Source organism: Clostridium sp. (genome assembly GCF_036660475.1).
In the GTDB taxonomy this organism is placed as follows: domain Bacteria; phylum Bacillota; class Clostridia; order Clostridiales; family Clostridiaceae; genus Clostridium_J.
The window spans coordinates 57,672-107,152 of the sequence record NZ_JAVXAO010000013.1; the positions used below are offsets into that span (position 1 = coordinate 57,672).

A 49,481-nucleotide genomic window follows, 5' to 3' on the forward strand; every position below is an offset into this window, starting at 1 on the left:
GTAAACTCTCCTTAAACCGCTTTTTCATTGCCTCATTCAAGCTGTAAAGCGAATATTTCTCTGCAGCATTTGTGCGTATCTCAACAGCATTATCAATTCTTTCCTTCATGATCCCATTGAATTTAGAAACTGCTGCCAAGCGGCGTACATATAATTTCGTACCGTAATCCTGTATGGCCTTGAAGACCCAAACTGAAGCAATACAAAACACCAGCATCGCACCAGCAATGACCAGATTTTTTCGTGCTAAAACTGTCAGAGCGCCCAGCATAAACAGGGTGCTTGACCCTAGCTTGAAAATCAGCGTATAAAAGTATGTGAAAAGCCCTTCCACATCTTCATCTAATCTTGTTATAGCCTCACCACTTGTCCACTTTTCATGATGCTCCATATCAATTTTCAGAAAGTGATCCAACACATCTTTTCTAAATGAATTAGTGATTTTCCATCCGAAACCCTGTACGAAATATGACTCGCATACCCCCACGACCATCTTCAGAATGATTGTACCGAGGTAAATCAAAACTATCAAACTTATATATTTAAGTGATTTTCCGGATTGGGCTGAATCAATAAAATAACTTAACACCTGGGGAGCAAGGATTTGAAGCATAATATTCGCAATAAAAAATACTATCAGTAATGTCATGGTTTTTCTTTGACCTTTCAAGTATTTCATTAAAAACGAGCCAAAATATTTTTTCTTTTCCATATTACATCTCCATTCTGGACTTAATTTCTTTATAAAATTTAAGTACTATAACCATTATCCTATAAATTATTATACATTATTAACCTTACAAGTAAACATTTATAACCAATCTTTACATATCTTTGTAAAGATTTTTCTGTTATAATTACCCTATTGCTAACAATTTAAGTAAATGTTAATTAAAGGAGATACTTATGAATTATAGAAATTTTTGTGAATTTGAAGAATATTATTTAACACCTTTCCTTGAAAAAAAATATGATGAAGCTTTAAATATACTCCATCATGCAAATGAACTTTTACCAAAAGATGAATACGAAGAAAATCTATTTAAACTTATGATTTATGAAGCTATGATATATAATCAGACTGATAATAGTGAGGGCTGCCTTACGGTTATAAAAAAATCACTTGAAAAAGGTTATTCACTTCCCCTACACTGGTCAAACTTTAATTTCTTAAGGGAACACCCTGAATATGAGGGTCTTAGTAATTTGAACATAAAACGACTTCAGCAAGCCAAAGAAAATTCTAAGTTCAAATATGAAGTTCACCTTCCAAAATCTTATGATCCAACAAAAAAACATCCATTATTCTTTTGTCTACATGGTGATGGATTTGGTTGCAACATAAAAAATGCTAGCTGCTGTTGGAAGCCTGATGCACTTTTGGAAAAAGGATACATAGTTGTATATCCGCAATCATCTCAAATCTATTTCCACAACAGCTTTGGCTGGCTTCGTGATCCACTCCTATCAAGAAAAGAACTTAAAGATTGCTATGAACAATTATTATTAGACTATTCCATTGATGAAACTTGTGTATTAATTGGAGGTTTCTCTGGTGGTGCAACTACCTCTATTGATATTGCTTTTCATAACACAATTCCAATAAAAGGAGTTATTGCATTATGCCCTGGTGATTATTTAGATAGCATAGAACTTAAAGACACAAGGAAATTAGCAGAAAGAAAAACAAAAATAGTTATCCTTGAAGGAGATCAGTACACTGACCCAGTTGTTCAGCATCTTTTAAAGATATTTAAGGAAAGTGGACTTGCCTATAAATACTATATTAATACAGGAATTGGCCATAAGTATCCTAAAGATTTAGCTGAAAAAACTTTGAAAGCTGTGGAGTTCATAGTTGATAACTAATTGTGGCATGTTAATATCTCACAGAGTTAATTATATTTTTATATTCAAAAAGGACTTCTAGCTTTTATAGCTTGAAGTCCTTAAAATGTACTATTTCTTAAAAAGGAGATTTACTTTTGATTTATTGTAATTAAGCTTGTTTTATGAATACTTCTTTACCTTTAAATACAAGAGCTATCTTTATTATATTTTCAACACCTCGAGTTTTTAATTCAGTGTCATACAACTTATTATTTATTTGCTTTATAGCATTTTCCATACCTTTTTCTAAAGTCATTTTTGAATTTATTTTTATACTTTTAAATTCCATTATTATACCAGGCTTTTCAGTGTACACCTTTGGTATTAAACTTACATCATATCTTCCAAGTCCTGATTCTCTATTTGAAATAATTTCATGAGTTTTATCCAACGAAACCAGCATTCCTAGAATGAAAGCATGATATACTCTTTCTGGATTTTCTCCTGAGATATCGAAATAGCTAAAGCTTTTTAATACATAATCAGAAAAATATTCTTCAAAAAGTTCAACTTCTCCTATCACTAAGGCTTTCAGCATATTTGTAAAATCATTTGATATAAACCCTTCACAAAACCATTTTTCAATTACCCTTTTATACATAGTTTTGATTTCTATATTGGGGACAGCAAGTTTATATTTAAATATATCATTTTCTTTTCTTTTTTCTATAGGGTTTAAATATCCTGAAAGAAGTAAAAAACTCCACAAGTTATTTTTATCCATAGATAATTCACTCATAACAACATCTTCATTTATTTCTGATTCTACATATCCACCATTATAAAGATTTTCAAGACCCACCTTTATTTCTTCAGTTCCTTCTGCTAAAAGACTTTTTATAATCTTATCATCAGCTGTATTAACCCAATAAGGTTTAAACTCCCTTACTCTTTCTGATAAATAATAAAGTACAGACCATGGATTATAAATTGTTTCACTCCCAAATTTATAACCATTGTACCAACTCTTAAATTCATTTACTTCATCTATGCAATTAAAGTCTTCTAAAACTGAACTTATTTCTTCTTCTGTAAATCCAAAAAACTTTGAATATTCTTCACTTAGTAAGGTATAGACTTTAAGGTTATTCATACCAGAGAATATTGACTCCTTCGCAACTCTAAGAATTCCTGTAAGCATTGCTTTTTCTATATTTACATTATCCTTTAAGGCAGCTGATAAAAAGTTTCTCATAAATCCTATTATTTCATTATAATAATTCTCAAAGTGACCAGCATGAATTGGAGTATCATACTCATCTATAAGTATGATAACTTTTTCTTTAGTAACCTTGTTAATATACTCGGTAAGCTTTAATAAAGATATTTCTAATTCTCCCACACTACTTTTTCTATATAAAATATTATTAAAATATTCCTTTTCAATATCATCAATCGATTCCAATAAATATTTAAATGAACCATAAAGGCTAGAAACTTTATGGCTGAACACATCTATAAACTTTTTAAAACTATTATGTTTATCATCTTTGAAAGTTAAATATATAAGGGAAAAGGAACCTTGTTTCTTCATTATTTCTGTTTCTTTTTCTATATTTAAGCCTTTAAAAAGATAAGATGTATCCTCAGTAGACTTTTCTAAAAAACATCTTAAAATTGACATATTTAAAGTCTTTCCAAAACGCCTTGGTCTTGGAACTAGAACTATTTCACCAGTATCTTCTAAAAATTCTTTAACTATTAATGTCTTATCAATAAAATAGCTATTTGTATCTATTATTTTTTTAAAGTCACTTATTCCTAAATTTATTTTTTTCAAAATTACTCACCTCTCTTACTAAATCCATAGAATCTACCATACCCTGCTATTCTTATATTATAGCCAATTTCACTAGATTTAACAATCTAGTATAGTAGCCAAACTCTTTATATTTAAATTCTTATATTTAGTAGCTAGTGCTTGCCCCTGGCAATTACTAGATCTCCAAAATCATTATTCCATATATTCAAAAAGGACTTCTAGCTTTTATAGCTTGAAGTCCTTAAAATTTACCACTTCTTAAAAAGAAGATTATTTAACCTAGTATATGATGCTTTAACTTGTAGCTTAAATATTTTTACAATATATCATTTGGGTGTAGCAACCTGGAAAAACTGCCTCATATTCTTTCTGTAAATCCCTATCTGGTTCCGCCAATTCGAAGCACACCTGACTAACTTTGCCGTCGTAGATATTTGTAAATTCAACCTTATGTCTATTATTTAATGAAAGTAGTTGATCTATGCTATGGATTTGAGATTGTATTAACAATGAACCTATATACCCAAGTTTGGTATAAAATCTTTCGGCAGATTCAACCGCGCCAAGATTGATAGACTTAACCCCATAATGTATCGCCCGTTCCTCTAGCAGAACGATCATCTCTTTTGCTATTCCAATACTCCTATAATCTTCGTGGATGGCTACCGGCCCCATGGTAATGCTGCAGTTATCATTAATCCTACCAAAAACAATACCTATTACTTCACTGCCTAAACTTGCATACAGCATCAGATCCCCGTGCTTTTTCATCCGTTCTTCCCATTTTTCAAGGGAATATTCTGGATTGTCCACAACAGGCATACCTATAAAAATCATTTTAAAGAAATCAAAGGTCTTTTCAAGTTCTTCTTTAGATGAAACATTTTTGATTAGATAATTCATGTTAATAGTCCCCTTTTATAACTCTTCTAAGTTGCTTACCTCTGTAAGAGGCTGCTATTTCTCAGTGAAAATATTTGATGCTCGCTAATCACTGTAGTAATAATAAACTTAATGCCATAACCATCATACCAGATATTAATCCGTAGATAGATAAATGATGCTCCCCATATTCTCTTGCAGCTGGAAGCAATTCATCTAAAGATATAAATACCATAATTCCAGCAACAGATGCAAATATAATACCAAATGTTAAATCATTAAAAAAGTTTCTTAGCAGTAAAAACCCTACTATTGCACCTATTGGTTCAGATATACCCGATGCTAAAGAATATAAAAATGCTTTTTTCTTGCTTCCTGTTGAATGATACATAGGTACTGCAACTGCTATACCCTCAGGTATATTATGCAATGCGATTGCTATAGCTATTGGAATTGCCACACTAGAATCTTGCATAGCTGATATAAAGGTCGCTAATCCTTCTGGAAAGTTATGAATACCTATAGCTAAAGCCGTAAGTATTCCCGTTCTTTTAAGTGTTTTATTCTCCAATTCTTTTTGACATTCTAAATCATCAAGAGCGCAAATTTCATGAGGATTATCTTGTGATGGAATAGCTTTGTCTATTAATGCAATTAATAGCATTCCTGCAAAAAAGGCTAAAACCGTAATCCAATGCCCTTTAGTTTCACCTAATGCTGCTATTAATGAAACTTTAGCCTTTTGAAATATTTCAATAAAAGAAACATATATCATAACGCCTGCTGAAAAACCTAAACTAATAGACAAAAAATTTTTATTATCTTTCTTCGAAAAGATGGCTATTAAGCCCCCTATTCCAGTTGAAAGTCCTGCTAGTAATGTAATTAATAGTGCAAAATATATATTATTCATAATATCCCCTTTTCATTTATATCTAAATCAATTGATATTTTTATCCTGTTTACTATTATACCACTTTAGTTATTTTCTTACTATTGATTATAGCCTTACACTTAAACTTTAACCTAAAGTAACAGAAAAACTTCCTTAATAATTACTTCAACTTCAGAGTGTGATCTTAAGATAACATGAACTAACTAGGAATTTTAAAAACTTATTCTTCAATAAAAGAAAATCCCTATGCTCTGCATAAGACTTGTACATAGTAATTTACTGAACCTCGAAGGTTCTACCTCATAGGTCTTCCCCATATGAACTGTTATTAATATTGCAATGAATGTTACCACTTATAAATTTTTCCAACAGATTCTATTAAACACTACCCTTAAATTTTTGTAACTTCATATTTATAACAAAAAGGAAGCCTTGTTTGGCTTCCCTTTTAATTCTATTTCACCCTGTATTAATTGGCAAAATACCTATACAAGACTTTAGTGAATGGAGGAATATTTTTGTTTATATTTCCCTCACCATTGATTCTTGCATAATTCAATTCTTCCTCCATACATCCTCTAGCATATTTAATTAAGTCTATGGTTGTAACTTCAATGCCAGTTTTATAGGTAAATAACTGTGCCATTAGTTCTAATGACTCCTTACTATTCACCGTTGCAAAGGATGAAAATATGCAGAAGCCTAGATTTTCTAGTACAAATATTTGAGCATAGAGTAAATCCATATGGGAAATATCCTCTAATTCATCACTAAATTTATGTAATGACACCTGAAAATTCCCTTCATCTTCTATGGCCTTTCTATCAAGATGCTGATATAGTCTTTCATTATCAGGATATAGACTTAGAATTCCATGGGTTCGTGATGCTACTAATCTCCCTATGACTGTACCCTTTTCTATTTCATTTAAAAGTTCTAATATTTCCCTCTTCCCACTGCCAATACCAGTAGCTTCAAAATACATCTTTGAAGCTGTTACAAATTCAGTCCCAACTATTCCTAACTCATAGGACTTCTCTCTGATTACTTTTGTATATTCATAGTCATCTATGCCATAACAGCTCTTCAATGCTTCATGGATTTCACTTTCATCTGGAGCTGCATAAACTGCTCCATCACTTACTGAATGTCTGTTTAGACAACCTATAACACACATTGGTCCGCAACAAAAATTCACCCTTTTACTTGTTTTCTTTTTACTTCTATCAACTTCACTTGCTGCCTTTTTATGTTCCTTATCTTCCTTCAGCTTAAGAAGAGTTTTCTCCTTATCCTTTAGAATGTCTATTAATGTTACAGAACCATAGGCTGGCAAAGCTCCTCCACAGATATCATTATCAATAATTAGCTTTGCAAGTTTTTTCCCTGTAGCTAGGAACAGCTCCTCTTCATCACATGGTCTATTGAAGTATCCCTTTCCCGTTACCACTACAGCTCTAAGACCTTTACTGCCAAATACATCCCCAAATCCGCTTCTTGGGCAATTGTACTCTGGCTCCCCCTGTGGATATGTACATATAAAGCTACTTAAGGACATAAGCATGTCCGCTGTTTTTCCTACTGCTATGATTCCGGCATCTTGTCCAAATTTTTCTTTTAGCTTTCTCACGATTGTTGATGTACTTTGATTTTCAAGCTGTGGCATAGTTATTATTTCCACACCCCTATCACTTAAATGTACCACTGCATTCTTGTGTTCTGCAGCTCCCTTTATAACTAATCCAGCCAGGGAAAGGGAAGCCATCTTTTGTGGGAAATTACCTGTTACATTACTTAACTGCATTCCCCCATTTTTATCAGCCTTGGTGGCTACCATAAGTCTGCAGGTACTTGCAACCTTACATCCTGTAAACAATCCCGGAACAAAGGCTATGGCATTCTCCTTAGAATACCTACCTGCCTCTACAGGCACTGTGCTCTCTAGTAAATTCCTTGTAAGGCCTCTTCCATAATGTTTATATGTATTAATATCATATTCCAATGAAGTCACTTCTTTTGTAGATAAGTCAGCTATTAATATTTTTTCCATGTTATACCTCTTTCACCATGTAGTACTGCTTTTTATAGTCAATTATCTCTATATCCTTATATATAGTTGATAATTTCTTCTTTATCTCATCCTTTGATGCTGTCTTAGGCTCAATGCTCTCCACAATAGCTCCATCCTTTAAAAGTAAAATTTCATCACAATAAGTTAGTGCATAGTTTGGATCATGGATGGTAATTAACCCACAAGAATTGTTTTCCTTCAAAACCTGACCTATTTTATTCAAAATCAGGTGATGATTAGGAAAGTCTAAAGCACTATCTGGCTCATCAAAAAACATGATGGGAGTATTTTGTACAATAGCCCTTGCTAGTATTACTAGTTGCTGTTGCCCTCCACTTAACTTTTGATAGTCCACATGAATTTTTTCTTCTAGGCTTAAAGACTTTAATACCTGTGCAGCCTGCTCTTTTTGCTTTTTAGAAGGTGATTGCATTAGCTTTAGATATGGATTAAAACCCATAGAAACCACATCTATAGTGGAGATATTATATGTAAAATTACTCCTTTGAGGCACATAGCTTATATAGCAAGCCTTCTTCTTCTCACTTAAATTAGCTATTTCTTCACCACAGGCCCTGCAGGAATCCACCTCACATGGAATTAGTCCACAAATTGCCTTAAGCATGGTGGTTTTTCCTGTGCCGTTTAGCCCCAAAAATCCTGTAAGTGTGCCACTTTTTAACTTTAAATTAATGTTCTTAATAATCTCTGTGTTGCCGTAGCAAACTCTTAAATTTTCTACTTCAAATAATACTTTTTTCATATCATCTTCCTTGTTTGTAAAGTAAATATACTAAAAATGGCACACCTATTATAGATGTGACTATACTAATGGGAATTTCACTGCTTCCCAGACTTCTCGCTATCAGGTCAGAAAACATAATAATAATTCCTCCCACAATACCGCTTAAAATACATGTACTAAAATCACTTTTCTTCATCAGCATTCTAGCAATATGTGGTGAAACCAAACCCACGAAGCTAATAACTCCTGTGACAGATACGGTGGAGGCAACTAATAAAGTTGAATTTATTAAAACCAAAGCCCTTGTAAATCCAACCCGTACTCCTAGCATTTTTGCTTCGTCATCCTCTAGGGATAATAAATTTATCTGCCACCTAAGAATTACAATCCCGATAAACCCTAATAAGAAAATAGGCAATACCCATTTAACCTTAGTTAAGGTAATATTTGAAAAACTTCCCATTGTCCAATAATCAATAGATGCCAATTGTCTCTCGGGGTCTGCAAAATACTTCATAGCCATTATTATGGAATCGGCAATAGCCTTTATGGCAATTCCTGATAACACATAGGTGGCAGCGGAACGTTGCTTTATGAGCCCCGCTAACCCCATAACTGCCATCACCGCAATTATCCCCCCTGTGAATGAACTAAATATAGATGTTAGCATTCCTCCTTGAAACCATACAATGGCAATAGCTGCACCAGCCGTAGCCCCTGAGGAAACTCCAATTAAATCTGGTGCAGCTAAAGGATTTTTAAAGATTGTCTGATATATAGAACCAGCCATACTTAGTCCTATTCCAGCTAAAAGTGCCATTATAACTCGCGGTAATCTCAAGTTATAAAACACATTTTTAGCCATAGACCCAACTTCTTTACCTGTCATTATATTGATTATCTCTTCTATTGAAATAGAATATCTTCCCACCGTCAATGACAGAAAGAATGTAGCTAATAAAATTAAAATTGATACTATATAAATTATTCTTGTTCTTCTCTTCATATTTTTCCTACTTAGTAATTAATTCTTTGTTTATGTCTACATCAAAGAATTCCTTATAAAATTCAGCGGCTTCTTTCTTAAATGTATCAAAGGAATACTTGTCCTCATTTATTATGCTACAAAGCCACATTGTACCTAAGACCCCTGATGGTACTGGTGAATCCCATGCCTCAAAGGTTTTTGGCATTTCATAAACTTTCTTTTCAACTACTGCCTTTAACTCTACTAATTCTGGGTTGTTAAGTACATCATCCTTAGTGAATTGAGCTTCTGGTATTATAACTATCATATCTGGATTATAAGCTAATAACTGCTCATAAGATATTTTACTCCAGTTTGTTTCCTCAATATTTGAAACCACATTGATTCCACCGGCTTTTTCTATAACACTATTTTGATACATAGCCTTAGATGCAACTGTTAGGATATCGCTTGTTCCAGCAATATAAACTGTTGGATTTTTAGCTAAATCCTTTGTAACACCTTTTAATTCAGAATATTTATCTTCATAGTATGCTAATAAATCATTTCCTCTTTTGGTTGTCCCTGTAGCAGTAGCAAGCATCTCCACTGTTTCTTTTAGCAACTTTTCATTTTCTGGATTTACTACTATAACTGTAATTCCAAGATCTGCTAAAGTTTTCGCCTGGTCTGTTAACTTTTTAGGAAGTATTACTAAATCAGGTTCAAGCTCTATACATCCCTCTAAATTAAACTCTTTAGCTGTTCCCACATTAGGTAAATCTAATAACTGTGGAGCTGCTAGCTTATAAATAGGTCTATTTTCAGCCTTTGCCTCTATCCCCACTAAACTATCCTCTAAACCTAACCCAATTAACATTGAAGTAGAAATATAATATCCACTTACAATCTTCTCATACTTCCCTGTTACTTTTACTTCTCTCCCTGCATGATCTGTAATTGTCACCTCTGTTGGTGCTTCGGCATCAGCCTTGCTCCCTTCATCCTTAGCTCCATTGCTACAACCTACTAATATAGTAGCCATTATAACCATTGCTAAAACCATAGAAAGAATTTTATTGAATTTCATCCATAATACCTCCTTTTCGCACTTTTTATGTCTTTTTTCTAAATCATTATATCATTCACTTTAACAACTGTTAAATTTAAAATACCAATAGATATGCCTTCACTTATCATATTTTCAAATTATTCTACATATTTCAACAATTTCTTTCGTTCTTTTCCATTTATTATCTTATTAAAGACTCTATTTACTAAAGCTGATTTTTCTATGTTGAAAAATAATTACAAAAACTCTTCTACTATTAACAGCCACCTGTAAACTTCACAGGTGGCTGTTAATATTTTAAATACTAAGAGGATTCTAGTCATTTTCCTCTAGCCATTTATTTAAAACTTCTATATATTTTTCATTTTCTTCAACAAATGGCATATGTCTTGAGTACTGGAATAACTCCCATTTACTATTAGGGATTCTATCATACATGGTCTTTGCTATAAATGGTGAGCTCAAATCTATGGCTCCGCTAGTTATTAAGCAAGATTCTTTTATTTCATGGAGTCTATCTGTAAATTCATAGCCTGCTAGGGTGCCTGTTGGAGAAAATTCATTATGTCCCCATCCCACTATATAGGCTTCTGTGCCAGACTTTTTAGGTCTTCTTAAACATTCCGGAGAATCCTCTGTAACTTTTCCTGCACAATACATTTTCATGAATTTATCCAAGGCCACTCCATAGGCTTCACTAGAATAATCCCCTGTATTCACTGCATTCAGTAGTGCTTCCTGGTCCTTCTTATCCATATATGATATCCTTCTTTTTTGCTCTACTTCCCAAAGCTTTGCAGAAGAAAGGGTTGAGGAAAGGATATAAGATTTAATTCCCTTTGGCTTATGGTCAATGGCATACCAAATAGCCTGCATTCCACCCCATGATTGACCTAGGAGATGAATTTCTTTAAGGTCTAAATACTTTCTTAGCTCTACAAGCTCCTTTATCCAAGTATCAGCGTTAAATAACTCGGGATGCCCCTCCACAAAGGATTTTCCACATCCAATTTGATCATACATTATTACTTGTCTGCCACTTTCAGCAACTTTATCTAACATTTCAAAATAATTATGGGTAGACCCAGGTCCCCCATGAAGAAGCACCAATGGCTTCTTTCCTATGCTTCCTTCACCCACTATGCGATAATAGGTTTTAAACCCTTCAAAAGGCATGTATCCTTCAGTAATTTTCACATTGACCATCCTCACTTTCTTAGAAAAAATAATTCCAATCTAAAATATTATTAAAGCTTTATATATTATTAGAATAGCACAAAAGTAAAAAATTATAAAATACTCCTTCATTCTTCCTATGGTGAAAATTAAAGTCTATTCTTTATTTTAATATAAATGACAGGCTACAAAATTACCTTTCTAAATTTCCTTAATATAACTTCAAAAATGATTCCAATTGCAATTCCCACTGTATAACAGATTAAATCACTAAACAAAAACCCATGACCTAAAATCAAACCTCCTATGGTTGTATCCCTAAGAACATTTATCCATTGTCCTTGGTACAACTGAGATAGTTCTATTCCATAAGAAAATATTAATGCGCCTATTGCCACATATTTAATCTTACTTTTAGATAATGAAAACCCAAAACCTATATAAACCATTAAAGCCCATAAGGTGTCCCCTGAATATTTGCTAATTACTAATGCATGTATGAAGCATACTTTCTTGATAAAAGTCCAAATATAATAACTAATATAATTAACCCTAGATATAAAACTCTATTCCTCTTCATTTACCCCTCTCTTTACTTACGCCAAATTATATACATCCATAAGAAAACTCCTCCCAAGCACTCCTTTTCACTTCTACCACAATATAATAATATTTTATTTTGTCTACTATTACTTTATAAATTTTATAATAGGGTGGCATCTGAAAATAAATATTAAGTCAAATATCCCAGTAGACTGATTTGTTTATTTTTGAAGATGCCTTATGTTTTATTTCATTGTTGGAGTTTTTTTTGAGCTTCTAATTTTAAAGATAACCAAAATAATTCCACTAGAATTCCAATTAAAAACAGCACCAAAATTAGCAGTTTTCCTAGAGGCCTCAAACCCTGTTGGCTCTAAGGCTTGAATACCCTAAGAACATAAAAACATAAAAACATTATGATTCTAATAATTTATGATAATTGTATCTCAGCATGGAACCATAGATTATATAAATGTATCTCAGCATAATTATAAGACAGAATATGTTATTACTCTTCCGTTAGCTAAATAAATTTTTTAACCTTACCTAATAAATTCAAAAATCTAAAGCATCCCCAGAAACTTAATCTGGTGACGCTTTAGATTCTATATCTTATATTCTCCATGACTACATCAATGTGCATTTGGACTATTTGGGGTATATAGGCAAAGTAAGATCCATTGCATCAGCTTAACGATACAACGGTTTAACTTTGCAATAAGTTAGATTTTCTAAAGAACATAGCGGAATTTAGCTGTGACTCTCTGACTTCATGAGGGTTTTATTGATATCCTATGTCCTAGCATAAGAATTTTTCAGTTGCTTCACACATTCTAATCAATCATATCGGAGAGGTTTTGCCAAGATTAACTGTAACCAACCCACCAGAGTCGCAGTTGCACAGTTCCAATTGTCCTGCGTGGGTTTTTGTTACTTCTGATGCAAACCAAAGGCCAAGACCATTGTGTCCATCGGCACCACGTGCTGGATCGCCGCGCCATAGTCGCTCTGTTCCATGGTGCAACGCCGCCTTGCTAAAGCCTGAACCTTCATCACGCACAGTCACTTGCCAACCGCCCTCTATCATGGTTCCTTCCAAATATACATTTCTTCCTGCCGGTGTATGCTCAATGGCATTCTGCACCACATTACTGAGGGCTCGAAGTAAATGATCTTTCTGAATGTACACAGTCCCCCTCAAGCTATTTTGTGTTTGCATGTAAACTCCCTTGGCTTCTGCAATGAGCATTGTGCTATGGCAAAGCTCATCAAATAATATGTTCAGGCTCGTGCTTTCAAATGCCTCCTCTATACTTGTGGAGGCTTCCAGCAGGCTAGCGACATACTGCTTGGCTCGGTCATTGCTTGCCACAATTGTTTCTACCATTTTTCGGATGTCCCCAGGCAATTCTTCTTCCAGCAAAAGCTCGGCATTGCCTCCCACCAGGGTTAGCGGATTTTTCAAATCATGTGCGAGGGCTGCGATTTCCTCCTCTCGTTTTTGCTGTGCTGTCCACTGAGAAGACAAAGCACTGTACAATGCCTCCCGCATATGCTCCATGGCATCAAGCGCCTGATCGTATTCACGAATTCCAGCATGGGGAATGTCAAAGTCCAGCTCTTGCGAACCTACTTTTTCGCTTACCCAGCTAAACAGCTTCAGTTTATCGGCAAGGTATCGACGGAGCCATAGGGTATTCAGAAGCAGGCAAAGCACCAATGCCACAGCCAGTGTGACTAGTCCCAGATATTCAGCAGGTGGTAGCAGCTTAAGCAAGGTAGGGTTTGTAAACTCTGCCCTGTAATACCAGCGCAGAATTATGGTGCTTCCGTCCACATAGGTATGCTGCAAAATATCGATGTCACCGGTGTTTTCCCGAAAAAAAGCGTATAGGGTTTTCAGCTTCTTTCCTTTCACATTGCTTTCCAACACCTGACCATTTGGGTCGAACAAAGCGTACTCTGGCAGAAAATCGTCACCGGGAGGAAGAAAAGCTTTTGGCTCACCAGCAAGCATTTGCTCTACTTGTTGGTTTGAGAGAGAGCCGTGATAAGTGACTCCAGTGTGTTGAAATCGCACCATGACGATATACCACGCCAAGAAGCATAATAGCATACAGCCAAGCATTACGATAGCAAATCGCAAAAGAGCAAATGAAAGACTTATAGAACGCTGTCTTTTCGCCATTTGTAGCCCACCCCCCAAACAGTTTCTATGGGACTGAGTCCACCCAATTTCAGCTTGGCACGGATATTTTTGATGTGCTCCGCAATGGCCGACGAATCACCCTCAGCATCAAAGCCGAAAACCGCTTCATATAATTGTTCTTTTGTAAACACCTGCCCCACGTGCAATGCCAAATACTCACAGATAGCATACTCTCCCTTAGTAAAAGGCAGTGTGTGCTTGTCCAATATGGCTACCTTTGCCAGCATATCAAAACGCACGCCACCCCGGTTCAAAGTGCGGGTTGGCTGGCGCGTCTCCCTCCGCAAATGGGCATTTACCCGTGCGCGCAGTTCTGCAATACTGAATGGCTTTTTTATGTAATCATCAGCACCCAGACCAAAGCCCTGTACAACAGCCGCATCCTCCGCCTTTGCGGTTAAAAATAGGATAGGACAATCCACCTCGGCACGAATACGGCTGCAAAGGGAAAAGCCATCCTCACCGGGCATCATCACATCCAGCAGCAGAAGATCATACAATCTACATAGGTCAGGCTGCACATGAGCTGCATCCGCTTCGGTGTATACCCGGTGGCCGTCCTTTTCCAAAGCGGCACGCACCAAGGCAAGCATATCAAGGTCATCATCCACTACAAATATATTGGGCATACACTAACCTCCTTTTTTATTTTTGTAGGACTTTTCTTGCGAGCTGTCCATTTATTCTTCACTGATTATAGTTGTCGGGTTCGCCTCAGCCACAAATATCATTCCATCGTACAACTCTGCTGGTGGCTGGAACATCCGATAGCTTGGGGGCAAAAGGCGCATAAACCAAGAATAGCTCTCACCGAGGGTGCCTAGATAGTTATACTGTGCTATTTGCTCCGCCAGCACGGGACTTTCGGAAGCTTTTGCAAAGTCTAACCAGCAAATATCCATCCCCGCCACTTTTGCCGCCTTGGCCAGCGGATCATGGGAGTAAAACACCTGATTTGTGCGGCGTCCGGAAGAACCATTGGGCATATTGCAGTAAGTTTTGTAGAAATCCGTGCCGATGACATAGTAGCCCTCGCCCAGTTCATTTGCCAGCAGCTTGCCCATGGAGTCATAGCTACCCCACCTTGCCACATGACTGTTATGTCCAGCAACGAAGATACGCTCACGTCCAGACTCCCACTCCTGCTCTGAGATCCATTTGGTATTCTCCGCCATGAGCCTATCCCTTAAATCTGGGTCTGCCGTAACTTGAACCTCACAATACTGTAACAGCATATCTGCCAAGTATATGGCCTGTTCCGAGTTTTCCTTGCTATCCAGCTCAGTTTTGATATGGGTTATCATCTCCACTCTAGCAGGGTAGTCATACTCATCGCTCCAGTTATCACCGACCATAAGCTTTTCTAAATTCCCGGTGTCCACGCCCAGCTTTTTGCAGGCTTCCATTAAAAAACGAAAGCTGTAAACATATCTCTGCATATCGAAGCCGTAGAAGCGCAGATCTTCGCCCTCGGCGGCACTTTCATTATACTGCCGCATGAACGAAATAAGCTGTGCCATCTCCTCGGTACGATAGATTGCAAACCCGATTGCCGCCACAGCCTCCTGTGCTGTGCCTTCTCCGCCGTGAATGTAGCGGTTTACCTGTTCACAGCCGCCGTAGTCTCCCTCTAATGCAAAGGCTCGTACACCGTAATTCTCCACCATGCCTTTGAACACATCCAGCTTAAGCTGTTGAAATTCCACATTCCCGTGAGTTGCCTCGCCCAAGGCTATTATTTGGGCTTGCTCCGGTATGGTGATATCTTCTATCCTCCCCGCATAGGCCGCAAACTCCTCTGGACTCGTATTTTCTCCAGTGCCAAAGCCACCGAAACGCATAAATATAAGTGCCGCTACAGTCAGCATCCCAAACAGGGATAATACTGTAAGCCGTATCATGAGATGTTTTTTTCTTTTCTTCTTCATCATTGTCCTCCTTATGGTTTGTTACTACTATGGTAACAACCATTTTTAAGGAATTTATAAAGAAGATAAGGCTTTCTCAAAAATTTATCACGGCTAACGGCTTATATAACGCCACACCAGCTGTTATGATATATAGTTCTTTCTTGTAAATTATAAATTTGATCTCAAAGCCTTCAATTTTGGCTCCAACTTTCCAAAAAAGTTTTCTAGGATAATTATACAAAATAAGTTTACCATACCAAAATGATGGTTTCAATTAATCCAAAACGGACAACAAGAAGGAGAAATACCATGAAAACAAAAGCCACTACATCAAATAAATGTTGTAGTGGCTAAACTGTATTTATTCAAAGGTTCACATTAGTTTTATGTAGTATTTGGATCACCTGTTAGATAGTACTGATACCAATGTTCATAGCTGCGATCTTCCTAATCACTAGACCTCTGGTGTCCTTATTCTGGAAGCTTGTATGGATCTCTTAATATACATTTAGCAAGTTTCATTCTTTTTGAATACACTATTTCATAATATTAATCACAACCATAATTACAAATATAGCAATCTTTAACCTACTATTTCTTTGAGTTCTATGGAACTTTTTAATAATTTCTCTAATTATCTTCACAGTTTGTCACTGGAAGAATTTACACCCTAGGGGTAATTGCGAAAGGACCGTGGGACTTGAGCTTGCTAATATTTATGAAACACTACCCTCGGTATATTGTTCTTTATCCTCCTGATATCCAATAAGTGAAATCAATCCATTAGCAAGTGTCTGTCCCCAACTCAGATAGTCATGTCCACTCTTAAAGAATTCAAAATCAACATGATAGTCCAATGATTTTAATGTATTCTTAACATTAACTGAGTTATTAATCATTGTTTCTTTATTTTCAAGAACACCTACATTCATATAAAACTTAAGTGGAAGCTTAGAACTTAGCTTTATTTGAGAACTCATCCAACAATCAAGTTCAGCACCTTGTTTTTCAATAGCTACTTGAGATTGCTTTTTTTCATCTGATTTTATAGGATTATACCAAAATGAACCCGAGTTACAAAGCACATTTCCAAACACATCAGAATGTTTTAGCCCCATATATGTAGCTGTTAATCCACCAAGGCTTAATCCACAAATTATTGATTTTTGTGGGTCATCTGATAAGTTGTATTTTTTCCTAAGCCAAGGAATCATTTCATTTGCTACGGAGCTACAAAATAGATCATTGCAATATAAATCTTCACGCCTATTATCTATAGTATCAATAAAAATTGCTACTATAGGCGGGATTTTTTTATCAGCAATTAAATTATTCAAAACGTGTTCTGATCTAAGAATATTTATATAATCATGACCATCTGTCAATGTAATAAACCCATAAGGTGAAGAATCATTACTATAACCAAAGGGTTTATAAACATTTACAATTCTAGGTTTTGAGAAATATGAACTTTCGAATTCATGCTTTGTAATCGTGCCTTTTGGGATGTTATTTCTTTCTTCAAGCCAAAGATTTTCATCTGAATTAGGCATGTTAACATATGATATATTCACTTCAGACATACCGTGTCTATTTAACGTAAGTTTATTTTTGTTGAATTTATCTACTCGCCTATTTTGGGAACGTTCTGTACATTCTATAAGTAGAGAGTCATTAGGAAACAAATGGTATGCAAATTTCAAGTCATTCCTAACTTTGTAAGTGTCATACCATAAATTTGTATCACCAATGCGATTAAGAAGGTGTTCTTCGATATTTTCATTAGTTAAGCCTGGTAGTATTGATGAGATTATAAGCACATTGTCAGTCGGTTCTTCAGCAAAATAAAATATTGTAACTAATGAATTGTCTGGGTCATCATGTATTGATTCAATAATTGGAGTTCCTTTTTCCTTTAAAAACTCAAGAAATTTATTTAATGCTTTTTCTTTGTGATTTTGAATATTTAATTTTAATATTTTAATTATTTCTGTTTCAAAATTATATTTATTCATAACTCATTGTATACTCCTTTATTAAGTTAAGTAATAGCCGATTGCAAAATGTTGCAATCGTTGATTTTACTAGTATTGCAGACCACATTTCATATATTTCCCTTTACTCACTTTGACACTTGCAAAGTTCTCTACACCACTTTTGCATATCAATTATTAAAAATTCACATTTCATTATACTAATCCTCCTTAATTCTAGTTTTTTTGATTGCCCCTACAGCTTTTCTATTCTTTCTTTTTCTCATTTCTCTTGAAATGATACTCTTGTTAAGCTTAAATTCATCTGCTGCTTCTTTAAAAGACGCTCCACTTTCAACCATATCAAGTGCTTTTTCTAGTTCATTATATCTATACAAAATTAACTTTCTAACTCCTTCAACATTCTAGTTTTTTCTTCTGCAATTTTTCTATATTCATCATCGCTCCATTTTGGATTTTTATTGATCATTTATAAATCTCTACAATCCATGTGAAGTTCACAATATGCTCTGTATTAATTTTTAGTCCTCTATTTTCAATACTTTCTTTTAATTTTTCAACAATAAAATAGTTTTTACCACTTATAAAATCCCATAGTTCTCTCTTGTTTCCTTTTATAAATGTGTCCCTATAATTTTCCTTCTCTTCATTGCTTTCAAACATAAAGTCAACTAATATGATTCTACCCCTTTTGCTCAATTTCATCATGTAGCTTATAGCCTGTTCTTTCTCATTATTTGTAAGTCCATGTAAAACATATGATGAGACTACAATATCTGCGGATTTATTAAGCCTTTGTAAATCTATAAAGTCACCCTCTATAAACCTCATACTGTGAAATTTACTTTTCCCAGTGTTTATCATATCAATACTTCTATCTATGCCTATAACTTCTATATCATTACTTAATGGACCACATAAATTACCAGTACCACAACCAAAATCTATAACACTGGTGCAATTATATTTATTAATTCTATCTCTTACCATTTGTAAAACTTCTTCATATTTTTCAAATAGTCCAAGTTCATCATCCCTTGATAAAATTACCATTTTATCATAGTTTCTTCCTTTATTACATTGCATATTTTTACCCTTACTAACCCCAATACCTTTCTTCAAGCACTCCCTCACCATCCATTGAGGTTGGGCCTTTTAAGTACCCATAATCAACCTCATAGAAAAAATCTGCATATCTTGGATGAACAGTCGCTTTGGTCTATCTATCACTATTTTTAACTTTTATTCTACACCTTTTTGCATTTCCATAATATTCACTTTCACCGTCAAATTAAATTTACGGTGAAAGAATGGTGGTATTGCCACCAATTAATACCAGTATACCTAAATCACTAATTTAAAAAGACTAGGATTAATTCCTAGTCTAATGATTAAGCTGATATTACATTATTTTTATTTTGTTCATTTATTTTTTTAAGATTTGAATAACCAACAAAGCTTAAAACTAAGCTTGGTATAACAAATAATATATATATTAAGAACATAACTCCACCGACACTATATAATATACCAGCTGTTAGTGCAAAACCTCTCTTATTTGTAAAGTAAGCAACCCAGTTGAAAATCATAGCTAATACTACTAATATCATATGCGGTATCACTAGTACAGTTGCTAGTGCAGCTCCCACCTGTTCAGCTCCTTCGCTTCCTCCAATAGCCCCAGTGAAATACGAAATTAAATAAATTGAATATAATACCCCTAGAATAGCACTAATAAGTAATGCTTTAGAATGTTTCTTTTTCATGAATTCATTCCTCCATTTTTTAGTTATTTACCTATAATTATACATTAAATTAACATTTTGTCAACATTTTGCGTATTATTTAGATGCTAATCTCGTTTTTTACAATTAATGTATAATTTTTAGATTTCTTTACATAATCTAAGTAGTAAACCCAAGTAAAAAGTGCTCCTCTTTTTACTATTTCTTTCTCATATTAAGCACTCAACACAAAAAAGGTAACAAGACTTATTAATCTTGTTACCTTTTAATATTTAATAAAAGTGTTTACAGTGGCGGATTACATTTACTACAATGCTTTAACCCTCTAGCTCTTACTTCCTTTAAAATTATTTCTATTGGAGTATTCATACCACTACATTCTTTTGAACTATGAACACTTTAAACATCATCGAAGATATTATCACAAGAAAAATAATTTGCTACCCCAATAAAAATTACGGTGGCAAATCGGTAGCAAATCATATTTAAAATCATTTCAAAATTGATATTATACTTTTCATCTGATATCCGCATTATCTAGAACTTCCATTCTTTATATTTATCAGCTAACTATTTTAGATTAAGCAAGAGCTTGCCTATTGCAACCGCTACCTCCCCCAAGGGTTTTAGTATTTTATAGTATTTCTTTCAAATATTCACCTAAGTGCATTTTTCATTTAAAATATCTATTAGTCAATATTTATGCATTCACGAATTTCTTTAATTTTACTTGTTACTAAAAATAATAAGAATAAAATAAAATACGAAACCGAAATTACTAATTTTGTTGAAAAAACATCAGCTAAAATACCACCTAGCGTTAAAGCAATAGGAACTAGAGATAATCCTAACATCTTTTTAAATCCAAATGCTTTACCTCTTAAATCACTGGGAACTATTTTTTGGAATGTAACCTGTAAAATTGAATTTGTAATTGATATACCTAAACCATTACAAAACATTAACCCGCAGGCTAATAATTTACTATTAATATTAGCTAATGCGATCATTGCAATAGAAGTTAATAATCCACTCATTGTAAATAAAGCAAATTTATTTACTTTTCTAAAATCCACCTTCGATAAAATAGTGAATCCCATTATTAATCCTACTGATGAAAAGGAAAGTGCTATTCCATATAATCCAATTCCCAAGCCATTTGTCATTTTAAAATATGGTAAAGCCAGCATAAATCCTATACTTCCAAAAAAATTTAGAAATGAAACGATAATGTATAGGAAAACCAACCCTTTGTTACCAATAACATATTTAGCACCAGATATTATATCTTTAAAATAATTAATTTTTTTAACTTTTTTAATTTTTGAGGGAATTGTAATAAATGACTCTGATGTCGCAGACAAAATAAAGCTAATACCATTGAAAAGAAATAATAAAGGTGCTCCAATTAAACTTATTACCACCCCAGCAGAAGCACTTCCTAATATATTTGTTCCTTCATAAACAATAGATAAAGAAGAATTTGCCTTTACTAAATTATCTTTGTCTACAACGTCTGGAATTGCTGAGTTTACAGCTGGTCCAAAGAAGCACCCTGCAATTCCGATAATAATGCCAACTACTAGAAAGATCCATAAAGGTTTATATCCTAAATTAATCGCTAAAAATAATAGTACTAAAGGTATGCCACTTATTAAATCTGATAATATAATAATTTTTTTTCTATCATGAGTATCAGCTACAGAACCAGCAAAAGGAGAAATAATAATACGTGGTATTAATGAAACAGCGTTAACAAATCCTAAATATGCAATAGATCCAGTTGTATCTAAAATAAAAACACTCAATGCCATACTATAAAACGAATCTCCTAAACTTGAGACAAACTGGCCAAGCCATAATAATGTAAAATTCTTTGCCCATAACTTATTTTTTTTATTTTCTAATTTTTCAACATTTATATTTTCCATTTTGTCACCTTTTCCCTTAAATTAATATAAATTGAGTTATATATTAATATTAATTTTCATATTGATATAATCTGCTATATCATCACACTTCGACCTACAGTAGAGGTGCCCACCTGAATAATACTTAAATTCACATTGACTTTCTATAAAATTAACCCATTAACATATATCTTCTAATTCTAGCTCCTCTTCTTCACATTAATAATGGAAACATTACATGTGATTTTTTTAGTATTCTTTTTCAAACATGTAATTTTCAAGTATCTTCACATCGTTTTTTTATTATTGTTAAGGCATAAATCTAGTAATTCTTTACTTCTGATTATTTCTTGAATTATTTTCCATATTTTTCTATTTTACTAAGGAAATCATTATCATCTAAATTATGAAGTTCCTTAGTACTTTTAGTCCTCGGAGAAGGCTATCCAGAAATATAACTCGTTCCTATTGCAGTATATATCTTTCGAAGTGTTTTTTTTGTAATATCTTGTGTTTATAATTTATTTATTTCCAATAGTTTATTGCCTTTTTTTACTTTTGATGTGTAAATTCATTTGCAATTATACTTTTTTCACTGTTTTTTAAATTTAAACTAAGTTTTTGTTAAAAATATAAATTTGCATATTATTTTGCATTTTTTCTTCGGTAGTTAACTAGATAGTTTATAGATTTTCATAAAAATATTCTTTATATTTACTCTATATATTTTTCACCTATACCAAAATAGGAATACGTACCACCTTCTCTTGTCTAAAACCCATAATTGTATATTTCATAATGATCTCCCCTTAACATATGTATTTTCCCCATTAAACCTATTCAACTAGATATATGCAATTTTGAAATTATTTTATTCTAAATTTAATCTAACTTGCTAGCTTCCTAACTTCCTGGGCACTCAACTCATTGATACCACTGACTTTAAACCTCCTAGAGCATTTTTTATTTTCACAATAATTCTCTCAATAATTTTAAATTTTTAATTTCAAATTCTCATTTCCCCTAGGAGCTTCAAACCCTGTTGGCTCTAAGGCTTGAATACCCTAAGAACATAAAAACATAAAAACATAAAAATATTGTGATTCTAATAATTTATTTTTATTTTTACTTTTATATCTATAAACTTTTTTAAAATCTGGCAGCAGTAGCATGATAAAATTAAAAGTCTGTACTAAAAAAGAGTTGCTCCAAAATTTACTTTTGAAATAACTCTATATTTTTTAATTTACAAAAAGAAACTATAGTTTAAATGTACCATATATGCCTACGGTGAATTACTGTGGCATACTTCTGATGGAGGAATGACTGATATTACTATAACCTCAACATCTATAACTATTTCTAGAATATAAAATTCATCCTTATACTGACTTCCATTGTCTGCAACTTGCCAAGATTTCCGACAAGTTATATTAGTTGCTTGTCTCTGGAAATATTTAAAACCCTTAGGAATTTTAGTATTTTCCTTGGAAAATACTTACTATTCATCTAAACTCTGACTTTATCTTGACAGCTTGTCACTGGAAGAATTTACATCCCTGGTGTGCTTGCGAGAGGACTTTGGGACTTGAGCTTGCTATAGGCTAAATTTTAATATCTATTATCAACAGGTTTAGTATCAACAGCATAAATCAAATTAACACCCTGGTATGGATTTGCCTGATGTATTAATGTTGATTGTTGCTGTGCATATACAGGGTCTCGTATTATTACTGAAACTGCATTAGAAGGATCTTCTAGCAAATCACTATTATTTAAGAATCTATTAAAATCAGTTCTATTAATATGAGCACTTTTTCCTTTATAGTAACAAATCTTCATGCCTCTAGTCCTTGACTTATGACGTATTACAAATACTCTATTTAGAAACTCTTCAAATTCTCTAAGCTCTCTTCGTCCTTCTTCATTGTTTGCAGCAGTTACTAAAATATTTAACATATTAAGCCCCCCCTCCATTTTTATCTTTCAGAACTATAATATGATTTTGCAAATTAGTTTGTGACTGGCTTCAGCTTACAATATTTTATGTCCCCTCTATTCCTATTCTAAATCTTTTAAATTCTTTTAGAATCATAGATGTAAGATTTTCAACAGTTATTAAGAAATCAACAAAAATTTGCTTCAACCCAAATTCTATAAAGATAGTTTTATTATCAGTTTCAGTTTCTTCTAATACTTGTCTACACTCTTTCAAGTTAGCAACTACTTCTTTCATATCTTCAATAACTTTCATGAATTAGTCTCTGCATATGTATTAACCTTATTCTGTGACGTAAGAAAAGCCTCATGCTCTGCATAAGACTTTTATGTGGTAATTTGATGGGCCTCGAAGTATGATCATTTATATTAATTTTGATAGTTGATATCTAATGAGTTCATATATGGATATTTTATAATTTCCTTAGAATCAAGGTCCTCACCCTTCATGGTAATTGCATTGATTCTATTGTTATAATAAGTACTATAATAATAAACTCTCTTTTGCAAGTTCATGCATGAAGTATATATAGAGGTTTCATGCAATCCATCTGGTGTTATTAATGATCCCTTAACTTCAAAAACTGTATTAAGAGCATTAAAAAATTCAATTACACCAGCTTCCTCATCTATTGGTATTGGCATAAAGTTTTTTATAAATGCTATTCTAACAAATCTTGATGGTGGTGTATTGTCTCCTGGCATACCTATAGCACCTGCTCCTTGACCTAGCGGCGTTAATTTTTGTTCACCCCAATATGCATCAGTTGGTTGTTTTGGAGTTAAATGGATATACTGTTTCAAATTTGTCATTTGCCAGTAAAAGGTTGGTGAATTAGTCAATATACCAAGCTTATCTTGATATATACTTAGTTTTTCTTTAGTACTTTCTATAACTATACTTTTTCCACTTCTATCAGTAACAATCCAATGATATTCAGTTGGAAGATAGTCCTCAAGTTTAGGTAAATCAACAATGTTAACCTCTCTAAATGCAACCACAACCTCTTCAACAGTTTTAAAGTTACCCAATATCCATAGGATTACATCATATGGTGATAAATTAACACTATTCTCTTGTAAATTTTTATTATACGATGCATACCCTGGGAAATATAACATGGCACATCCAAGTCCATTCTCATTAAATCCATCTGTTAGATAAGGATATGTATTAAATACTGCTCCCATTCCCAATATAGCATATTTAACATACTCACTCTTATCTGTTACTCCACTTCTCCACTTGTACTTTCTAGGGATAAGATGTACTGATTGATTAAAATTAACTACGTAATCTAAGTCTCTACCAAATAAAACTTCACCTTGTTTTGTTTTTACGGTAAGAGCTGTACACATAAACTTATTCCTCCTAATATAATTCACTTCATATAATTATATTATAGTAATAGTTCAAAAATACTTTATTAATTTTACAAATGACTAAAATAATCACATTTTCTTTTTTATTAATCTATCAATAGGATTTTTTACTCTAACTTGACGTGTTTCTTTTTCTTTTACTCATTTACAATAATCCTATCCACTGCTGTCTTTGCAATTTCTATGGCTTTGTCCAATTCTTCCGTGGTAATGGTAAGTGGTGGATTAAAATACACTACATTCCCTAGTGGACGTAAAACTAAACCTAGCTTCAAGGCTTCTTTATAAATTTCATACCCAAGCCTTAAAGTACTATCAAAGGCTTTTTTACTAGCCTTGTCCTCCACCAGTTCTATTGCATTAATAAGTCCAATGGAGCGAATTTCTCCTACCTTAGGATGGTCTCCAAAAACCTCCTTGATTCTTCTATTTAAATACTCCGCATTTTCCTTAGCTTTAGCTAAAATATTCTGCTCCCTAAGAACCTTAAGCACGCCTAAGGCTGCTGCACAACCAAGGGGATTTCCACTATAGGTATGACTATGCATAAAGGCTTTTCCCTTATTGTAGTCATCATAAAAGGCACTATATATTTTTTCGGTGGTTACCGTAATAGACATTGGCATATAGCCTCCAGTAAGTCCCTTTGATAAGCACATCATATCTGGAGTAATTCCAGCGTGGTCACAGGCAAACATTTTTCCTGTTCGTCCAAAGCCAGTGGCAATTTCATCTGCAATTAAAAGCACATCATAATTTGTGCATAATTGACGAAGCTTTTTTAAGTATAGCGGTGGATAAATTCTCATTCCTGCACTACCTTGTAACAGAGGCTCCACAATTATTGCAGCAGTTTCATGGGCATACTTTTCAAAGGCTGCCTCAGCTTTTTCAAAACATTGACAACTGCAGTTATCACGGTTCTTGCCATAGGGGCAACGGTAACAATCTGGAGCTTCTACTTGAATTGTATCCATGAGCATGGGTTTATATATTTGTGCATATAAATCCATGGCTCCAACGGATAAAGCTCCTAGGGTTTCTCCGTGATACCCTTCAGACAGACACATGAATCTTTTTTTCTCTGGCTTCCCACTTTGATAATGATATTGAAAGGCCATTTTTAATGCACATTCTACTGAGGAAGAGCCATTATCAGAGAAGTTAAATTTAGTAAGCCCCTTAGGTAAAACTTCTATAAGCTCCTCACAAAGGTTTACGGCTCCCTCATGGGTAAAATTAGCAAAGATAACATGCTCTAGTTTATCTAATTGTTTCTTTATACTTCCACTTATTTCAGGGTTACAGTGTCCTAGTAAGTTGCACCACCAAGAACTTACAATATCAATATATTCCTTACCATTTATATCATAAAGATATACACCTTTCCCATGATCAATGGCAATAGGGGGTAAAGTTTCATAGTCCTTCATCTGGGAACATGGATGCCATACATATTTAAGATCTCTTTCTTCTAACAACATTATATCTCCTCCTCCTGAAAAACCTCTGCTAATTTCACAGGGCATATATCAAGGTGCATATCTCCTGGCTTCACCGTAGCAATAACTGATATTCCTGTAAGTTCCTCAATCATCTTAAGGTTATCCACCTGCATTTCATCACCAGTAAAGTAATTTAAAATTATTCCCTTAACAGGAATCCCTTGAGCCTTTAAATATTTCACCGTTAATACTGTGGCATTAATAGTTCCAAGCCCTGCAGCTGCCACCACCACCGTTGGAAGTCCTAGAAGATTTATAACCTCCTCCAATAAAACTTTCTCTTCATCATCCCATCTTAAAGGACAAATGATGCCTCCGCTTCCCTCTGTAACAACATAATCATACTCTTTACAAACCCTTAGATAATCAGCCTTTACCTTAGCTAAAGAAAGGGGGTTCCCCTCAATTTGAGCTGCCAAATGAGGAGACACTGGTGTTTTATATAAATAAGATAAAAGAGTTTCTTCCCTTTGACCTATTTTCGCAAAAGCATTAACGTAACCTGCATCACTTTCTGCAATACTTCCAGCACCACTTACAGCCGCCTTATAGTATCCACAGTTTATGCCTGACTTTCTTAATGCTTTTATAATTAAAGCTGAAACATAGGTTTTTCCAACATCTGTACCTGTAGCCGTAATAAATAACCCTCTACTCATTTTTTACTTCCACCTGAAAACCAAGTTCATTAATCATATTTAAATCAGCTTCAATAGAAATACCTGCTGTAGTCAACATATCTCCTGAAATTGCAGCATTAGCCCCTGCTAAGAAACAGCCTCGTCCCTTGTCTGGAAGCAGTCCTCTACCACCTGCAAGACGAATAAAGGCATCTGGAAGCATAAAACGATATACAGCAACAGTACGTTCCATCTCCTCCTGTGAAAGAGGCTTATTATGTTCATAAGGAGTTCCTTCAACTGGATTTAGAAGATTTACAGGGATACTTTTTACTCCAAGCTCTCTTAGGGATAATGCAAGCTCTACTCTATCCCTTACCGTTTCTCCAATTCCAAAGATTCCTCCGCTACAAACCGTCATTCCAGCACTTTGTGCATGTTTTATAGCTGTCACCTTATCCTTGAAAGTATGGGTTGTACACATATTAGTGAAATAGCTTTTAGAAGTTTCCAAGTTATTATGTATACGTGTAAGTCCTGCATTATAAAGCTTATGATACTGCTCTTCATCTAAAAGACCAAAAGAACCACAAACCCTAATTGAAATTCCTTGTTTAATTTCCCTAACAACCTGACAAATGGTATCAACCTCTTTATCTGAAATTCTCTTTCCTGAGGTTACAAGAGAGTAACGCAAAATTCCTCTGTCTGCATTATATTTTGCGCCCTCCACAATTTCTTCCTTGGAAAGAAGAGGGTACTCCGTACAGCTTGTATTATAATGTGCAGATTGAGCACAATACTTACAATCTTCAGAGCAACGACCACTTTTCGCATTAATTATAGTGCAAATATCAAAGGTGTTTCCACAATAATATTCTCTAATCTGGTTTGCTGCAGCACAAAGCTCCTCCAAGGGTTCCTCAAAGAGTTTTTCTGCCTCCAATGCTTCAATAGCTGTTCCAGCTAATACTTTTTCTTTCATTTCATTTATAAAACTCATCATTATAACCCCCTTCTAAGAACAGGAATAATTCTCTTTGATATAAAGGCTGCTAAAAAACAAAGTAATATGTCTCCAGGCACTGCAAGAATAAAGCAGTAAAGAAATAATGGCCATAAACCTATTGGTGAATTCAAGTAAAAATTACTGATAACATAGTAATAAGCCATTCCACATAGATAAACTATAAATAAACCAGCAAAGGTTGCTGCTAATAATCTCTTGTAGCTAGGTCTTGAAACCTGATTTGCAATTTTACCTGTAACATAAGCTCCAATGCAGAAGCCAATAATATATCCAAAGGTTGGTGTGAAAATATATCCAATACCTCCTCCTTGAGCAAACACAGGTAAACCTATTAACCCAAGAACTATGTACACTCCTATGCTAATTGCTCCTAAACGTCCACCTAATAAAAGTCCCGCAAGAGTTGTAAAAAGAAACTGCAGTGTAAAGGGAACAACGGGAATTGGAATATTAATAAAGGCTCCAATAACCGTTAGTGCTGTGAAAATGCCAATAAAACTAATCTCCTTAATTGTTAGTGATTTCATGAAACTTTTCTCCTTCCAAATTTTCCATTGAGTGTTTAAATTTAATTCCACCCATATCTGAAACTAAATATATCATAGAATAAAGATATTGTAAACTGTATACTTTATAAGAGTTTACAATTTTGTTTTAGTAATATATTTAAGCTATATATACTAAATTCTAAAGGTTTTGCTAAAACTATAAAAAAATCAGCCTTGGAGGAATTCCAGGATACAGCCCTTAGAAATTCTGACTAGATTATAGTTCATCTTTCAAGATATGGTTTTGAGGAAGACCTTCTTAATCAAAAGATAGGCCCCCTATCTGGTGGAGAAAAAATATCCTTCAACTAGCTAAGGTTTCTACAACACAAGCAAACCTGTTGCTCCTTGATGAGCCAACAAGCCATTTAGATACCTATTCACAACTGGCACTTGAAAAAGCCCTTGAAAACTACAACAGTACCATTCTAATGATCTCCCATGATTTCTATTCCATAGTAAATTCCATGGACTATGTTTTAATCATCTAAGATAAAATCATTAGAAAAATGAAAATGAAAAAATTTAAAAGAATGATTTATGCTGAGCATTTTGATAAAGACTACTTAGAAATTGAACAAAAGAAAAAAGCCATTGAAACTAAAATAGCTCAGGCTTTAGAAAATAATGATTTCGAAGGTGCAAAAGTTTTATGCGAAGAATTAGAACCACTAATTAAATTGCTTTAATTAGCACTAATTATGTGTTCAAAATTTTTCTTATATTTTTTATCTTTATCAAAATTTCATTAAATAAAAACTCAAGATTATTAACTCTTAATCCTATATAAATCAATTTTCTATTTTTCTTTGATAAGTTTTTAAAAGCTTTGATAAATCATTATCTTCCTTTTTATACTGTCTTCCAAGAAAGAAACACACCACTAAATAAATTGCTGTAAAGCTTACGATAAATACTGTCACATAAGTTTTATCGGTCCAATCACCCCAATTAAATCTTATTGCCCACGGTACAATAACACCTAATAGCAATATGTATTGTATGAAAGGATAGAATTTGCTATCTAAAATACTAATAAAATTACTTAAGTAATCTAGCAAATATATTATAGCTGCAAATATTAATGCAAGACCTACAGATTGAAATGTACCTTGTGAAAAATCTATATCTGATCCTAAAAAACCTTTAAATATTGCATATGTTATATTTGTAGTTGTAAACATAATACAAAACAACGTTAAAAAATATTTTACAGACTTCATTTTTTTCCTACTCCTAATCTTTCCTTAAATGCTGGCACATAATTTCTTGATATTATAACATGCTCTCCATTCTTCATAGTGACCTGCATACGTCCATTGAACAATGTTTTTAAGGAATTAATATATGAAAAATTAACTATAATTGACTTAGATGCTCTAAAGAAAAATCTTTCTGATAGCCTTTCCTCTAGTTCATACAGCTTCTGATTAACCTGATACATCTTACTTTTTGTATAAGCAAATACCTTATCATCTACACTCTCGATATAATAAATATCTTTTGGATCTATTAGAAAACTTTCATCATTATCCACACCAATAACCTTTTGATTGGTAGTAGATAAATCATTTACAAACATTAATATTTCATGAGTAATATTTTTACATTTGATATTTAATTCTGTTTCCTTTAACCCTTCAATTTCCTCAATAGTTACTTTCAAAACTTTTCTCCTTTATCTGTGCATTTTCTTCCTAGGATATATATAGGAAAGTATTAATCCTATTATAACAAAAATATATGCAATATTGTTTACAGGAGCTGAAAATATTTCCATTGTAATAAATCTTAATGCAAAAACTACAACCCATAACGCAGTCAAATGTACATTTACCTTATAGAATAATTTTGTTCTCACTACTTCCTTTGAATATTCAAGCTTTGAATAAGCTGCTGTTATTGGCTTTTTTATTATAATACTAATTATAAATATAAATATTAAAGAGAATTCCATAAAATAATTTGACTGAATTATCAAGTTTACTGCAAATGCTATAAGCGTCCCACCTTCTAGTAATGATATTTCTCTATTTCCTCTTGGTTTAATACAATTAATGAATGTTACTAAATAAACAGTAGCTACCATAGTTAGTATTTTGGGTTCTACATAAGCTTCTAATATCCAGTACACTATCCAAGGTACTAAGGCTAAATTTACCCATATTAATGAATCTATTTTTCTATGTTGTGTTATATTTTCTTTTTGGTTAGTGCTATCCGTTACTGTTTCGCCTTTAGACAAACTATCTGTATCTAAAAGTTCTGGTATCTTCATGAATAGCTCTGAAGGTCCTTCTATTCTAATATCTCCATCAAACAATGCATCCGCTCCGCTTTTTCCTTCAAAGGCTATACCATACCAAACACTATATTTAGTCATTATTGATAAATCTATCTTACTTGGTTTCTCCTTTAATAATCTACCTTTACCTTTGCTAATCTCCATATAATAATCATGGTTATTATCAAAGTTAAAATGATATACTAGATCTAACCCCTTTGCTTTCTTTTTATCAATATTTGCAACCATTCCAGCCATAAATACGTTTAAATCCATCGTTGGCTCTTTGCTTTCTTTTTTAACTTCCGAATTTCTAAAAACTCTATCTGCACACATTACACCTGAAGTTATAGCACCCTCAAAGCCTCCACCAGGATTAGTCCATGAACCAGCTAACAAAGTATTTTCAAAGGGTGTTTTAAAGCTTAATCTGTTAAAACCACCTTGGTTAACATTTTGTGCCCATCCATAAACTGCACCCCCAGAGTTATTTGTGTATCTCTTCATAGTATGTGGTGTTCCAATCTCTAATACCTTTATATGCTTTCTTAAATTTGGAAAAACTTTTTCAGCCTTATCTAATAGCTTTTCTGTTACAATTTGCTTTTGTTTTTTATATTCCCCACTTTTATATTCTGGCCAATTATCTATGGTATCACCGATAACAATAGCAATCACGCCTTGCTTTTCACCATTTAAATTAGGATCTAAAATATCATAACTAGTTACACCGTAGCTCATATTTTCATAATCACCACATTTTATTGCCTTATAGGTCTCTGCATTTTTTGTAACTTCAATAAAATAATCACCCTTCTCAATACCAATATCCTTTGATTTACAATCTAATCCAATATAAAGTTGAGTTAAACTTATTCCTTTTTCAAGACTTGCAAGCTTTTCTTTATATTTAATAACCTCATCATTATCTTCTACCATGCCGAAAATATGATTTGGATCACAAGCTATTATAAATTTTTCACCTTTAAAAATGTTTCCTTTTTTTGTTGTTACAGATGTTATTTTATCCTTATAAGTATCTATTCTAACAACTTCTGATGAAAGAAATACCTTTGAGCCATTTGCTTCTATCATTTCAACAAAGGTATTTGAAATCTTTCCTGCTCCACCTTCAATATAAAAAGTTCCACCTATATGATAAGATATCCAAGGTAATATATAATATAGAGCATTTAGTTCCTTTTGTGGTAGGCCATAATATAGCCATAAAAACGAAAATTCCTCTATAAGTTCCTCATTGGTTGTATATTCTCTTAAAAATTCATCTAAAGTTATTGATTCAAGATATCTATTGTACTTTGGCATTCTATTGTCTTCCTCAGTTACTTTAACCATATCTTCCTTAACCCTTAATAAGAAATCAAATAAATTCTCTATATTAACCTTCTCTACAGGATATTTCTTAATTAGAAACTCTTTATAATTATCAAAATTTGATGGTATATCAATTTCTTCACTATTTAAACTTAGAATTGTAGCTGTTTCTGGTTTTTCTAAAACATTAATATTTTTTAGTATTCCTAGTTTTTTATCTAAAATTATATTTAAAGGATTATTCTCCTTAAGTCCACCTATCCCATGTAGTGCTGTATCAAAAAGATAATAGTTATTATCTTTATCTTTTCTCTTAAAGTTTGTTGCATATCCACCTGCCACAAAGTGCTTTTCTATTATTGCAACCTTTTTTCCTTCGTTGCTCAGTCTTAAACCTGCTGATAATCCAGCTAATCCTGCACCTATTATTACTACATCATACATCATGCATATTCACTCCCTTGTTCTGTCTTCTTGATTATAAATATACAATAACTATTTTAGTCTCACAATATCACATAAGGTAAGATGCATTTTCTTAAGGGTAAGATGCTTACTTATGCATTCTACATCTGATTAACATATTTACACATATGGCAATCTATACCTCCACTAAGGGTTTGAGTATTTTCCTTGGAAAATACTTGCTAATCAGAAATTCAAAAATCCATTCTTCAATCTCCAACCAGTTTCGTAAATTCAGGTTGGAGCAAACCCCCTAGGTGAGGACGTTATTGCCATGGGCAATCACTTGCTACTTAAAGTTTGTTATTTATCAAAGGTTACAAAGCCACATTTTGTTGGATGGTCAACGATAATGGAATTTCTGCATTTTAAAAGCATTAAAACCACTGTTAGATCCCCCGAAGCTCCTATTATGTTCAATATACTAAGTAGAAATATCACCAAATTTCCTAGAACCAAGGAAACTAAAAACATTCCTAAACCTATAACAAGAAAAGGCATTAAGCCTCCCAAGATGTATCTTTTAAAAGTTAGAGCCTCAGCACAGCAGCAATAAGGGGTTAACTGCTTCCACATTACTCCATAGGAAATATTTTTTTATCTTTGCAGAACCATCCCAGGTAACGCCATGAAGGAACTCATGGATAAAGCAAAATACTAAAGCTAATATCCATATTAATATCATACTTTTAAAATCAAGATATATTGTTACAGAATTCATATTTTCAAATAATGGATGAAGGTTGAAATATATAACAGCACAAATTAAAGCTATGGGTGCAGCAGTTACGAAAGCCATGAGATTTGCTTTCAAAACAGATATAGTATGTTCCCTTGTTTTATATCCTTCACTTTCATATTTATCTTTTAAAGTTTTAAATATTTCTTGTCGCTCTTGTGGTTTCATTTTATCCCTCCTGACTTTTATATTAAAATTTATTATATAGATTCTTTTGGCAGTGAATTTTCAGGCATATACTGCACGGCTATTCTGTTCTCTGATTTTTCATCCCAAAGATAAATTACCATTAAAAAGAACCAACCTAAGGGGATATAGTTATATATTCATAGTACCGCCCAACTAGAACCCACCTTTCATCCTTTGTATTTATGCAAGCAAACACAATATTAATATTTGTACCTTATTAGAATTTCCATACTGTACCGCAGTGAGCAGCTCACTTTCATAATTTAATTCCTTTATATTTTTAGTATAAAGGTTATAGCTGCTATAAGGTCAATGAACAAAGTTTTAATAGTGAATTCACATTTAGGTTTAAAACTTGAGAAATTAATTTAATGAATGATAATATGAAAAAGAGTAACAACTAGGGTTAAAGTAGTTATTACTCTTATTGTTAACTCTTTATTTTTTACACACATTTCACCTCTCATGGATTATCCCCAAGACGGCGAATACAAGCAATAGCTTGCCTCTTGCAATCTCTGCCGTCACCGTGGATACTTGCATGAACATTATTGATATTTAGGTTAAAATAGAAATGAGCAACAGCTACAGTTAATAACTGAATCAATCTTAGTTGGATTTAGCTTTTCATTATTCTCCATGAAATTCATTGTAGTAGCTTTGCTTTTTTCATAGGAAATCATAGACTTTAACCTATCTTTATTATCTTCTAAAACCGAAAGGTAATATATAGGGTCCTCATAAATTCTTTTTAAAATATCTGAATACTGTTTTGTAGGCATATCTCCATCACAATATCTGCTAAAAGTTTGTTCCCCCCAACCAAGAAGTAATGATAATGGCCTTTTACCTATTTTAAAATAATTTTTAAATTTTATTTTTTCTAAACTCTTTTGATGTAAACATAAATAATACTTTATCAAAGGTCTAACAAAATGATAATCAACCACTACCAGTCGTGTAATAATTTAATACTATGACAAATTAAAAAAATATTTTATTCCAAATTTAATCTAACTTGCTAGCTCCTAACTTCCTAACTTCCTAACTTCCTAACTTCCTGGGCACTCAACCCATTGATACCACTGACTTTAAAGCTTCTAGATCATTTTTGATTTTCACAATAATTTTCACAATAATTCTCTCAATAATTTTTAATTTTCAATTTTAAATTTTAAATTCTTAATTTCCCTAGGAGCTTCAAACCCTTTTAGCTCTATGCATTGAACCCTCTAAGAACATAGAAACATTGTGTTTCTAATAATTTATTTTTACTTTTATATCTATAAACTTTTTTAAAATCTGGCAACAGTAGCCATGATAAAATTAAAAGTCTGTACTAAAAAAGAGTTGCTCCAAAATTTACTTTTGAAATAACTCTATATTTTTTTAATTTAACTACTCTATTTACTAAAGCTTCTTATTTTATGGCATCTTTAACTACATAAATAATTACTTCAACCTCAGAGTGTAATCCTGGGATAATGTGAACTGACTAGGAATTTTAAAAACTTATTCTGCTTATGTAACGTAATAAAAGCCCTATGCTCTGCATAAGACTTTTACCTAGTAATTTACTGGACCTCGAAGGTACTGTTGAAGATAAGGGCTTACCCCTATAAGATGTTGCTATAAATATTTGTTTTGTATCAAATATGAATACTATATTCAACGCCATTGCTTAAATCTTTCATAGAAATTAATTAATGTACAGTCTGCTATGGTCTAAAATTTGGGAATACCGCACTTACGAAGTTTGAGTCCAAGTGAAATCCTGTCCCTGGAATAATTTTCACCCCTGCATGCTGTGCGAAAATATGATTTATGCACAACCTGCTGGGGTCCTTGTGAAAGGACTTTAGGATTTGAACTTGCTACAAATATTAAAACTACGCAAAAGAGAACCACCATCTCTGACGATTCTCCTCTTATCTCATTTTATCTTCACAGCTTGTCACTGGAAGAATTTACACCCCTGGTGTCCTTACGAGATGACTTTGGGACTTGAGCTTGCTAAAATCTAATGTCATCATGAGTTATGAAACAACTTGGCAAATAAATAAGGAAGCTGGTAAGCTTGTGTCTAGTAATTCTTTTATATGGGTACATAGAACCGGAGTTTGTGAAGAAACACCAATAATTCTATACCAATATACTAGTAGCAGCGCCGGAGAACATGCCAAAAATTTTCTTGAAGATTTTGAAGGTTTTCTTGTTTCTGATGCTTACGCAGGTTATGAAAAAGTAAAAGACATAACTCGTTGCCTTTGCTTCAGTCATTTAAGACGGTATTATATTGACGCTATCCTTCTGGATTCTAGTAAAAAAGAAATACCTGAATCTGGCGGAGCCATTGGATGTGATTTCTGTGATAAACTTTTCAAACTAGAAAGAAAATGGAAAGAGTTATCACCTGAAGAACGTAAAAAGAATAGGTTTGTTAAAAGTATCCCTGTGTTGGATGCCTTTTTCGCATGGGCTGAAAATACTTATACTAATAATCCAAACTTGAAAAAAGCTTTAAAATATACTTTAAATCACAAAGATTATTTTACTAATTTCTTACTTGATGGTGAAATACCATTATCCAATAATTTATCGGAGCAAGCCGTAAAAACAGTGGCAATCACGAGAAAAAACTCATTATTTTCTGATTCAGTTGATGGTGCAAAAGCATCTGCTATTATATTTAGCATTGTAAATACAGCGGCAGCTAAAAACATAGATGTATACAAATATCTTGAATATATATTTAAAAACTTACCAAATAGTAAATTTTCACTAGAACCTTCGGTACTTCAGGAGTATTTACCTTGGTCAGAAAAAATATAAGCAAAGTGCAAAGTACATACAGAGGAGGAGTCTTACAATGAGTCAGCCTAATATTAATTTTATGATGAATATGACAAAGAAGTTTCTTGACGGGAAAATTGATGATATAGCCTATACATTAGATTTTCCATATGAGATTGAGAATCGCTATAATAAAATACATCGTGAAGACAATGATTATTGTGAATTGATATACGAGTGCCTTTATGAAGAAGGAATAGCACTTTATGATGATCTATCAGATGATGAATTTAAAGAACTTATAAGAAAACAATATAATTACATAAAGCAAATTGCCAAAGAAGGCTTCTATTAAATAAATCAGCTCCACACGTCTGTTGTGGAGCTGATTTATTTTGGGTATACGGTAGGTGTTCCACCTCTTACTTATCATCACAAGTTTAACAAAGGAGGTATAGTGTTAATAGGCGGAGATTCTTTGACACTTACACTTTACTAATATATCCTCCCAGTTTATTTCTTCATCTACATCCTTTAACATTATTGAAATACCTCTCTTAAATCATCTTGGATATTTCAAGTTTATCAAAGGATATTATGGATTAATAGCCGGTAATTCTTTGACGCTTACATATCCTCCATAAAAAAACTTCCTCCAATTTACCCTTGGAGGAAGTCAAAACACACTTAATTATTCAATGGTAAATCCCGCAAACCCTTGGTATCAGTCTATTTCTTCAGTAGCTTTACCACCGTTTCAACGTGGCACGATAGGATAGGATGTATGTCAAACTCAATAGGGAACATATCTACTTCTATATTATATGATTTTAACTCCGTGGAAATATATCAAACATACAGTTCAATAATTTTATTTAAACTATCCAAACTTAAAATTATCATTAAATATTAATATAGAACTGGTTATTACTATCCTCAAACACTAATCCTTCAACCTCAAGCTTATTATAGTCATGATTATCTATATACGCATTATAAATATTTTTGTAAAAATTATCATCACTTCTTTTTCGTAAATATTTAAAACTTGAACCGTTATTACTATTTATATAAGTTTGCCTATTATTGGTTTTTTTAGGCTCACCTGTCATTCCCGTATCACAAAAGTGTTTAGCTGAATATCTATAAAATATTCTATATTCCTGTGTAATATTTACATGTGGAATATAGATGTTATTTTGATAGTTTTTCATCATTATGGAGTTATACTTTTGATACAAGTCTTTTTCTCTTGGCTTGTCTTTAAGTGGTAGTTTTTCATAAATATTCGTCCAGCCTTCCTGATTGTCTTTATAATAATAACTAGGTACTGGAAGAATTACATTTCTGTACTTTCCAATAAAAGATGGAGTGACATAAGCAAAAGGGGTATCATAAATAATTGTATTATTCCAGCTTTGCATCTTTAAGTTTATAGCATTTATATCAGCATTATTGAGTGTTAAATTTTTTAGAATATGCCACATAACAATATCTTTTGTTCGCTCTTCACTTTCTTCCATTAAAAATTTTATAAATTTAGTTATTAAGACTTTGATTTGTCCACTATTATTTGAGTTGGTTACATCATATATAGGTATAATAAACAAGCCATTTCCACTTATAGATTTCTTTTCATATTTTATTACCTTTTCAGACGTATCCACAGCTTTAAATCTAATCAAATTATTCATTATTTCAGTTATTCTTATAAAATCACTTATAGTTAATGCTTCAATAAAAACATCCATATCTCCCAGTTCATTTCCACTATTTTCAAAGCATTTTAATTCAAGAGGATGTTTACCATTTCTATTATTTAGATATTTTTCCCAGCAAATCATCCTACAACAAAATTCGATAAATCTCATTTCCATAAGTTCTTCAACCGAAGATTCATCTTCTAATTCTATTTTATTAAATTTATAAAAATAATCTAACCATACGTTATCAATATCACTTATCCATTTTTTATATGAAAATTCATTTACAGTAGGACATTCTTCAATCTCACATTTTTTGCAGTTGTCATTTGTTTCATTATTACAGTATATAAGTTCTTTATATTTTGCGTTAATCTTACATTTAAAAATCTCATATGGTACAAGCTGAACACCATCGTTAATTTCAACAAAAAATTGTTCAGCAGTGGATAACTCTCCACTTACTGTTATTACATCAAAGTTAATTTTATTAAGAATATAGTTACATAACTCACTTTTATCAATTTTACCTATTTTTTTTAGTAAAGCTTTTTTAAGATTAGCAATAGAATTAGAAGCATAGTTATTTGCGTTTATTTCTCCACTCTCAAAAAACCTTTTAATACTCGTATTAAAAGCATCTCTATTTTCAAATGTTATATTCATAATTTTAACATTATGATCCAACAAATTAACAAGACACGCTAAAGTAAATATTCTTTGTTGCCCATCGTAAATGTAAACATCATTTTCTTGTTGTTGAAGAATGGTTATGGCACTTAACGTAATAGATTTATCTTTATTAAAGCTATCAATAATATAATCTAACATATCACTTTTATCACTTTGATTAAAATGGCTACCCATACAATAATCACGTTGTATAACAGGAATTATTATACACTTTTGTAACAATGCATTTAATGTAATTTCTGTTATGGGTACTATTTTCTCATTACAGGCAATCCTCTTTGAATCCTCAAAAACTGGTATTGAAGGGAAATTAATAACATTCTGATTTCCCCTGTGCTTTTCATTTATGTAACGATATAAAATATACTTTCCTGAACTCTGAACAATATCTTCAAAAGTATCTTTATTCAACGAAAAATATTTAACTTTATCTTTAGAGGGGTTTTTAAAGTATGATTTTAATAATGAAGAATATTTGTCATTTTCCTCTGGTTTTTTATTATTTGATAAAACTTCAAAATAACTATTAACAAAATAAATATCATCATCTGAAGGGTTACTATTCATATATTCAACTATGTTCTTATCAATAGAATGTTCTTTGTGTAAAATATCATACAAATTATCTTCAGAATTATTATCAACATAATTGTCCAATAACTCAAAAAATCTTATTTTTCGATGTTTATAAAAATTAATAAAAGCTCGATGTGTTTGATAAGTTTTACAATCATCATCTAGTTCTTTTAACATTTTCTTATAATATGCAAGTTTAAGTAGAAGGTTAATTCTATTTGTATCATCAATAGCTTTACAATTCATATATCCTTCTTTTGTACTGTCTATCAATTTACTAAATAAAATGTTTATTCTATTCTCATTTGTTTCATCTGGATCTACATATCCTAATTTAATAGTGTTATAAATATCCTCTTTGTATAGTAAGTGAGTTATTTCTTCAAATAAAATGGATATACCTTTTTTATACTCTGAACAATCCAAGATAGACGCAATAATTTTTTTATCTACATCATTTATGTCATTAAATGTAGGATAAGTTATTAGGGCTGACCTAATTCTATCACAAATAGAAAATTTAGTTCTATTGCAATTTAGATTTAGAAATTCCGAAATTGGCTCATCTTTTGTTACATGAAGAAGTAATGTTACGTTGTTAAGTATATAATCAACAAACTTGTTATTATCGGTTATATGCTGTAACTCTTGTGATATTCCTTGATAGTTGTATAATAATCTTCGTTTATCACTTAAAGCTATGCTATCATCATCTAATGTATTTTTCTTTTGTCTGATAAATTCACTACGTTTCTTTGTTAAAGAAAAGTCTCGTTCAAATTGAAGGTGGATAAATTTATTTTCTTTATTCAAAGAAGTAAATACTAATAGCAAAGTTATCAATCGTTGTTGCCCATCCACTACTTGAATATTATTTTTATCATCTATATACAAAGTAAATAAAGATATAGACTTTGGTTTACTTTGATTACCATTATTCCAATAAGTTATTAACTCATTAACAAGCTTAACAGCAGTTTCTTGATTCCACTTATAATTACGTTGGTACATAGGCATATAAACTTTTGCACCTTTACTTTGGTTCAGAGTATCATCTATATCTAAAATAAGTTCACCAAGTGTTATTGTTTTACCACTATGATCTATTAGGCTCATCATCTTCACCACCTTTGTTTTTCAGTTTGTTTATAATTTCATTGTAAAAAAGCTTAGTACTTATACTTTCATACCATGGTATAAATACTTTAGCAAAGTCACCAAATCCATTATTATTACCTTTAATCTTATTTTTTCTTTCATATTCAAAATCAACTGCTTGTAGGATTTTTTTTATGTTACAAATTGTAATACTATGTTTATTATATGGTTTTACAAAATAATCATCCAAAAGACTCTGAGAAACATAGGTTTTATCAATAACACTGTTCATCGATATTGTATTTTTTTTGTCTTCCCAATTAAGCATAATTAAATATGCAACCATCATTATAATAAATTCTAACTCATTAAGGAAATATCTTTGTATCACAAGATCATTTGAATTATACAAAATAACTTCTTGATCATATATTGAACCAATTACATTATCTCTCCAACTTTTTCCACTATATACCTTTTCGTATAATTCCTTCAAACTTGCTTCTTTACCGCTATCTCCTCGGCCATTATAAAAGTCAGAAAAATCAATCGAAAAATTTATGTAGTCTGTTTGACAATCTTGATATTCTTGAAGAGTAACCCATTTATCTTCAACCAATACACTGTTAATTGGAGCATTTTCGATAATCTCAATATTATATTTTGTTATCTGCTTGTTTATTTGAGGATTGTAGTATTTAACCATATCTCTACCAAAAGACTTACTAAAGGATAAATATTGTGTTTCTTCATATTTTCCATCTATATGTTCAAAACACTTTCGGATAATTTCACCAAAACCTTTTTCCCTCTTCTTCCCACCATTACACCCATCATAACAACGATAAAGATTCGCCTTATTTTTTATCCAATAAATTTTATAATAACTTCCTAACCCATCAAATCTTATTTCTTGCAAGTTATCATTAAAAATATAGTGAGATAATACTGAAGTGATATTGACCTCAGCGTTATCTTGATATTTTTCTAATAAGTTTATAGCTAAATTACAATATCTCATATAATATATATAAGCTTGTACCTGTATTAGATAAATATCTAAATTTTGTTTCTCATTATTAAACCCAAATAATTTACTCTCTTTGTTAGATTTTTCCAGAACTACTTGTCGTAATTTACAAGCTATATCTACTATTCTAGCCTTAGTTTTGTTATTAAATTGTAATGCATAAATTTGATACAAACTTTCAAAAAATTGATACAGATCATCTTCTAGCCTGTCTTTTATTAAAATGTGTAATTTACTCCATTCAAGCATTACTTTGTAAAAGTTATTACTCCCTTCTACTACATCATGACTATCTATTAATTCAAGTGTAATAGGGGTATTTCTTGAATTCTTCAGACACCAATCCCTAATACTTAGCATGATAGCTTGATCTTCCTTAGTGTGATTAAATATTTCACCATGCATTCCCGTTATTTCATTGTATTTTGATAAATGGAATAAATTAATCATTTTTTTTTGTTCATCATTAATTCCACTCATATATTTATTAAAATATTCAATTCTATCTATATTTATTTCTAATAAATTACAAGTGGCAAAAATATGACAAAAATCAACTACTACTCCAAACACACTTATTTCATATTCTTGATTTAGTCTTTCTGCAAGAAGAAAATTCTCATATCCATATCCAAAGTTATTTCCTAGTTTTCCATTGTAAAATGGGGTAATATTTTCAAATGCTATTTGTAAATTTTTAAATTCTTTTATTTTTATCAGCAAATTACTAATATTAATCTTCTCTTTATTATCTGTACATCGCTTACAACCTATCCAATCATAACTACAACTAAATTTCTTATTAGTATCGTCACAACCAATTATACATCCTGCATGAAGGATAACTATAATTTTAGTATCTTCTTTAAGACTCTCATTTTCTTCATTTTCTTCATTCTCTTCATCTTCTTCATTATTTTTTTTAGGTACTTTTGAATTATCGTTAGCACTAATATATACCTTTGCAACCTCTTCTATAAATTTGCAAATTAACACAAATAATTCTAATTCTTCTTTCTCTGTCAGTATTTCACACCAAGACATGTAGTTTGTAGATACTTCACCTTGTATATCTAAACTTGTTTTATACTTAGAAGAAGGGCAATGAACTGCTGTTACAATGGCACCATTTTTTACATATGCTTCTTTTATTATTTCTAGATTTTTTGTAATGCTTATCTCAGAAAAATCATCTCTATCAGTATATAATTCATAGTCTTTATATATTTGAGATAATTCCATTATGTTATCAAAACTTGCCTTTTTAATAAATCTCATTATATTTTCTCCCTGTTATAAAAGTCATACTTTTATTTCACCATTAGATCTTAGACTTCACATAAAATTCAAACCTCATCAACCACTATCTTTAAACTATTTTCCATAACTTTTATGTTATAAATTTCCATCTGAGAATGTGTATTTTTTTAAAATACACATTCTTAATTTTGTATATCTTTATCACTACGTAAACATTTTATCCTTAATCAACATGACATGCATGACAACTCAACCTCCCACTATTCTTCAATATCTATTTTCATATCTTTATAGTAGTATATTTTGTCTCTTTCACTAATCTCACGAAGTATACGGCATGGATTACCTACTGCTACTACATTTTCAGGAATATTTTTTGTAACAATGCTTCCTGCACCAGGTAGCAAGCTCAAGTCCCAAGGTCCTTTCGCAATTACCCCTGGGGTGAAAATTCTTCCAGGAACAAAGGTTCCTTACGACTGCAGTTCAGGAAGTGAAAATTTCCAAATTTTACACCCCAGGGTAACTTACGAAAGAACGAAGTAAATGAGTTTACTAATCACCTCATTTTCCGTATAAAAAAACACCTATAATTAAGTAAGTGTTTTACATCATATAACATTTCGTTTCTTATTCAAAACACAAAATATAGCTGCCATTATATATAAACCTCCAGCTATAAATCCAACTGCCATATTTAATCCACCTATCAATTTTCCACCAGATGCACTCATTAAACCTAAAAATGAAGTTGCTACACCGGCTAATATTAAAAGTATGGTTGATAAAATCTTTTTTGTTTCAGTATTAATTACCCCTATTAATCCTAAAATTATAAAAGGTAAGCAGACAGCTAATAAGAATAAAAGTATTTTCCAATCTGAACCTTGTGCGAATATGGCTGTTACCATAAATAAAATAATCACAAATATACTAAGTCCAAAACCTATAAACCCCAATATTTTAGTTGCATTTTTCATACACTACCCTCATATAAAATATTATAGACATCGTACCATTTTAAAGATAATATTACAATATATTACTAAGGTTCCCACCATTGAGAAGTGCTTCCTTAATAGCGTTTATCTTTTCTACTTCATTTTTTAATTTAGAAATCTCGTGTATGCTCTTCATATTTCTATAAAATGCCTTTTGTCCCTAGACATTTTGTTATCAATAGTTATTGCTCTATATCCCATTATTTTAACTATCTCATTATCTTCCTTAAGAGCCTTAAACATAGATTTAAACTTCCCACCAATGTAAATACTCTATACCTTGTAAATCAACGCCATACTGTTCTAAAATCCTCCACTGTGAATCCCTCTTGAAACTTTGCCTTAATTATACTAAGGGTTACTTTGGTGTCAGTTTTAAACTTCTTTCCTGTTTGTAAATTTAAATAATCTATTATCTCAAATGCCCCTTTCCTTAGAAAGGCTAGGTTATTATATTTAATAGATGAATCTTTAGTAGAGGAATTATTTGTTGTGGACTCACACTGATACCCCTTAAGATTTCCATCTATACCCTGAGGGTTTCCATCCCCACTATAGTAATCCACATCCACACTGTCCTTGTTTTCATCTACACTCTTTACATTATTATCTGCCTCTAAATTTTCAGAAGCCTCTTTTACTTGATTGCTGCTTTCGTCTTCTATATTTTCATCATCTACATTTACACTACTACTTATTAGCTCAATATATTTTTCACCTATGCCAAAATAGGAATACGTACCACCTTCTCTTATAACCTGGTGAGTAAGTACTCCTGCATCTCTTAATTTAAAAAATCTAGATTGCACAGTGCATTTTTTCATATTTAATATAGGTAACTCCCTCAAAACTCCATCATATCGAATCCAATAATAAGCTTGTCCATCTACAATCTTAACCTTCATTCCCTTAGACTCTTTAAAATCAATAAAATACCTAAGGATCGTTGCATCCATAGTATCAAGACCCAACTGAACTAACTTCTCTTGTCTAAAACCCATAATTGTATATTTCATACCGCTCTCCCCTTAACATATGTATTTTCCCCATTAAACCCATTCAAATAGTATATATGCAATTTTGAAATTTATTTACACCTATTTTGAAATAATTTTTAAGTTTTACTTTTTATTTTTTTCTAAACTCTTTTTATGTAAAAATAAATAATACTTTATCAAAGGTCCAACAAAATGATAATCAACCAGGGCCAGTCGTGTAATAATTTAATACTATTACAAATTCAAAAAATATTTTATTCCAAATTTAATCTAACTTCCTAACTTCCTTGGCACTCAACCCTTTTATACCACTATCTTTAAGCCTCCTAGAGCACTTTTTATTTTGACAATAATTCTCTCAATAATTTTTAATTTTAATTTCAAACTCTCAATTTCCCTAGGAGCTTCAAACCCTTTTGGCTCTAAGCGTTGAACCCCCTAAGAACATAAGAACATAAAAACATAAAAACATAAAAACATAAAAACATTATGATTCTAATAATTTATTTTTACTTTTATATCTATAAACTTTTTTAAAATTTGGCAGCAGTAGCTATGATAAAATTAAAAATCTGTACTAAAAATGAATAATTCACTGTTTCAGAGCAATTGATATGCAAAGTTTGAGCCATATTCTCGGTAAAATTGAGCCACCATCACGGAGTGAGAGCCATTTGCTTATTTTTGGCAATAATGAATCTATACACCAATATTAGGTGTAAATATTCATTAAGAGGATGTCATTATATGACCAATTATCGAGAAATTTTAAGACTACATAGTCAAGGTATCAGCCAGCGAAACATTGCGTTAAGTTGCAAGTGCTCACGCAATACGGTTTCAAGCGTAGTAAAAAATGCTACATCAAATGGAATCTTCTGGCCATTACCAGAGTCCATTTCTGATTATGAGTTAGCAAAGCTACTATTCTCAGAAAAAAGTGTATCACCAACTAGAAAACTACCTAACGGTGAGTATATTCATAAGGAAATGGCTAAAAGTGGAGTTACTTTAAGCTTACTTTGGAATGAATACTGCGAGGATTGTAGAGAAAGTAAGGAAGTACCTTTTATGTATACGCAGTTTTGTAAGTATTACAGAGACTACGTCAATGTATCTAAAGCTACTATGCATATTGAGCATAAGCCTGGTGAAAAGCTTGAAGTTGACTGGGCTGGAAATACCACAAGTATTATTGATAGAAATACAGGTGACACCATAAAAGTATATGTATTTGTTGCAGCATTGCCTTGCAGTAAGTACGCATACACAGAAGCATTTACATCGATGAACCTTGAGTGTTGGATTACTGCTCATGTTAATGCTTATGATTTCTTCGGTGGAGTTACTCGTATTCTAGTTCCTGATAATCTGAAAACTGGTGTAACCAAAGCTTTTGCATATGATGATCCTATTTTAAATAAAACCTATCATGAGATGGCGGAGCACTATGATACAGCTATAATTCCAGCAAGGGTGAGAAAACCTAAGGATAAGCCAAGTGCTGAAAGCACCGTAGGTGTTATATCTACATGGATTATAGCATCGCTTCGTAATCAGAAGTTCTTTTCATTAGTTGAACTTAATGATGCGATTTCTTTGAAATTAGAGGAGTTTAATAGTAAGCCATTTCAAAAGAAACCTGGAAGCCGTTTAAGTGTATTTTTAGAGGAAGAGCAACCTACATTGATTCCATTACCAAAGCGACAATATGAAATGGCTACTTGGAAGATTGCGACAGTTCAATTTAACTATCATATTTCAGTGGATACAATGCTTTACAGTGTACCATATGAATATATAAAGCATAAAGTTGACGTTAGAATCACTAAAAATACAGTAGAAGTATTCTTTAATGATCAAAGAGTTTGTTCTCATGTAAGATTGTATGGTCAACCTGGGCAATATAGCACTAACATAGATCATATGCCTGAAAACCATAGAAACTATACTACTTGGAATTCAGATAGATTTATTTCATGGTCTGAAAGTGTAGGTACTAATACAACAATTGTAGTTAAATCTATTTTATCAATACATAGGGTTGAGCAACAAGGATATAGAAGTTGTATGGCTTTATTAAAGTTGGGAGACAAATATTCCTTAAGTAGATTAGAGGAAACATGTAAAAAAGCTCTATCATACACATCTACACCAAATTTTAAAAGTGTTCAAACTATCTTAAAAACTGGTCAAGATAAGATTAATATGGATGACACTCCTAAAACTTCAACATCATCACCATCGCCAGAAGGCTTTATAAGAGGTGCTGAATATTATGGGAGGTTTTAAAAAATGATTAATGAAAGTACTATAAGCAAATTAAATGAAATGAGATTAAATTCAATGGCAGAATCCTATAGAAATCAACTTGAAGATTCCTCATTTAAAACATTATCATTTGAAGATAGATTTGGTCTGTTAGTTGATAATGAATGGGCTAGAAGGAAAAACAATAAATTAGATAGGCTTATAAGGAAATCAGAAATTCACTTCACCAATGCTTGTATTGAAGATATTGAGTACCATGCCGATAGGCAACTGGATAAATCCGAAATAACTAGATTATCAACTTGCAATTATATTCAGGAAAAACACAATATAATAATTCTTGGAGCCTCTGGAGCTGGAAAAACTTATATTGCGTCTGCCTTCGGCATAGCTGCTTGTAGAAACTTCTACACTGTTAAGTATGTACGACTTCCTGATTTGTTAAACGAACTTGCTGTTGCAAGAGGAGAAGGTATTTATAAAAAAGTTATTAAGCAATATAAAAATGTTAGTATTCTAATCCTAGATGAATGGTGCTTAGTTCCGCTTACAGATAGCGAAGCTAGAGACCTCTTAGAAATAGTTGAATCTAGACATAAGGTGGCATCCACTCTATTTTGTTCTCAATTTCCAGCTGCCGCATGGCATGGAAAGATTGGAGAAGGAACTTTAGCGGATGCTATACTAGATAGAATCTTGTATGACTCTTATACAATAACAATTCAAGGTCAAGATTCTATGCGCAAACGTAAAGGTATTAAAAAGTAAAAAAAATCACCCTCATGCTGGCTTAATGGTTCTCTTAGCGTGAGGGTGGCTCAATAAATGCGTTAACATGGCTCAACGTACTGCGTACGGGATGCTCTGAACGACTGAAATATTCACATGGATGCATTTTCACGATAATATAAATTTTCTCCAACAAAAGTATATGTGTAATTTCTCACATTAGGGTCAGCTGGTATTTCATCTTCTGAATTAATATCTTCTCTTTTATAACTGCCTATATTAGCATTTAAATTTTCAATAGCTTTATGCAATGCTTCTTTAAGGTCAAAGTCTTCATCATCATTAACTAATGCTGTATATTTACTGCCCTCACCATACATTCTTTGGTCAAAACTCATCTTACCAAGAAGCATATCAGTATTATCAATAAAGTACTCATTTACAGGAACTTTATCTTCTGTTAATCCTATATGAAGCCAATTAGGTTCATTTACAGATACTCTTTCACGTTTTTGTAGAAAGATAATATCCGTTGTAACATCTGTGTTTGCATTAGCTTTAAAAGCTGTATTTGGAAGCCTTATTGCTCCTATTAAATCAGCTCTTTCAGCAAGATATTTTCTTACTGAACTATTTTCTTTATCAAGAGTTCCTTTACTTGTAACAAAAGCAACTACTCCTCCTGGTCTTACTTTATCTAAAGCCTTTGCAAAGAAATAATCATGAATTTAAAAATTATGCTTATCATAATTAGGGTCATGTAATTTATAATCTCCAAAAGGAACATTACCAATAGCTACATCAAAGAAATTATCTGGATAATCACTTTCTTCAAATCCTTGTATTTTTATATTTGCCTTTTGATATAACTGCTTTGATATTCTTCCAGATATATCATCAAGCTCTACTCCATAAAGCTTTGAGCCTTCCATACTTTCTGGTAAGGTTGAAAAGAAATTACCAACTCCCATAGCTGGCTCTAATATATTACCTGACTTAAATCCAAATTTCTCAATAGCTTTATACATAGCTTCAATAACTATTGGTGAAGTATAGTGGGCATTAGGTGTCGATGCTCTAGCTGACGAATATTCTTCAGGTGTTAATAAAGCTTTTAGTTCTGCATATTCGTTATTCCATCCACCTGAATTTATATCAAAAGCTTGTGGCATTCCACCCCATCCAACATACTTTGCTAGTATCTTTTGTTCTTCTTCTGTTGCAAATCTATTCTCTTCTTCAATAACCTTTAAAGTTTTAATAGCTTCAACATTATTTCTAAACTTTGTTTTAAGTCCACCAACTCCAATTTCATCTTCTGGACTATATTTATAATTTATAAGCTTATGTTTTTCTTCATTTGTTTTAACTTCTTCAAAAACACTATTAAAATGGTACCTATAGACAGGACACATATAAAAAAAGTGTCTAGTTTATAGGTGCTTTTTTCTGTATAATTAAC

General features: G+C 32.3%; 43 protein-coding genes and 3 pseudogenes (1 of these 46 only partly in view). 6 read left to right on the forward strand and 40 right to left on the reverse strand.

Going from position 1 to position 49,481, the window contains the following annotated elements:
• Positions 1–712 carry the beginning of an ABC transporter ATP-binding protein gene (locus RSA29_RS15720; RefSeq protein ID WP_346944045.1) on the reverse strand. Its footprint begins 1,037 nt before the window's first position, so 712 of the gene's 1,749 nt are visible here — the first part of the coding sequence; it begins with the start codon at positions 710–712; its stop codon lies off the left edge, out of view.
• Between the two features lie 194 nt (positions 713–906).
• Between RSA29_RS15720 and RSA29_RS15725 the strand changes: the two genes are divergently transcribed.
• Positions 907–1,869: a hypothetical protein gene (locus RSA29_RS15725; RefSeq protein WP_346944044.1), complete on the forward strand. Its 963-nt coding sequence runs from the start codon at positions 907–909 to the stop codon at positions 1,867–1,869.
• 130 nt (positions 1,870–1,999) lie between these two features.
• Here RSA29_RS15725 and RSA29_RS15730 read toward each other — a convergent pair whose 3' ends face one another.
• From RSA29_RS15730 to RSA29_RS15845, 24 genes are all read right to left on the reverse strand, one after another.
• Positions 2,000–3,670, reverse strand: coding sequence for an AAA family ATPase (locus tag RSA29_RS15730; protein ID WP_346944043.1), 1,671 nt, complete (start codon positions 3,668–3,670; stop codon positions 2,000–2,002).
• 288 nt (positions 3,671–3,958) lie between these two features.
• Complete coding sequence (locus tag RSA29_RS15735; protein ID WP_346944601.1) at positions 3,959–4,555, reverse strand: GNAT family N-acetyltransferase; 597 nt, start codon at positions 4,553–4,555, stop codon at positions 3,959–3,961.
• An 88-nt stretch (positions 4,556–4,643) separates the two neighbouring features.
• On the reverse strand, positions 4,644–5,447 hold the full coding sequence (gene zupT / locus RSA29_RS15740) for a zinc transporter ZupT (RefSeq protein WP_346944042.1): 804 nt from the start codon (positions 5,445–5,447) through the stop codon (positions 4,644–4,646).
• Between the two features lie 451 nt (positions 5,448–5,898).
• Entirely contained in the window at positions 5,899–7,479 is a 1,581-nt protein-coding gene (locus RSA29_RS15745; protein ID WP_346944041.1) for an aldehyde ferredoxin oxidoreductase N-terminal domain-containing protein, read from the reverse strand.
• Position 7,480: 1 nt separating this feature from the next.
• Positions 7,481–8,263 (reverse strand): ABC transporter ATP-binding protein, encoded by a 783-nt coding sequence (locus RSA29_RS15750; protein WP_346944040.1) that lies wholly within the window; start codon positions 8,261–8,263, stop codon positions 7,481–7,483.
• 1 nt (position 8,264) lies between these two features.
• Complete coding sequence (locus tag RSA29_RS15755; RefSeq protein ID WP_346944039.1) at positions 8,265–9,251, reverse strand: iron ABC transporter permease; 987 nt, start codon at positions 9,249–9,251, stop codon at positions 8,265–8,267.
• A gap of 7 nt (positions 9,252–9,258) precedes the next feature.
• Positions 9,259–10,302 carry an ABC transporter substrate-binding protein gene (locus RSA29_RS15760; RefSeq protein WP_346944038.1) on the reverse strand — a complete coding sequence of 348 codons (1,044 nt, stop codon included), beginning with the start codon at positions 10,300–10,302 and terminating at the stop codon, positions 9,259–9,261.
• A 297-nt stretch (positions 10,303–10,599) separates the two neighbouring features.
• A complete protein-coding gene (gene pepI / locus RSA29_RS15765; protein ID WP_346944602.1) occupies positions 10,600–11,481 on the reverse strand; it encodes a proline iminopeptidase in 882 nt (293 codons plus the stop codon).
• A 164-nt stretch (positions 11,482–11,645) separates the two neighbouring features.
• Complete coding sequence (locus RSA29_RS15770) at positions 11,646–11,909, reverse strand: DUF2809 domain-containing protein (protein WP_346944036.1); 264 nt, start codon at positions 11,907–11,909, stop codon at positions 11,646–11,648.
• Between the two features lie 935 nt (positions 11,910–12,844).
• On the reverse strand, positions 12,845–14,191 hold the full coding sequence (locus RSA29_RS15775) for an ATP-binding protein (RefSeq protein ID WP_346944035.1): 1,347 nt from the start codon (positions 14,189–14,191) through the stop codon (positions 12,845–12,847).
• Positions 14,167–14,841, reverse strand: a complete 675-nt coding sequence (locus RSA29_RS15780) for a response regulator transcription factor (RefSeq protein ID WP_346944034.1) — start codon at positions 14,839–14,841, stop codon at positions 14,167–14,169. The genes RSA29_RS15775 and RSA29_RS15780 overlap by 25 nt, the downstream gene beginning before the upstream one ends.
• A 51-nt stretch (positions 14,842–14,892) precedes the next feature.
• Complete coding sequence (locus RSA29_RS15785; RefSeq protein ID WP_346944033.1) at positions 14,893–16,140, reverse strand: erythromycin esterase family protein; 1,248 nt, start codon at positions 16,138–16,140, stop codon at positions 14,893–14,895.
• Between the two features lie 698 nt (positions 16,141–16,838).
• Positions 16,839–18,137, reverse strand: coding sequence for an alpha/beta hydrolase-fold protein (locus RSA29_RS15790; protein WP_346944032.1), 1,299 nt, complete (start codon positions 18,135–18,137; stop codon positions 16,839–16,841).
• 179 nt (positions 18,138–18,316) lie between these two features.
• Positions 18,317–18,493, reverse strand: coding sequence for a hypothetical protein (locus tag RSA29_RS15795; protein ID WP_346944031.1), 177 nt, complete (start codon positions 18,491–18,493; stop codon positions 18,317–18,319).
• Between the two features lie 88 nt (positions 18,494–18,581).
• Positions 18,582–19,238, reverse strand: coding sequence for a class I SAM-dependent methyltransferase (locus RSA29_RS15800; RefSeq protein WP_346944030.1), 657 nt, complete (start codon positions 19,236–19,238; stop codon positions 18,582–18,584).
• A 269-nt stretch (positions 19,239–19,507) separates the two neighbouring features.
• The gene (locus RSA29_RS15805; RefSeq protein ID WP_346944029.1) at positions 19,508–19,882 is read right to left on the reverse strand and encodes a hypothetical protein; all 375 of its coding nucleotides are present in this window, start codon (positions 19,880–19,882) and stop codon (positions 19,508–19,510) included.
• Positions 19,883–20,550: 668 nt separating this feature from the next.
• Positions 20,551–21,792: an MFS transporter gene (locus tag RSA29_RS15810; RefSeq protein ID WP_346944027.1), complete on the reverse strand. Its 1,242-nt coding sequence runs from the start codon at positions 21,790–21,792 to the stop codon at positions 20,551–20,553.
• 1,590 nt (positions 21,793–23,382) lie between these two features.
• Positions 23,383–23,730 (reverse strand): hypothetical protein, encoded by a 348-nt coding sequence (locus RSA29_RS15815; RefSeq protein WP_346944026.1) that lies wholly within the window; start codon positions 23,728–23,730, stop codon positions 23,383–23,385.
• 85 nt (positions 23,731–23,815) lie between these two features.
• Complete coding sequence (locus RSA29_RS15820) at positions 23,816–24,025, reverse strand: hypothetical protein (RefSeq protein WP_346944025.1); 210 nt, start codon at positions 24,023–24,025, stop codon at positions 23,816–23,818.
• A 113-nt stretch (positions 24,026–24,138) separates the two neighbouring features.
• Positions 24,139–25,128, reverse strand: coding sequence for a choloylglycine hydrolase (bsh, locus tag RSA29_RS15825; protein WP_346944024.1), 990 nt, complete (start codon positions 25,126–25,128; stop codon positions 24,139–24,141).
• A gap of 161 nt (positions 25,129–25,289) precedes the next feature.
• Positions 25,290–26,636 (reverse strand): adenosylmethionine--8-amino-7-oxononanoate transaminase, encoded by a 1,347-nt coding sequence (gene bioA, locus RSA29_RS15830; RefSeq protein ID WP_346944023.1) that lies wholly within the window; start codon positions 26,634–26,636, stop codon positions 25,290–25,292.
• The gene (gene bioD, locus RSA29_RS15835) at positions 26,636–27,316 is read right to left on the reverse strand and encodes a dethiobiotin synthase (RefSeq protein WP_346944022.1); all 681 of its coding nucleotides are present in this window, start codon (positions 27,314–27,316) and stop codon (positions 26,636–26,638) included. The genes bioA and bioD overlap by 1 nt, the downstream gene beginning before the upstream one ends.
• Positions 27,309–28,280, reverse strand: coding sequence for a biotin synthase BioB (bioB, locus tag RSA29_RS15840; RefSeq protein ID WP_346944053.1), 972 nt, complete (start codon positions 28,278–28,280; stop codon positions 27,309–27,311). Before bioB ends, bioD begins: the two co-directional genes overlap by 8 nt.
• Positions 28,281–28,282: 2 nt before the next feature.
• Positions 28,283–28,834: a biotin transporter BioY gene (locus tag RSA29_RS15845; protein ID WP_346944021.1), complete on the reverse strand. Its 552-nt coding sequence runs from the start codon at positions 28,832–28,834 to the stop codon at positions 28,283–28,285.
• 246 nt (positions 28,835–29,080) lie between these two features.
• Here RSA29_RS15845 and RSA29_RS15850 point away from each other — a divergent pair.
• A pseudogene (locus RSA29_RS15850) lies at positions 29,081–29,544 on the forward strand (ATP-binding cassette domain-containing protein); the annotation flags it as partial.
• A 102-nt stretch (positions 29,545–29,646) separates the two neighbouring features.
• Here the strand turns inward: RSA29_RS15850 and RSA29_RS15855 are convergent.
• The 6 genes from RSA29_RS15855 to RSA29_RS15880 form a co-directional block, all read right to left on the reverse strand.
• Positions 29,647–30,078, reverse strand: a complete 432-nt coding sequence (locus RSA29_RS15855; RefSeq protein ID WP_346944020.1) for a DUF3021 family protein — start codon at positions 30,076–30,078, stop codon at positions 29,647–29,649.
• Complete coding sequence (locus RSA29_RS15860) at positions 30,075–30,521, reverse strand: LytTR family DNA-binding domain-containing protein (RefSeq protein ID WP_346944019.1); 447 nt, start codon at positions 30,519–30,521, stop codon at positions 30,075–30,077. Before RSA29_RS15860 ends, RSA29_RS15855 begins: the two co-directional genes overlap by 4 nt.
• A 12-nt stretch (positions 30,522–30,533) precedes the next feature.
• Positions 30,534–32,921, reverse strand: a complete 2,388-nt coding sequence (locus tag RSA29_RS15865) for an FAD-dependent oxidoreductase (RefSeq protein WP_346944018.1) — start codon at positions 32,919–32,921, stop codon at positions 30,534–30,536.
• Positions 32,922–33,242: 321 nt separating this feature from the next.
• The gene (locus RSA29_RS15870; protein ID WP_346944017.1) at positions 33,243–33,515 is read right to left on the reverse strand and encodes a DUF3267 domain-containing protein; all 273 of its coding nucleotides are present in this window, start codon (positions 33,513–33,515) and stop codon (positions 33,243–33,245) included.
• The gene (locus RSA29_RS15875) at positions 33,478–33,846 is read right to left on the reverse strand and encodes a hypothetical protein (RefSeq protein WP_346944016.1); all 369 of its coding nucleotides are present in this window, start codon (positions 33,844–33,846) and stop codon (positions 33,478–33,480) included. Before RSA29_RS15875 ends, RSA29_RS15870 begins: the two co-directional genes overlap by 38 nt.
• Before the next feature lie 584 nt (positions 33,847–34,430).
• Complete coding sequence (locus RSA29_RS15880; protein ID WP_346944015.1) at positions 34,431–34,790, reverse strand: hypothetical protein; 360 nt, start codon at positions 34,788–34,790, stop codon at positions 34,431–34,433.
• Between the two features lie 1,087 nt (positions 34,791–35,877).
• On the opposite strand from RSA29_RS15880, the gene RSA29_RS15885 reads away from it, so the two are divergent.
• On the forward strand, positions 35,878–36,699 hold the full coding sequence (locus tag RSA29_RS15885; protein WP_346944603.1) for an IS66 family transposase: 822 nt from the start codon (positions 35,878–35,880) through the stop codon (positions 36,697–36,699).
• A 37-nt stretch (positions 36,700–36,736) separates the two neighbouring features.
• On the forward strand, positions 36,737–37,015 hold the full coding sequence (locus tag RSA29_RS15890) for a hypothetical protein (protein WP_346944013.1): 279 nt from the start codon (positions 36,737–36,739) through the stop codon (positions 37,013–37,015).
• 547 nt (positions 37,016–37,562) lie between these two features.
• Here RSA29_RS15890 and RSA29_RS15895 read toward each other — a convergent pair.
• From RSA29_RS15895 to RSA29_RS15920, 6 genes and pseudogenes are all read right to left on the reverse strand, one after another.
• On the reverse strand, positions 37,563–40,751 hold the full coding sequence (locus tag RSA29_RS15895; RefSeq protein ID WP_346944012.1) for a DUF262 domain-containing protein: 3,189 nt from the start codon (positions 40,749–40,751) through the stop codon (positions 37,563–37,565).
• On the reverse strand, positions 40,729–43,038 hold the full coding sequence (locus RSA29_RS15900; protein WP_346944011.1) for a hypothetical protein: 2,310 nt from the start codon (positions 43,036–43,038) through the stop codon (positions 40,729–40,731). The genes RSA29_RS15895 and RSA29_RS15900 overlap by 23 nt, the downstream gene beginning before the upstream one ends.
• A gap of 242 nt (positions 43,039–43,280) precedes the next feature.
• Positions 43,281–43,436 (reverse strand): annotated as a pseudogene (locus RSA29_RS15905) (sugar O-acetyltransferase); the annotation flags it as partial.
• A gap of 195 nt (positions 43,437–43,631) precedes the next feature.
• The gene (locus RSA29_RS15910) at positions 43,632–44,000 is read right to left on the reverse strand and encodes a hypothetical protein (RefSeq protein WP_346944010.1); all 369 of its coding nucleotides are present in this window, start codon (positions 43,998–44,000) and stop codon (positions 43,632–43,634) included.
• A gap of 153 nt (positions 44,001–44,153) precedes the next feature.
• Positions 44,154–44,264 (reverse strand): Gp15 family bacteriophage protein, encoded by a 111-nt coding sequence (locus RSA29_RS15915; protein WP_346944009.1) that lies wholly within the window; start codon positions 44,262–44,264, stop codon positions 44,154–44,156.
• Positions 44,265–44,308: 44 nt separating this feature from the next.
• The gene (locus RSA29_RS15920) at positions 44,309–45,037 is read right to left on the reverse strand and encodes a conserved phage C-terminal domain-containing protein (RefSeq protein WP_346944008.1); all 729 of its coding nucleotides are present in this window, start codon (positions 45,035–45,037) and stop codon (positions 44,309–44,311) included.
• 729 nt (positions 45,038–45,766) lie between these two features.
• Between RSA29_RS15920 and istA the strand changes: the two genes are divergently transcribed.
• Both istA and istB read left to right on the forward strand, forming a co-directional pair.
• Positions 45,767–47,311: an IS21 family transposase gene (istA, locus tag RSA29_RS15925; protein ID WP_346944604.1), complete on the forward strand. Its 1,545-nt coding sequence runs from the start codon at positions 45,767–45,769 to the stop codon at positions 47,309–47,311.
• Between the two features lie 3 nt (positions 47,312–47,314).
• Positions 47,315–48,058 carry an IS21-like element helper ATPase IstB gene (istB, locus tag RSA29_RS15930; RefSeq protein ID WP_346944605.1) on the forward strand — a complete coding sequence of 248 codons (744 nt, stop codon included), beginning with the start codon at positions 47,315–47,317 and terminating at the stop codon, positions 48,056–48,058.
• 113 nt (positions 48,059–48,171) lie between these two features.
• Here the strand turns inward: istB and RSA29_RS15935 are convergent, their stop codons facing one another.
• From RSA29_RS15935 to RSA29_RS15945, 3 genes and pseudogenes are all read right to left on the reverse strand, one after another.
• On the reverse strand, positions 48,172–48,417 hold the full coding sequence (locus RSA29_RS15935) for a hypothetical protein (protein WP_346944606.1): 246 nt from the start codon (positions 48,415–48,417) through the stop codon (positions 48,172–48,174).
• A gap of 162 nt (positions 48,418–48,579) precedes the next feature.
• Positions 48,580–48,747, reverse strand: a pseudogene (locus tag RSA29_RS15940) (hypothetical protein); the annotation flags it as partial.
• The gene (locus RSA29_RS15945; RefSeq protein WP_346944607.1) at positions 48,748–49,434 is read right to left on the reverse strand and encodes a hypothetical protein; all 687 of its coding nucleotides are present in this window, start codon (positions 49,432–49,434) and stop codon (positions 48,748–48,750) included.
• Positions 49,435–49,481: the final 47 nt, after the last annotated feature.

What these genes read in the sequence shown, in the direction of transcription:
- RSA29_RS15725 (WP_346944044.1), top strand. Translation starts at nt 907, where the DNA reads ATGAATTATAGAAATTTTTGTGAATTTGAAGAATATTATTTAACACCT.
- RSA29_RS15735 (WP_346944601.1), bottom strand. Translation starts at nt 4,555, where the DNA reads ATGAATTATCTAATCAAAAATGTTTCATCTAAAGAAGAACTTGAAAAG.
- zupT (WP_346944042.1), bottom strand. Translation starts at nt 5,447, where the DNA reads ATGAATAATATATATTTTGCACTATTAATTACATTACTAGCAGGACTT.
- RSA29_RS15745 (WP_346944041.1), bottom strand. Translation starts at nt 7,479, where the DNA reads ATGGAAAAAATATTAATAGCTGACTTATCTACAAAAGAAGTGACTTCA.
- RSA29_RS15750 (WP_346944040.1), bottom strand. Translation starts at nt 8,263, where the DNA reads ATGAAAAAAGTATTATTTGAAGTAGAAAATTTAAGAGTTTGCTACGGC.
- RSA29_RS15755 (WP_346944039.1), bottom strand. Translation starts at nt 9,251, where the DNA reads ATGAAGAGAAGAACAAGAATAATTTATATAGTATCAATTTTAATTTTA.
- RSA29_RS15760 (WP_346944038.1), bottom strand. Translation starts at nt 10,302, where the DNA reads ATGAAATTCAATAAAATTCTTTCTATGGTTTTAGCAATGGTTATAATG.
- RSA29_RS15770 (WP_346944036.1), bottom strand. Translation starts at nt 11,909, where the DNA reads ATGGTTTATATAGGTTTTGGGTTTTCATTATCTAAAAGTAAGATTAAA.
- RSA29_RS15775 (WP_346944035.1), bottom strand. Translation starts at nt 14,191, where the DNA reads ATGGCGAAAAGACAGCGTTCTATAAGTCTTTCATTTGCTCTTTTGCGA.
- RSA29_RS15780 (WP_346944034.1), bottom strand. Translation starts at nt 14,841, where the DNA reads ATGCCCAATATATTTGTAGTGGATGATGACCTTGATATGCTTGCCTTG.
- RSA29_RS15785 (WP_346944033.1), bottom strand. Translation starts at nt 16,140, where the DNA reads ATGAAGAAGAAAAGAAAAAAACATCTCATGATACGGCTTACAGTATTA.
- RSA29_RS15790 (WP_346944032.1), bottom strand. Translation starts at nt 18,137, where the DNA reads ATGAATAAATATAATTTTGAAACAGAAATAATTAAAATATTAAAATTA.
- RSA29_RS15805 (WP_346944029.1), bottom strand. Translation starts at nt 19,882, where the DNA reads ATGAAAAAGAAACATTCTAAAGCATTACTTATTAGTGCTATTCTAGGG.
- RSA29_RS15810 (WP_346944027.1), bottom strand. Translation starts at nt 21,792, where the DNA reads ATGGAAAATATAAATGTTGAAAAATTAGAAAATAAAAAAAATAAGTTA.
- RSA29_RS15815 (WP_346944026.1), bottom strand. Translation starts at nt 23,730, where the DNA reads ATGTTAAATATTTTAGTAACTGCTGCAAACAATGAAGAAGGACGAAGA.
- RSA29_RS15820 (WP_346944025.1), bottom strand. Translation starts at nt 24,025, where the DNA reads ATGAAAGTTATTGAAGATATGAAAGAAGTAGTTGCTAACTTGAAAGAG.
- bsh (WP_346944024.1), bottom strand. Translation starts at nt 25,128, where the DNA reads ATGTGTACAGCTCTTACCGTAAAAACAAAACAAGGTGAAGTTTTATTT.
- bioA (WP_346944023.1), bottom strand. Translation starts at nt 26,636, where the DNA reads ATGTTGTTAGAAGAAAGAGATCTTAAATATGTATGGCATCCATGTTCC.
- bioD (WP_346944022.1), bottom strand. Translation starts at nt 27,316, where the DNA reads ATGAGTAGAGGGTTATTTATTACGGCTACAGGTACAGATGTTGGAAAA.
- bioB (WP_346944053.1), bottom strand. Translation starts at nt 28,280, where the DNA reads ATGAGTTTTATAAATGAAATGAAAGAAAAAGTATTAGCTGGAACAGCT.
- RSA29_RS15845 (WP_346944021.1), bottom strand. Translation starts at nt 28,834, where the DNA reads ATGAAATCACTAACAATTAAGGAGATTAGTTTTATTGGCATTTTCACA.
- RSA29_RS15855 (WP_346944020.1), bottom strand. Translation starts at nt 30,078, where the DNA reads ATGAAGTCTGTAAAATATTTTTTAACGTTGTTTTGTATTATGTTTACA.
- RSA29_RS15865 (WP_346944018.1), bottom strand. Translation starts at nt 32,921, where the DNA reads ATGATGTATGATGTAGTAATAATAGGTGCAGGATTAGCTGGATTATCA.
- RSA29_RS15870 (WP_346944017.1), bottom strand. Translation starts at nt 33,515, where the DNA reads ATGTGGAAGCAGTTAACCCCTTATTGCTGCTGTGCTGAGGCTCTAACT.
- RSA29_RS15875 (WP_346944016.1), bottom strand. Translation starts at nt 33,846, where the DNA reads ATGAAACCACAAGAGCGACAAGAAATATTTAAAACTTTAAAAGATAAA.
- RSA29_RS15890 (WP_346944013.1), top strand. Translation starts at nt 36,737, where the DNA reads ATGAGTCAGCCTAATATTAATTTTATGATGAATATGACAAAGAAGTTT.
- RSA29_RS15895 (WP_346944012.1), bottom strand. Translation starts at nt 40,751, where the DNA reads ATGATGAGCCTAATAGATCATAGTGGTAAAACAATAACACTTGGTGAA.
- RSA29_RS15900 (WP_346944011.1), bottom strand. Translation starts at nt 43,038, where the DNA reads ATGAGATTTATTAAAAAGGCAAGTTTTGATAACATAATGGAATTATCT.
- RSA29_RS15910 (WP_346944010.1), bottom strand. Translation starts at nt 44,000, where the DNA reads ATGAAAAATGCAACTAAAATATTGGGGTTTATAGGTTTTGGACTTAGT.
- RSA29_RS15915 (WP_346944009.1), bottom strand. Translation starts at nt 44,264, where the DNA reads ATGTTTAAGGCTCTTAAGGAAGATAATGAGATAGTTAAAATAATGGGA.
- RSA29_RS15920 (WP_346944008.1), bottom strand. Translation starts at nt 45,037, where the DNA reads ATGAAATATACAATTATGGGTTTTAGACAAGAGAAGTTAGTTCAGTTG.
- istA (WP_346944604.1), top strand. Translation starts at nt 45,767, where the DNA reads ATGACCAATTATCGAGAAATTTTAAGACTACATAGTCAAGGTATCAGC.
- istB (WP_346944605.1), top strand. Translation starts at nt 47,315, where the DNA reads ATGATTAATGAAAGTACTATAAGCAAATTAAATGAAATGAGATTAAAT.
- RSA29_RS15935 (WP_346944606.1), bottom strand. Translation starts at nt 48,417, where the DNA reads ATGAGTTTTGACCAAAGAATGTATGGTGAGGGCAGTAAATATACAGCA.
- RSA29_RS15945 (WP_346944607.1), bottom strand. Translation starts at nt 49,434, where the DNA reads ATGTGTCCTGTCTATAGGTACCATTTTAATAGTGTTTTTGAAGAAGTT.